Annotated in this window: 52 protein-coding genes, 1 tRNA gene and 1 pseudogene; 32 read left to right on the forward strand and 22 right to left on the reverse strand. The window is 55.8% G+C overall.

The annotated features are described in order from the left end of the window. The 9 genes from tssA to ACFL9S_RS09475 form a co-directional block, all read left to right on the forward strand. Window positions 1-1,563 (forward strand): type VI secretion system protein TssA (tssA, locus tag ACFL9S_RS09435; RefSeq protein ID WP_405261599.1); only part of this gene is annotated, 1,563 nt, incomplete at its 5' end. 37 nt (window positions 1,564-1,600) lie between these two features. Next, window positions 1,601-3,355 carry a type VI secretion system baseplate subunit TssF gene (gene tssF, locus ACFL9S_RS09440; protein ID WP_405261600.1) on the forward strand — a complete coding sequence of 585 codons (1,755 nt, stop codon included), beginning with the start codon at window positions 1,601-1,603 and terminating at the stop codon, window positions 3,353-3,355. After that, window positions 3,319-4,404: a type VI secretion system baseplate subunit TssG gene (gene tssG, locus ACFL9S_RS09445; protein ID WP_405261601.1), complete on the forward strand. Its 1,086-nt coding sequence runs from the start codon at window positions 3,319-3,321 to the stop codon at window positions 4,402-4,404. The genes tssF and tssG overlap by 37 nt, the downstream gene beginning before the upstream one ends. After that, window positions 4,382-4,927, forward strand: a complete 546-nt coding sequence (gene tssJ, locus ACFL9S_RS09450) for a type VI secretion system lipoprotein TssJ (RefSeq protein WP_405261602.1) — start codon at window positions 4,382-4,384, stop codon at window positions 4,925-4,927. The genes tssG and tssJ overlap by 23 nt, the downstream gene beginning before the upstream one ends. Beyond that, window positions 4,927-5,382: a type VI secretion system baseplate subunit TssE gene (gene tssE, locus ACFL9S_RS09455; RefSeq protein ID WP_405261603.1), complete on the forward strand. Its 456-nt coding sequence runs from the start codon at window positions 4,927-4,929 to the stop codon at window positions 5,380-5,382. Before tssJ ends, tssE begins: the two co-directional genes overlap by 1 nt. A 264-nt stretch (window positions 5,383-5,646) precedes the next feature. After that, entirely contained in the window at window positions 5,647-6,585 is a 939-nt protein-coding gene (locus tag ACFL9S_RS09460; RefSeq protein WP_405261604.1) for a pectate lyase, read from the forward strand. A gap of 153 nt (window positions 6,586-6,738) precedes the next feature. Further along, complete coding sequence (gene hsdR / locus ACFL9S_RS09465; protein ID WP_405261606.1) at window positions 6,739-9,180, forward strand: EcoAI/FtnUII family type I restriction enzme subunit R; 2,442 nt, start codon at window positions 6,739-6,741, stop codon at window positions 9,178-9,180. A 72-nt stretch (window positions 9,181-9,252) separates the two neighbouring features. Next, window positions 9,253-10,725, forward strand: a complete 1,473-nt coding sequence (locus ACFL9S_RS09470) for an N-6 DNA methylase (RefSeq protein ID WP_405261607.1) — start codon at window positions 9,253-9,255, stop codon at window positions 10,723-10,725. Beyond that, complete coding sequence (locus ACFL9S_RS09475; protein ID WP_405261608.1) at window positions 10,725-12,458, forward strand: restriction endonuclease subunit S; 1,734 nt, start codon at window positions 10,725-10,727, stop codon at window positions 12,456-12,458. The genes ACFL9S_RS09470 and ACFL9S_RS09475 overlap by 1 nt, the downstream gene beginning before the upstream one ends. Window positions 12,459-12,667: 209 nt before the next feature. Here the strand turns inward: ACFL9S_RS09475 and ACFL9S_RS09480 are convergent, their stop codons facing one another. The 3 genes from ACFL9S_RS09480 to ACFL9S_RS09490 form a co-directional block, all read right to left on the reverse strand. Beyond that, complete coding sequence (locus tag ACFL9S_RS09480; RefSeq protein WP_405261610.1) at window positions 12,668-12,955, reverse strand: hypothetical protein; 288 nt, start codon at window positions 12,953-12,955, stop codon at window positions 12,668-12,670. Between the two features lie 136 nt (window positions 12,956-13,091). After that, window positions 13,092-13,166, reverse strand: a tRNA-Arg gene (locus tag ACFL9S_RS09485). 70 nt (window positions 13,167-13,236) lie between these two features. Then, on the reverse strand, window positions 13,237-14,157 hold the full coding sequence (locus tag ACFL9S_RS09490) for a formate/nitrite transporter family protein (RefSeq protein ID WP_405261611.1): 921 nt from the start codon (window positions 14,155-14,157) through the stop codon (window positions 13,237-13,239). Window positions 14,158-14,402: 245 nt separating this feature from the next. Here ACFL9S_RS09490 and ccmA point away from each other — a divergent pair, with 245 nt between their 5' ends. The 10 genes from ccmA (at window position 14,403) to mlaA (ending at window position 22,169) form a co-directional block, all read left to right on the forward strand. Then, a complete protein-coding gene (gene ccmA, locus ACFL9S_RS09495; protein WP_405261612.1) occupies window positions 14,403-15,017 on the forward strand; it encodes a cytochrome c biogenesis heme-transporting ATPase CcmA in 615 nt (204 codons plus the stop codon). Then, window positions 15,017-15,676 carry a heme exporter protein CcmB gene (gene ccmB, locus ACFL9S_RS09500; protein ID WP_405261613.1) on the forward strand — a complete coding sequence of 220 codons (660 nt, stop codon included), beginning with the start codon at window positions 15,017-15,019 and terminating at the stop codon, window positions 15,674-15,676. Before ccmA ends, ccmB begins: the two co-directional genes overlap by 1 nt. 80 nt (window positions 15,677-15,756) lie before the next feature. After that, entirely contained in the window at window positions 15,757-16,500 is a 744-nt protein-coding gene (locus ACFL9S_RS09505) for a heme ABC transporter permease (RefSeq protein ID WP_405261614.1), read from the forward strand. Next, the gene (ccmD, locus tag ACFL9S_RS09510; RefSeq protein WP_405261615.1) at window positions 16,497-16,727 is read left to right on the forward strand and encodes a heme exporter protein CcmD; all 231 of its coding nucleotides are present in this window, start codon (window positions 16,497-16,499) and stop codon (window positions 16,725-16,727) included. Before ACFL9S_RS09505 ends, ccmD begins: the two co-directional genes overlap by 4 nt. Continuing rightward, the gene (gene ccmE / locus ACFL9S_RS09515) at window positions 16,724-17,206 is read left to right on the forward strand and encodes a cytochrome c maturation protein CcmE (RefSeq protein WP_405261617.1); all 483 of its coding nucleotides are present in this window, start codon (window positions 16,724-16,726) and stop codon (window positions 17,204-17,206) included. The genes ccmD and ccmE overlap by 4 nt, the downstream gene beginning before the upstream one ends. Continuing rightward, entirely contained in the window at window positions 17,203-19,158 is a 1,956-nt protein-coding gene (locus ACFL9S_RS09520) for a heme lyase CcmF/NrfE family subunit (RefSeq protein WP_405261618.1), read from the forward strand. The genes ccmE and ACFL9S_RS09520 overlap by 4 nt, the downstream gene beginning before the upstream one ends. Next, window positions 19,155-19,712, forward strand: coding sequence for a DsbE family thiol:disulfide interchange protein (locus tag ACFL9S_RS09525; RefSeq protein ID WP_405261620.1), 558 nt, complete (start codon window positions 19,155-19,157; stop codon window positions 19,710-19,712). The genes ACFL9S_RS09520 and ACFL9S_RS09525 overlap by 4 nt, the downstream gene beginning before the upstream one ends. After that, window positions 19,709-20,170, forward strand: a complete 462-nt coding sequence (locus tag ACFL9S_RS09530) for a cytochrome c-type biogenesis protein CcmH (RefSeq protein WP_405261621.1) — start codon at window positions 19,709-19,711, stop codon at window positions 20,168-20,170. The genes ACFL9S_RS09525 and ACFL9S_RS09530 overlap by 4 nt, the downstream gene beginning before the upstream one ends. Continuing rightward, complete coding sequence (gene ccmI, locus ACFL9S_RS09535) at window positions 20,167-21,372, forward strand: c-type cytochrome biogenesis protein CcmI (RefSeq protein WP_405261622.1); 1,206 nt, start codon at window positions 20,167-20,169, stop codon at window positions 21,370-21,372. Before ACFL9S_RS09530 ends, ccmI begins: the two co-directional genes overlap by 4 nt. Window positions 21,373-21,407: 35 nt before the next feature. Beyond that, window positions 21,408-22,169 carry a phospholipid-binding lipoprotein MlaA gene (gene mlaA, locus ACFL9S_RS09540; protein ID WP_405261623.1) on the forward strand — a complete coding sequence of 254 codons (762 nt, stop codon included), beginning with the start codon at window positions 21,408-21,410 and terminating at the stop codon, window positions 22,167-22,169. A 59-nt stretch (window positions 22,170-22,228) separates the two neighbouring features. Here mlaA and fadL read toward each other — a convergent pair whose 3' ends face one another. Beyond that, window positions 22,229-23,566 carry a long-chain fatty acid transporter FadL gene (gene fadL / locus ACFL9S_RS09545; protein WP_405261624.1) on the reverse strand — a complete coding sequence of 446 codons (1,338 nt, stop codon included), beginning with the start codon at window positions 23,564-23,566 and terminating at the stop codon, window positions 22,229-22,231. Window positions 23,567-23,943: 377 nt separating this feature from the next. Between fadL and ACFL9S_RS09550 the strand changes: the two genes are divergently transcribed. From ACFL9S_RS09550 to sixA, 4 genes are all read left to right on the forward strand, one after another. Further along, complete coding sequence (locus ACFL9S_RS09550) at window positions 23,944-24,240, forward strand: YfcZ/YiiS family protein (protein ID WP_405261625.1); 297 nt, start codon at window positions 23,944-23,946, stop codon at window positions 24,238-24,240. Window positions 24,241-24,452: 212 nt separating this feature from the next. After that, complete coding sequence (gene fadI, locus ACFL9S_RS09555; RefSeq protein ID WP_405261626.1) at window positions 24,453-25,763, forward strand: acetyl-CoA C-acyltransferase FadI; 1,311 nt, start codon at window positions 24,453-24,455, stop codon at window positions 25,761-25,763. Then, window positions 25,763-27,916, forward strand: coding sequence for a fatty acid oxidation complex subunit alpha FadJ (fadJ, locus tag ACFL9S_RS09560; RefSeq protein ID WP_405261946.1), 2,154 nt, complete (start codon window positions 25,763-25,765; stop codon window positions 27,914-27,916). Before fadI ends, fadJ begins: the two co-directional genes overlap by 1 nt. Before the next feature lie 170 nt (window positions 27,917-28,086). Beyond that, window positions 28,087-28,569: a phosphohistidine phosphatase SixA gene (gene sixA / locus ACFL9S_RS09565; protein ID WP_405261627.1), complete on the forward strand. Its 483-nt coding sequence runs from the start codon at window positions 28,087-28,089 to the stop codon at window positions 28,567-28,569. A 60-nt stretch (window positions 28,570-28,629) separates the two neighbouring features. On the opposite strand, the gene smrB is transcribed toward sixA, so the two are convergent. Next, window positions 28,630-29,187, reverse strand: coding sequence for an endonuclease SmrB (gene smrB / locus ACFL9S_RS09570; RefSeq protein WP_405261628.1), 558 nt, complete (start codon window positions 29,185-29,187; stop codon window positions 28,630-28,632). A gap of 188 nt (window positions 29,188-29,375) precedes the next feature. Here smrB and prmB point away from each other — a divergent pair, with 188 nt between their 5' ends. The 4 genes from prmB to ACFL9S_RS09590 are packed head-to-tail and all read left to right on the forward strand — an operon-like array spanning window position 29,376 to window position 33,061. Beyond that, window positions 29,376-30,308 carry a 50S ribosomal protein L3 N(5)-glutamine methyltransferase gene (gene prmB / locus ACFL9S_RS09575; RefSeq protein WP_405261629.1) on the forward strand — a complete coding sequence of 311 codons (933 nt, stop codon included), beginning with the start codon at window positions 29,376-29,378 and terminating at the stop codon, window positions 30,306-30,308. A gap of 25 nt (window positions 30,309-30,333) precedes the next feature. Then, the gene (gene aroC, locus ACFL9S_RS09580) at window positions 30,334-31,419 is read left to right on the forward strand and encodes a chorismate synthase (protein ID WP_405261630.1); all 1,086 of its coding nucleotides are present in this window, start codon (window positions 30,334-30,336) and stop codon (window positions 31,417-31,419) included. A gap of 3 nt (window positions 31,420-31,422) precedes the next feature. Then, window positions 31,423-32,250, forward strand: a complete 828-nt coding sequence (gene mepA / locus ACFL9S_RS09585) for a penicillin-insensitive murein endopeptidase (RefSeq protein WP_405261631.1) — start codon at window positions 31,423-31,425, stop codon at window positions 32,248-32,250. 13 nt (window positions 32,251-32,263) lie between these two features. After that, window positions 32,264-33,061, forward strand: a complete 798-nt coding sequence (locus ACFL9S_RS09590; protein ID WP_405261632.1) for a sulfite exporter TauE/SafE family protein — start codon at window positions 32,264-32,266, stop codon at window positions 33,059-33,061. A gap of 68 nt (window positions 33,062-33,129) precedes the next feature. Here ACFL9S_RS09590 and ACFL9S_RS09595 read toward each other — a convergent pair whose 3' ends face one another. Beyond that, window positions 33,130-35,709: an EAL domain-containing protein gene (locus ACFL9S_RS09595; RefSeq protein WP_405261633.1), complete on the reverse strand. Its 2,580-nt coding sequence runs from the start codon at window positions 35,707-35,709 to the stop codon at window positions 33,130-33,132. 597 nt (window positions 35,710-36,306) lie between these two features. On the opposite strand from ACFL9S_RS09595, the gene ACFL9S_RS09600 reads away from it, so the two are divergent. The 3 genes from ACFL9S_RS09600 to ACFL9S_RS09610 all read left to right on the forward strand — a co-directional run bounded on the left by ACFL9S_RS09600 (window position 36,307) and on the right by ACFL9S_RS09610 (window position 38,948). Further along, the gene (locus ACFL9S_RS09600) at window positions 36,307-37,941 is read left to right on the forward strand and encodes a methyl-accepting chemotaxis protein (RefSeq protein ID WP_405261634.1); all 1,635 of its coding nucleotides are present in this window, start codon (window positions 36,307-36,309) and stop codon (window positions 37,939-37,941) included. 155 nt (window positions 37,942-38,096) lie between these two features. Beyond that, window positions 38,097-38,645, forward strand: coding sequence for an elongation factor P hydroxylase (locus ACFL9S_RS09605; RefSeq protein ID WP_405261635.1), 549 nt, complete (start codon window positions 38,097-38,099; stop codon window positions 38,643-38,645). Window positions 38,646-38,675: 30 nt separating this feature from the next. Beyond that, window positions 38,676-38,948, forward strand: coding sequence for a YfcL family protein (locus tag ACFL9S_RS09610; RefSeq protein ID WP_405261636.1), 273 nt, complete (start codon window positions 38,676-38,678; stop codon window positions 38,946-38,948). A 42-nt stretch (window positions 38,949-38,990) separates the two neighbouring features. Here ACFL9S_RS09610 and ACFL9S_RS09615 read toward each other — a convergent pair whose 3' ends face one another. From ACFL9S_RS09615 to mnmC, 6 genes are all read right to left on the reverse strand, one after another. After that, window positions 38,991-39,965: an XdhC family protein gene (locus ACFL9S_RS09615; protein WP_405261637.1), complete on the reverse strand. Its 975-nt coding sequence runs from the start codon at window positions 39,963-39,965 to the stop codon at window positions 38,991-38,993. Then, window positions 39,965-40,543, reverse strand: a complete 579-nt coding sequence (locus ACFL9S_RS09620; protein ID WP_405261638.1) for an NTP transferase domain-containing protein — start codon at window positions 40,541-40,543, stop codon at window positions 39,965-39,967. Before ACFL9S_RS09620 ends, ACFL9S_RS09615 begins: the two co-directional genes overlap by 1 nt. Beyond that, complete coding sequence (locus ACFL9S_RS09625; RefSeq protein WP_405261639.1) at window positions 40,544-41,839, reverse strand: c-type cytochrome; 1,296 nt, start codon at window positions 41,837-41,839, stop codon at window positions 40,544-40,546. Beyond that, the gene (locus ACFL9S_RS09630; RefSeq protein ID WP_405261640.1) at window positions 41,836-44,073 is read right to left on the reverse strand and encodes a molybdopterin cofactor-binding domain-containing protein; all 2,238 of its coding nucleotides are present in this window, start codon (window positions 44,071-44,073) and stop codon (window positions 41,836-41,838) included. The genes ACFL9S_RS09625 and ACFL9S_RS09630 overlap by 4 nt, the downstream gene beginning before the upstream one ends. Continuing rightward, the gene (locus tag ACFL9S_RS09635; RefSeq protein ID WP_405261641.1) at window positions 44,070-44,543 is read right to left on the reverse strand and encodes a (2Fe-2S)-binding protein; all 474 of its coding nucleotides are present in this window, start codon (window positions 44,541-44,543) and stop codon (window positions 44,070-44,072) included. The genes ACFL9S_RS09630 and ACFL9S_RS09635 overlap by 4 nt, the downstream gene beginning before the upstream one ends. Before the next feature lie 162 nt (window positions 44,544-44,705). Further along, on the reverse strand, window positions 44,706-46,706 hold the full coding sequence (gene mnmC / locus ACFL9S_RS09640; protein ID WP_405261642.1) for a bifunctional tRNA (5-methylaminomethyl-2-thiouridine)(34)-methyltransferase MnmD/FAD-dependent 5-carboxymethylaminomethyl-2-thiouridine(34) oxidoreductase MnmC: 2,001 nt from the start codon (window positions 46,704-46,706) through the stop codon (window positions 44,706-44,708). Window positions 46,707-46,861: 155 nt separating this feature from the next. On the opposite strand from mnmC, the gene fabB reads away from it, so the two are divergent. Then, window positions 46,862-48,085, forward strand: coding sequence for a beta-ketoacyl-ACP synthase I (gene fabB / locus ACFL9S_RS09645; RefSeq protein ID WP_405261643.1), 1,224 nt, complete (start codon window positions 46,862-46,864; stop codon window positions 48,083-48,085). A gap of 65 nt (window positions 48,086-48,150) precedes the next feature. Here the strand turns inward: fabB and ACFL9S_RS09650 are convergent, their stop codons facing one another. The 4 genes and pseudogenes from ACFL9S_RS09650 to ACFL9S_RS09665 all read right to left on the reverse strand — a co-directional run bounded on the left by ACFL9S_RS09650 (window position 48,151) and on the right by ACFL9S_RS09665 (window position 49,794). Beyond that, the gene (locus ACFL9S_RS09650) at window positions 48,151-48,528 is read right to left on the reverse strand and encodes an MmcQ/YjbR family DNA-binding protein (RefSeq protein WP_405261644.1); all 378 of its coding nucleotides are present in this window, start codon (window positions 48,526-48,528) and stop codon (window positions 48,151-48,153) included. A gap of 54 nt (window positions 48,529-48,582) precedes the next feature. Beyond that, the gene (locus tag ACFL9S_RS09655) at window positions 48,583-48,855 is read right to left on the reverse strand and encodes a YceK/YidQ family lipoprotein (protein ID WP_405261645.1); all 273 of its coding nucleotides are present in this window, start codon (window positions 48,853-48,855) and stop codon (window positions 48,583-48,585) included. A 127-nt stretch (window positions 48,856-48,982) separates the two neighbouring features. Further along, window positions 48,983-49,210, reverse strand: a pseudogene (locus tag ACFL9S_RS09660) (NIPSNAP family protein); the annotation flags it as partial. 56 nt (window positions 49,211-49,266) lie between these two features. After that, window positions 49,267-49,794: a CbrC family protein gene (locus ACFL9S_RS09665; RefSeq protein WP_405261646.1), complete on the reverse strand. Its 528-nt coding sequence runs from the start codon at window positions 49,792-49,794 to the stop codon at window positions 49,267-49,269. A gap of 108 nt (window positions 49,795-49,902) precedes the next feature. Between ACFL9S_RS09665 and ACFL9S_RS09670 the strand changes: the two genes are divergently transcribed. Then, window positions 49,903-50,007: a hypothetical protein gene (locus tag ACFL9S_RS09670; protein ID WP_405261647.1), complete on the forward strand. Its 105-nt coding sequence runs from the start codon at window positions 49,903-49,905 to the stop codon at window positions 50,005-50,007. 97 nt (window positions 50,008-50,104) lie between these two features. Here the strand turns inward: ACFL9S_RS09670 and ACFL9S_RS09675 are convergent, their stop codons facing one another. From ACFL9S_RS09675 to ACFL9S_RS09700, 6 genes are read right to left on the reverse strand one after another with little or no spacing between them, the layout of a single operon-like run. Then, window positions 50,105-50,647, reverse strand: coding sequence for an SIS domain-containing protein (locus tag ACFL9S_RS09675; RefSeq protein ID WP_405261947.1), 543 nt, complete (start codon window positions 50,645-50,647; stop codon window positions 50,105-50,107). Window positions 50,648-50,706: 59 nt separating this feature from the next. Next, on the reverse strand, window positions 50,707-52,341 hold the full coding sequence (locus ACFL9S_RS09680; RefSeq protein ID WP_405261648.1) for an FGGY-family carbohydrate kinase: 1,635 nt from the start codon (window positions 52,339-52,341) through the stop codon (window positions 50,707-50,709). A 16-nt stretch (window positions 52,342-52,357) separates the two neighbouring features. Next, window positions 52,358-53,311: an ABC transporter permease gene (locus ACFL9S_RS09685; protein ID WP_405261649.1), complete on the reverse strand. Its 954-nt coding sequence runs from the start codon at window positions 53,309-53,311 to the stop codon at window positions 52,358-52,360. A gap of 1 nt (window position 53,312) precedes the next feature. After that, window positions 53,313-54,299, reverse strand: coding sequence for an ABC transporter permease (locus ACFL9S_RS09690; RefSeq protein ID WP_405261650.1), 987 nt, complete (start codon window positions 54,297-54,299; stop codon window positions 53,313-53,315). After that, window positions 54,292-55,791, reverse strand: coding sequence for a sugar ABC transporter ATP-binding protein (locus tag ACFL9S_RS09695; protein ID WP_405261651.1), 1,500 nt, complete (start codon window positions 55,789-55,791; stop codon window positions 54,292-54,294). The genes ACFL9S_RS09690 and ACFL9S_RS09695 overlap by 8 nt, the downstream gene beginning before the upstream one ends. Before the next feature lie 51 nt (window positions 55,792-55,842). Then, window positions 55,843-56,829, reverse strand: coding sequence for an autoinducer 2 ABC transporter substrate-binding protein (locus ACFL9S_RS09700; RefSeq protein ID WP_405261652.1), 987 nt, complete (start codon window positions 56,827-56,829; stop codon window positions 55,843-55,845). Window positions 56,830-57,138: the final 309 nt, after the last annotated feature.

Here is a 57,138-nt window from a genome sequence, read left to right on the forward strand (position 1 = left end):
CAGGCAGAAGAAGGCCCGCTGATTCAATTGGCGCAGGCGCGGGCAGACAACTGGAACACCTGGTTACTGCCGCTCAGTGATACGCAGCCAGCGGGAGAGGACCCCGGCTATGACGATGACTTTCAACGCATCCGCGAAGAGGTGAACCAGCTCTCCAGTATTGATACCGCGCTCATCTGCCAGCTGGCTGAAAAGCTGTTGACCACGGTAAGCAAGGATCTGCGCGTGGTGACGTTTTATATCTGGGCACGGTTGCACCAGGATGGCGAGGCCGGGCTGGCGGAAGGGCTGGAGCTGCTGGCGGCAATGTTGCAACGCTTCGGCACGCAACTGCACCCACAGCGCGAGCGCAGTCGTAAATCCGCCCTCGAGTGGCTCGGCAGCGGGCGCGTACTCGACAGCCTGTCGCTCTACCCGGAAGTGGATATGGCGGTGATGCAGCGTATCACCGGTGCTCTTCTCCTGGCGGAACGGGCAATGCAGTCATTCGCAGAGGCGCACCGCCCGCAGCTTACCGGGTTGTGCCTGGCGCTGGAAACCCGACTGGCGCAGAGCGGCGGGGCGGGTAGCCTGGTGCCGCAGACCAGCCGTGAAACCGCTTCATCTTCTGCCGTGGCATCCGCGCCTGCCCCGCTGATGGCCGCAGTGACCTCCGGCCGTGATCTGCTTGACCAGGGGAAAATGCTGGCGGATTACCTGCGCGATCGGCCCGGTGGTTGGCTGGCGGGGCACCATCTGATGAAAAGCATTCGCTGGGACACGCTGACTGAACTGCCCCAGCTCGATGCCAGCGGCTGTACCCGCCTTGCGCCACCGAAGCCGGACCACCGTGCTCACCTCAAGCGCCTTTACCTGCAGCAGAACTGGATGGAGCTGCTGGAGCAGACGGACAGCCTGTTTGCCCAGGGCGTCAACCATCTGTGGCTGGATGTGCAGTGGTACGCCTGGCAGGCACTGGTAAAAACAGACGCGGATACGGTTCGTGCCGATATTCTCTGCCGGGGCATTAAAGGATTGCTGTTGCGCCTGCCGGGGCTGGAAGCACTGGCCTTTAACGACGGCACCCCGTTTGCCGATGACGTCACTCAGAGCTGGATCAACCAGCAGGTGCTGGCGGATGTCGGTAGCTGGAAATCGGAGTCAGCCACGTCGGTATCGCAAAGTCATGAGGACGTGCTGATGCTGGAGCCGGAGTTGCTGGCGCTGGCGGACAGCGAAGGCATAGAAGCCGCGTTTGGCTGGTTACAATCCCGTCCCGGCATGACGTCCGTGCGTGACCGCTGGCTGATGCGCCTGCTGATGGCGCGAATTGCCGAGCAATACGGCAGGAACGATCTGTCCCTGCATTTATTAAGTGAGCTGGATGGCAGCGCACAGACGTTGACGCTGCAACAGTGGTCGCCGGAATTGCTGTTTGAGGTGAAAGCCCGGCGGCTGAAGCTGCTGCGCATCAAGGCCACGCGCAGCGAGACGGATAAAGCGCGCCTGCAACCGGAGATGGACCAGCTGCTCTCCGGCTTGATTACCCTCGATCCCGCCTGTGCTGCGGTGCTGTGCGGGTAATCCCCCTTTCTGACATACCCATCAATCAGGTTTTATTATGGATGACTTAACCCTGCGTTATTACGACGCTGAAATGCGCTACCTGCTTGAAGCAGGTGAGGAATTTGCCCGTGCCCACCCGGACCGGGCGGCAATGCTTAATCTGGATAAAGCGGGTGCGCGCGACCCGTACGTTGAGCGCCTGTTTGAAGGCTTCGCCTTTATGATGGGCCGCCTGCGCGAAAAGCTGGACGATGACCTGCCGGAGCTGACGGAAGGGCTGGTGACCATGCTGTGGCCGCATTACCTGCGCACCATTCCGTCGATGTCGGTAGTGGAATTCACCCCGGACTGGGGTGAAATGAAAGAGCCGCTGCCGGTGGCTAAAGGGTTTGAGGTGCTTTCCCGGCCCATCGGCGAGAAGGCGACCCGCTGCCGCTATACCACCACGCAGGACATCACCTTGCAGCCGCTGTCACTGGACCAGGTTGCCCTTACCACCGATGCGGATGGGCGATCGGTGGTGCGCCTGCGCTTTGCGTGCAGCAGCCTGGTTGACTGGAGCCGGATAGATTTAAGCCTGATCCCGTTCTATTTCAACGCTGACGCGCCGCTGTCCTGCGCGATGCATCATGCTTTTACCCTTAACGTTGCGCAGCTGTGGCTGCGCCTGCCGGGGGATGCCGATCGCCATCCGCTGGAGGCCCGATTTACCGCCCTCGGTTTTGGAGAGGATGATGCATTGTGGCCGAAAGGGAACAGCAGCTTCAGCGGTTATCAGCTGCTGCTGGAGTATTTCACCTTCCGCGAGAAGTTTATGTTTACCGGGCTGCGCGGTCTGGAGAATCGGGTGCTGCCTGCCGGGTTGCCGTGGTTTGAGATCGACGTGGTGCTGGCGCAGCGCTGGGAGCATGACTTCACGTTTACGCAGCAGCACCTGCGCCTGCACTGCGCGCCGGTGATCAACCTGTTCCCGCTGGAGTCCGACCCGCTGACGCTCAACTCTCTGCAAACCGAGTACCTGCTGCGCCCGATGCGCATCCAGGACGGGCACACTGAGGTTTACTCCGTGGATGCGGTGATCTCCTCCGGCGGCCACACCTACGTGCCGTTCTCCAGCTTTCGTCACAAGGGCGGCATGATGCGCCACGAAGCACCCGAATATTACTACCACACGCGCGTGCGGCGCGGTGTGTCCGGGCTACATAACACCTGGCTGATCCTGGGGGGCGAAGCCTTTGATAACCATACGGTGCCGCCGGAAGAGAGCCTGTCCCTGACGCTGACCGGCACCAATGGCCAGCTGCCGCGTCGCGCCCTGCAAGGCTCGGTGCTGGATACGGCGATGAAAGCCTCTACGACCCGCATCGGGGTGCGTAACCTCTGTGCGCCGACGTTGCCCTGCTACCCGCCGGATCGCGATCGCTTTCACTGGCGTGTGCTCAGCCACCTTGGCAGCAACTTCCTGTCGATGATGGACAATGCCGACGTGCTGCGCGGCACGCTGGCGCTGTATGAGTGGACGGACAGCGAGATGAACCGTCGCCGTCTGGAGGCGATTGTCGATGTCCGCCACAGCGAAACGGAACGCTTTGAACAGGGTTACCTGCTGCGCGGCGTGCAGATCGAGGTCACGCTCGACAGCCACGGCTTTGCCGGGCACGGCGATATCTGCCTGTTTGGCGAAATGCTCAGCCGTTTCTTCGCGCTGTATACCGATATCTATCTGTTTAACCGCCTGATTATCATCCTGCAACCCACTGGAGAACGCCTGGAATGGGAAGAGAAACACAATCGCCGTATTCCCGGCTGAGTCCACGGCTGGAAGACGAGCTGACACGGATGAACTTTTACCGTTTTTGTCAGCTGCTGGAGAAGCAGAACCCGGATCGGCCCCCGCTGGGCAGTAGCGGGCATCCGCACCACGACCCGGTGCGGTTCGCGCCCTGGCCGGGGATGGGATTTCCCGCCAGTGAGCTGAAAAGCGTCGAATATCCTGAAAATGATGCCACGGTGGCACCCAAAGTCCGCACCACCTTTATGGGGGTTTACGGGGTGGACTCTGCGCTGCCCACGACTTACCTCGATGACATCAGTCAGCGACGGGAAGGGCACGAGGCGCTGCAGGATTTTCTGGATATCTTCAGCCATCGCATCCTCACGCAGTTCTACCGCATCTGGCGTAAATACTCTTATCCGGCCAGCTTCGAGAACGGGGGAACGGACAGTCTCTCCCAGTCGCTGCTGGGGCTGGTGGGCTTAGGCATTCCCGGCACCGCCCGCCATATCGGCACCCCGGTGTCGCGTTTTCTGGCCTTGCTGGGCGTGCTGCGCCAGCCCGCGAAAACGGAGGAGGGCGTGCAGGCGCTGGTTCGGCTACTGGCCCCGGAGACGCGGGTGCGGGTCAGCCCGTATTGTCTGCGCCCGATTGAGATCGACCAGCCGCTCGGTTTTTACGGCGAACAGGACTTTCTGCTGGATGGCAATATGCCGCTGGGGGATGAAGTGATGGATACCAGCAGCCAGCTATTGATTGAGCTGATGACCGACAGCGAGAGCGAAGTACAGGGCTGGAAGCCGGACGGCCAGCTGTATCAGGACTTTCTGGTGATGCTGCGCGTTTATCTCGGCTGGCGCTTTAAGGCGAAAATCCGGCTGACCGTCAGTACCGCGCTGCTGCCCGTAGTCCCCCTCGGCGAAGCCCCGTTCTGGCTGGGCATGACTGGCGTGCTGGGCGTGGAGGGTGAAACGCTGCCAGACGATGTTCCAAAGACTTTCACCACTGAACTCGGCAGCTATCGCGGCCTGCAACCGATCCCAACCCGAAAAGGAAATCAACGTGTTAACTACAAGTTTAATTAAATCTGCCCGCTGGCTGTTGCCGTTACTGACCCTCAGCCTGACCGGCTGCGGCCTGACGCAGAGCGTCTCTGATGGCACCCGCTCGGCAGTGTCCTCTATTTTCTATAAAAAAATTAAGGTGCTGCACCTCGATTTCACCGCGCGTGAAGCGCTAAACACCGATACACGGGAAAACCATGCTATCCCACAGTCGGTGGTGATCCGCGTTTATCAGCTCAAAGATCGAAAAGTCTTCGACAAGCTGGTCTATCAGCAGGTGGCTTCCGATGCGGACACCTTATTGGGTGACGATCTGCTTGCCAGCCGTGACGTGGTGCTCAGCCCCGGCGGTGCAGTTAACCTGAATATGCCGATGGAAGAGAATGCCGCATTTGTCGCCGTGGTGGGGCTGTTTCGTCAGCCGGACTTAACGAAGGATAACTGGCGACAGGTGCTGGAACGCGAGGCGCTGGACCAGAATAAACCCCGTTTACTGGAAGCGGGCGACAACAGCCTGGCCCTGCAACCGCTTAAGGATAAGTAATGCCCCATTCACATCACTCCCCCTCGCTGTATGAAATGCTGTACGGCAATTTCAGCGGCGGGCTGGATCTGCACACTATCAGCGAAGAGAACCAGGTGATCCTCTCGGTGCTGGACAATATGCAGCGCATCCTCAACTGCCGCGCCGGAACCCTGGCGCATCTGCCCGATTATGGTCTGCCGGATATGACCACAATCCTGCAGGGGATGCCCGGCACCGCACATGAGTTGATGACCACGCTCTCCGGCGTGTTGCTGCGCTTTGAGCCTCGTCTTAACAGCATTAAGGTGGATATGCTGCCACAAACGATGCCCGGCGAACTGCGCTACGCCATCGATGCCGAGCTGAAAGGCATCGGCCTTGTGCGCTACGGCACCGAATTTATGCCGGAAGGCAAGGTGCTGATCCGCCATATGAAACAGCAGCAGTATCTCGATGTGCGTGCTGCTTTGTAGGGTTGGCTAAGGCTGTGGGTGGGTGCGGCAGGAGTCAATATTCCAACGCCAGGAAGGTCATTTTCTGGGGTTGGAATGGCAATGTAATGCATGCTTTGTTTGCCTGTCGACCAGCGACATGAACTGGCTGGTTCATGGTTTTTACGATGCGTATAAATAGCCCCGTAAGCCAATGGAGTGAGTTCTCACGCTCTCACAAATGGCTCAATCGACAGGGTGTCATACGCAGAGTTATCTCAAAAAATCATGCAAACAGAGGCTTTTATGACATATCCAACAAGTAAACTGAATGGTCTGGTCGGTTTTGCCAAATCAGCGAATATCACGGGCGGCTGGAATGGGTCGGTGGTGGAAATTAATACACTGGCGCAGCTTAACCAGTATGTGGGCGACAGTACGGCGCGGGTACTGGTGATTAACAGTAATATCACCGCCTCAAGCCTGACGAAAGTGAATCTTGGTTCGAATAAAACCCTTGTGGGTTCATTCCAGAATCGTACCTTAAACAATATCCATTTCCGTGCGACCACCACCTCGCAGAACATTATTTTCCAGAACCTGATTTTCCAGCATTCGGTGAATATTAAAGCCAATGATGATATCCAGCTTTACCTGAACTACGGCAGTAAATACTGGATCGATCACTGCTCATTCGTCGGTCATACCTGGTCAGATGGTGATGGCAGCCTGGATAAATTGCTGTATATCGGTGAGAAAGCGGACTACGCGACCATCAGCAACTGCTATTTCGGTAACCATAAATACGGGCTGATTCTGGGCCACCCGGCAGATGATAATGATGCAACGTATAACGGTTACCCGCATCTGACCATTTGCCACAGCTACTTCGATAATATGGAGGTCAGGGCGCCGGGACTGATGCGTTATGGCTACTTCCATGTTTACAGTAACTATATCAACAAGTTCCAGCTTGGCTTTACGCTGGCTCAGAACGCAAAAATTATTTCTGAAAATAACTACTTCGGTGAGGGCAGCGCGAATAAAGGCATGCTGGATGATAAAGGCACCGGCACCTTTACGGATACAGGCAGCGTGCCTGCCATTACCAACCAGAAGTCGCCGAAGAGTCAGTGGACAGCGGCATCAAACTACGCTTACAGCGCAAAATCGGCGGCGGACGCGAAAACGTTTGCAGCTGCTAATGCCGGGGCGAAGTCTACGACGCTGGTATTTGGTGGCTAACGGGAGGTAACGGAAGCCCGCACACGCGGGCTTTATCCTGTCGTAGGGCGGCAGAAATGAAGGGCCGGCTATCCAGATATTATTTCTCATCATTACGTAAAGCATTAATCTGTGTAAAATCAGAGCTAACCCAATATCGTGGAGTGCATTGCTATGGCTGGCGTAAACAAAACACATTTGACTGAAACGGACATCATCACCCAATTTATCCTTCCTGCGGTTAAAGATGCGGGCTGGGACGTGATGTCGCAGATCCGCCAGGAGGTGAAACTCCGCGATGGCAAGATTGTGGTGCGCGGTAAACTGGCCTCACGTATCCAAGTGAAATCTGCCGATATCGTGCTGTATCATAAGCCGAACTTACCGTTGGCCGTGATTGAAGCCAAGGCCAACAAGCACCCCATCAACAAGGGAATGCAGCAGGGACTGGATTATGCCAGCCTGCTTGATGTGCCCTTTGTGTTCGCCACCAACGGTGACGGTTTTATCTTCCATGATAAAACCAACCCACAGCAGCTCGAATCCGAAATTGCCCTCAGTGATTTCCCTGGGCCTGAACAGCTCTGGCAGAAATACTGCCTCTGGAAAGGGTTTACTCAGGAACAGCTGCCCGTCATCAGTCAGGACTATTACGATGACAGCAGCGGAAAATCTCCGCGTTATTATCAGATGCAGGCGATCAACCGCACCGTTGATGCCGTTTCGGCGGGTAAGAACCGCATCCTGCTGGTGATGGCAACCGGAACAGGTAAAACCTATACCGCGTTCCAGATCATCTGGCGGCTGTGGAAAGCGAAAAACAAAAAACGCATTCTGTTCCTTGCCGACCGAAATGTTCTGGTTGATCAGGCTAAACGTAACGACTTTCAGCCTTTTGGCACGGCGATGACGAAAGTCAGCGGGCGGACCATCGATCCGGCTTACGAGGTGCATCTGGCGCTGTATCAGGCGATAACCGGGCAGGAAGAGCATCAAAAAGCCTATAAGCAGGTTGCCCCGGATTTCTTTGACCTGATTGTGATTGACGAATGCCACCGTGGCAGCGCATCCGAAGATTCAGCCTGGCGGGAAATCCTGGAATACTTCGGCAATGCGACCCAGATTGGCCTGACGGCAACCCCGAAAGAGACCGAAGACGTTTCGAATATCGACTACTTTGGTGAGCCGGTTTACACCTACTCGCTAAAAGAGGGGATTGAAGACGGATTCCTCGCTCCTTACAAAGTGGTGCGTGTTGATATCGACGTTGACGTGCAGGGGTGGCGGCCCGTTAAAGGCCAGCTGGATAAATACGGGGAAGAGATTGAAGACCGTATCTACAACCTGAAAGATTTTGACCGCACGCTGGTCATTGATGAACGCACTATGCTGGTGGCCCAGACCATCACCGACTACCTGAAACGCACCAATCCGATGGATAAAACCATCGTTTTCTGTAACGACATTGATCACGCCGACCGCATGCGCCATGCGCTGGTGGTGCTCAACCCGGAGCAGGTGCTGAAAAACGAAAAGTACGTGATGAAAATTACCGGCGACGATGAGCTGGGTAAGGCGCAATTAGAAAACTTTACCAATCCCAAAAAAGATTATCCGGTTATCGCAACCACTTCCGAATTGATGACCACGGGGGTTGATGCCCAGACCTGCAAACTGGTGGTGCTGGATCAAAATATTCAGTCGATGACCAAGTTCAAACAGATCATCGGGCGCGGCACACGTATCAACGAGAAGCACGGCAAGCTGTGGTTCACCATTCTCGACTTCAAAAAAGCGACGGAGCTGTTTGCGGACGAACGCTTCGACGGCGTACCGGAAAAAGTGCTGGTGGTGAAGCCCGATGATATTTCAGATACAGATTCTGACTTCAATGAGCGGCTCGATGGGGAAGAGAGCACGGGTGACGGTGATAACATCGCCAGTGAAGCACGGGAAGACGGGGCCGAATATCAGGTTAATCGTGACAAGTTCGCGGGCAACGGCGAATTCCATCACGATGACGAACACAAGGTCCGCAAATTCCATGTGAATGGAGTGGCCGTGAAAGTATTGGCGAAGCGTGTTCAGTATTACGATTCAGATGGCAAACTGGTCACCGAATCCTTCCAGGATTACACCCGCAAAACGATGCTCAAAGACAGCGAATTCGCCTCTCTGGATGGCTTCGTGCGTAAATGGCACCAAGCGCCACGTAAACAGGTCATCATCGAAGAGCTGGAACAACTGGGTATTCTTTGGGATGTGCTGGCGGAAGAGGTCGGTAAAGATCTCGATCCGTTTGATCTGCTCTGCCATGTGGTGTACGGTCAGCCGCCGTTTACGCGCCAGGAGCGCGCCGCCAACGTGCGTAAGCGTAATTACTTCACCAAATACGCAGAGCCAGCGCAGCAGGTGCTCAACACGTTGCTGGATAAATATGCTGATGATGGGGTTCAGGAAATCGAGGATGTTCAGGTACTGAAACTGAAACCGTTCGATGCGCTGGGCCGTCCTATAGAAATCATCAAAAAACGTTTTGGTGACAAGCAGGCTTATGAGAAAGCAGTCAACGAACTGGAGAACGAAATCTACCAGTTACCGCCGCGCTCAGCCTGATAACGTATCAATCTATTGCCACTGGCCGCCTCTGCGACCGGTGGCATCCTTTTTTTAGTATGGAAGAAAAACATGTCGATTAGCTCAGTCATTAAATCCCTTCAGGACATCATGCGCAAAGACGCAGGCGTGGATGGCGATGCCCAGCGCCTGGGGCAACTTTCCTGGCTGCTGTTTCTGAAGATTTTTGACACCCAGGAAGAGGAGCTGGAACTGGAGCAGGATGATTACCGCCTGCCTGTGCCGGAACGTTATTTATGGCGCACCTGGGCGGCAAACAGTGAGGGAATTACGGGTGATGCCCTGCTGGATTTTGTGAACGACGATCTGTTCCCTAAGCTGAAAAACCTCACTGCGCCTATCGATCAAAACCCGCGTGGCTTTGTGGTAAAGCAGGCGTTTAGCGATGCCTACAACTATATGAAAAACGGTACGCTGCTGCGCCAGGTGATCAACAAGCTTAACGAAATCGACTTCAGCAGCAGCCAGGAACGTCATCTGTTTGGCGATATCTACGAGCAGATCCTGCGCGACCTGCAAAGCGCCGGTAATGCGGGCGAGTTCTATACCCCGCGTGCGGTAACGCGCTTTATGGTGGATCGTATTGACCCAAAACTGGGCGAATCCATTATGGACCCGGCCTGTGGTACAGGTGGCTTCCTTGCCTGTTCGTTCGATCATGTTAAAGAGCGTTACGTCAACACCACCGAAGACCGTAAAACGTTGCAGAAGCAGATCTTCGGCGTCGAGAAAAAACAGCTCCCGCATCTGCTGTGCACCACCAATATGCTGTTGCACGGCATTGAAGTGCCGGTGCAAATCCGCCATGACAACACGCTGAACAAACCGCTTTCCTCGTGGGATGAGCAGCTGGATGTCATCGTCACCAACCCGCCGTTTGGCGGCACCGAAGAAGACGGCATCGAGAAGAACTTCCCGGCGGAAATGCAGACCCGTGAAACCGCCGATCTCTTCCTGCAGCTGATCGTTGAAGTGCTGGCCGATAAAGGTCGCGCCGCCGTAGTACTGCCGGACGGCACCCTGTTTGGTGAAGGCGTAAAAACCAAAATCAAAAAGATGCTGACCGAAGAGTGCAACCTGCATACCATCGTGCGCCTGCCGAACGGCGTGTTTAACCCGTACACCGGTATTAAAACCAATATCCTGTTCTTCACCAAAGGCACGCCAACGAAAGAGGTGTGGTTCTACGAGCATCCGTACCCGGCGGGCGTGAAAAACTACAGCAAAACCAGACCGATGAAGTTTGAAGAGTTCCAGACTGAAATCGACTGGTGGGGCAGCGAAGCCGATGGCTTTGCCAGCCGCGAAGAGAGCAACCAAGCCTGGAAAGTCAGCATCGGCGACATCATCGCCCGCAACTTTAACCTTGATATCAAAAACCCGTACCAGGGTGAAACCATCAGCCACGACCCGGATGAACTGCTGGCGCAGTATCAGACACAGCAGGCGGAAATCAGCGCACTGCGTAGCCAGCTACGCGACATCCTCGGTGCCGCACTGGCGGGCAACAAGGGGGCGAACTGATGAGCGTTGATAAGCTGATCACCGACCATATCGATATCTGGTCTTCTGCGCTGCAAACCCGCTCGACTGCGGGGCGCGGCAGTCGAGGTAAAATCGATCTGTACGGCATTAAGAAACTGCGTGAGCTGATTCTGGAGCTGGCGGTGCGCGGCAAACTGGTGCCGCAGGATCCAAACGATGAACCCGCTTCGGAGTTGTTAAAGCGTATTGCTGCTGAGAAAGCGGAGTTGGTAAAGCAGGGGAAGATTAAAAAGCAGAAACCGCTGCCAGAGATTAGTGAAGATGAGAAGCCGTTTGAGCTGCCGGGGGGATGGGAGTGGACCTCATTAAGTGAGATTGCAGCGATCAATCCAAAGATAGAAGTAACAGATGACGATCAAGAGATTTCTTTTGTCCCAATGCCCTGTGTTTCTACCCGATTTGATGGTTTTCATGAGCAAGAGACAAAAAAATGGGGCGAAGTGAAAAAAGGTTACACACATTTTGCTGATGGTGATGTAGCGCTGGCGAAAATTACACCTTGTTTTGAAAATAGTAAAGCGGCTGTATTTAGAGGGCTAAAGGGAGGGGTGGGTGTTGGTACGACAGAATTACACGTGGCTCGACCGTTTAGTACAGAATTGAATCTTCAATATATTCTTCTCAACATGAAATCACCTCATTACCTGTCTATCGGTGAATCAAAAATGACAGGCTCCGCTGGTCAAAAACGTGTTCCAAGAAGTTTCTTTGAAAACTATCCCATACCGTTTCCATCAAGCGTAGAGCAAACCAGAATCGTTGAGACTTTTTCGAAGCTCATGTCTCTCTGCGACCAACTGGAACAACAATCTCTAACCAGTCTGGAAGCCCATCAGCAATTGGTGGAAACCCTGCTGGCAACGCTGACCGATAGCCAAAATGCCAAAGAACTCACTGAGAACTGGGCACGAATCAGCCAGCATTTCGACACGCTGTTTACCACCGAAGCGAGTATCGACGCGCTTAAAAAAACCATTCTGCAACTGGCAGTAATGGGTAAACTGGTGCCGCAGGATCCTAACGACGAACCTGCTTCTGAACTGCTTAAACGTATTGAGCAGGAAAAAGTGAAACTGGTGAAAGAAGGTAAAATTAAAAAGCAAAAACCGTTGCCGCTAGTGAGTGATGAAGAGAAACCTTACGAGTTGCCAGTGGGCTGGGAATGGTGTCGTTTCGGTAGTGTAATTAATGTTCGCGCAGAGTTGGTGAAGCCAGAAAACTATTATGACTTCTTTCAGGTTGCGCCTGATATTATTGAAAAGGGAACCGGAAAAGTTATTTCTCAGAGAACCGTTAAGGAGTCTGGGATAAAAGGGCCAAATAGTAGATTTTATAAAAACCAGATTGTATATTCAAAAATACGTCCGTCACTCTCAAAAGTATTCATTGCAGGATATGATGGTTTGTGTAGCGCAGACATGTATCCTTTAGACTGTTTCCTTAATACTGGTTATTTATTAAAGGTGATGCTGTCTGAAGTATTCCTTATTCAAGTTAGGGCGGCAGAGAATCGAATAAAAATGCCAAAATTGAACGTTGAAAGTCTGTCAAATATCCTAATCCCTGTACCTCCTGCCGGGATTCAAAGTGCAGTATTTAGCGAGATAAGTCAGATGGATACTTTCTGCGACCAGCTCAAATCCCGTCTCCAATCCGCCCAACAAACCCAGCTTCACCTTGCTGACGCCCTCACCGACGCAGCATTAAACTAATGAACAGACGATGCCGGTTCAACCTCAGTGTCGATAAACTAAAGACCTATTTTAAACACTGGGATATTCAAGCGTAAAATCCCAGGCAGATAAGAGACCAGCAGAGGTCTCTTATCATTTGTTGACCGGACAGATCTTTATCGGAACACGCAAGGCATAAACATGCCAATCTGGACCCTGCCAAAGTTTATCAGAATGCTAAATCCCCATTATCTGATAAAGAAAAACAGACATGCCGCTACCGTCATCATCCCTGTTGCCCATCTCCACTTTTTTGATTTCTCGAAATAAATAAATGCTATCTGGAGTAAGAAAATAAAGAACAGGGTAAACCCGGCAAAAACGTTGCCGTTATTACTGTTATCAATCAGTGATCCCCGATGAATTGTTGGTTCCATGTCATAGATAAAATCGTATTTATCCACCGTGGACAGATAAATAACCATCATGCTCACCAGGTAAAAAATAATAAAAACAATCCTGATAAATGTACTCATGCAAATATAATCCTTTATCTAAACCAGCCTGTTGCGGAGCGCGTATGCAACGAACCATGATGAAGAGGCCACTTAGAGGGATCTTGAGTTTAAAGGGTTTTTTGCGAACGATTACGGAGGGTGGCGAACTATGGAATGGTGTCCCCTGCAGGAATCGAACCTGCAACTAGCCCTTAGGAGGGGCTCGTTATATCCATTTAACTAAGGGGACAGCGGCGCGCAGTATAGCCTGTTTTGCGCCGCAGATTAACCACTTACCCACCTGACTGCGCGTTTAAGCATCAATTCGCCTGATTTTCTGCCTGTTTCTTCTCTTTGCGCTTCGCCTCTGCGGCGGCTTTCGCTTTGGCCTTGTTGCTCATATCGTTGCGGATCTGCGCATGGCTGATCAGGGCAAAGATAAAGGTGCCGCCAATGATGTTACCGGCGAGGGTCGGTAGCGCAAACGGCCAGATAAACTGCTGCCACGGCAGGTCACCGCTGAACACCAGATAGAAAATCTCCACCGATCCCACCACGATATGCGCCAGGTCACCCAGCGCCACCAGCCACGTCATCAGGATGATCACCCAAATCTTAGCCGCGCCCGCCGAGGGGAACATCCACACCATCGTGGCAATAATCCAGCCGGAGACCACCGCATTGGCAAACATCTCCATCGGGCTGTTCTCCATCACTTTCTGGCTGATACTGACAAAAGCTTCGCGCACGGCATCGTCGAAAATCGGCATATGGTTAAAGGCCAGTGCGGCCAATGCCGTGCCAATCAGGTTACCGCCCAGCACTAATCCCCACAGACGCATCAGCAGCAGAAAATTACCGCGGTTCGGTTTATGCATCACCGGCAGCACGGCGGTCACGGTGTTCTCGGTAAACAGCTGCTGCCGCGCCATAATCACGATAATAAAGCCGAAGGTGTAGCCGAGGTTCTCCAGCAGAAAACCGCCGGGAACATCTTGCAGATTGACGTGGAAGATCCCTTTGGCCATCAGTGAGGCACCCATCGACAGCCCGGCCGCGATGGCAGAAAACAGCAGGGCGAGGGCATCACGCTCCAGCTCTTTCTCCCCCTCCTGGCGGATCTGCTCGTGTACGGCGGCGGCGCGGGAGGGAAGAGCCTCTTCATTGACCTCGATCTCTTCACCCTGTTCGCTTTCTTCACTCTCAACCTGGTTATCATTATCGTTTTGTGTGCTTTTCATCTTTCCCCCAGAGAATAACGTTCCCTCTTAAGCGTAGCGGGTATTCACTGGGGCGAAGAAATGTAACCTGCATTAATAAGAAGAGTAACAAAGCTTTAACTCAGGCACGAAACCGTGCAAAAAAGCGCCATAGCAGGGTTTTTCAGGGGGGGAATGCCTGCCTTGCCGCGCCTGGTCAGCGTAGGCAGGCACACAGTTTGTGATACTATCCTCCATCAAATTTAACAATGTGCGATTTTCCTCCCATGCTGGCAGCCCAAAATCTGACATGTGTTCGCGACGAGCGGACGCTGTTTAGCGATCTCAGTTTTACCGTGAAGGCCGGCGATATTGTGCAGGTGGAAGGGGAAAATGGCGCAGGTAAGACCTCGCTGCTGCGAATTCTGGCCGGGCTTAGCCGGGCAGAGCAGGGCGAGGTGCTCTGGCAGCAGCGCAGCATTCAGCAGGCGCGTGAACACTATCACGCCAGCCTGCTCTACCTCGGCCATCTGCCGGGGATCAAAGCGGTGTTAACCCCATTTGAAAATCTCAGCTTCTGGCATGCAGAGCGGTCGCCGGATGAACTCTGGCAGGCGCTGGAGCAGGTCGACCTCACTGGCTATGAAGACGTGGCGGTCGCCCAGCTCTCCGCCGGGCAGCAGCGGCGCGTGGCGCTGGCGCGTCTCTGGCTGTCAGCGGCACCGCTGTGGATCCTAGATGAACCCCTTACCGCCATCGATAAATCGGGCGTGGACCAGCTGATGGCGCGGCTGGTGCAGCATGCCGATGAGGGCGGTGCGGTGATCCTCACCACGCACCAGGATCTGCCTGCGACCAAACGTAACCTCAGCCGCATTCGCCTGACGGCCGGGGTGGCCTGATGTTCTGGTGCGTTTTACAGCGCGAACTGCGCATCGCCTTTCGCAGCGGGTCAGAAATTATTAATCCGCTGTGGTTCTTTTTGATTGTCATCACGCTGTTTCCTTTAGGTATCGGGCCGGAGCCGCAGCTGCTGGCGCGCATTGCGCCGGGCATTGTCTGGGTTGCGGCGCTGCTCTCATCGCTGCTGGCGCTGGAGCGGCTGTTCCGTGATGATTTTCTCGATGGTTCGCTGGAGCAGCTGCTGCTGTTGCCCGCGCCGCTGCCGTTGACGGTGCTGGGCAAAGTGGCCGCGCACTGGATCGTGACCGGGTTGCCGCTGCTGCTGTTATCTCCGCTGGTGGCACTGTTGCTGTCGCTGGATTTTGCCAGCTGGCGGGCGGTGGCACTGACGCTGCTGCTGGGTACGCCGACGCTCAGTTTCCTCGGCGCGATTGGCGTTGGGCTGACGGTGGGCTTGCGTCGCGGGGGCGTCTTGCTGAGTTTACTGGTGTTGCCGCTGGCGGTGCCGGTGCTGATTTTTGCCAGTGCGGCCATCGACGCTGCGGGCCAGGGGCTGCCGATTGACGGTTATCTGGCCATTCTGGGTGCCCTGCTGGCAGGGAGTGCCACGCTGGCACCTTTTGCCACGGCGGCTGCATTACGGGTGAGTGTTCACTAACCGGCTGAAAGATCGGGGATACGCTGTTTTACCGCTAACCAACGTTAGACGAATTATCGTTAATTGTGAGCAAAAACATCATGTGGAAATGGATACATCAACTGGGCAAGCCCGATCGGCTGTACCGGTTATGCGGACGCCTGGTGCCGTGGTTTGCCCTCCCTGGCGTGGCTGCACTGCTGCTGGGTTGGGCGTGGGGATTCGGCTTTGCTCCGCCCGCGTCTGAGCAGGGTGACGGTTTCCGCATCATCTATATTCATGTGCCGATGGCCATGTGGTCGATGGGCATCTATGCCGCGATGGCGTGCGCCGCCTTTATCGGGCTGGTGTGGCAGTGGAAAACCGCTGACCTTGCCATGATGGCGATGGCCCCGATTGGTGCGGTGTTTACCTTTATTACTCTCATCACGGGTTCCGCCTGGGGCAAACCGATGTGGGGCACCTGGTGGATGTGGGATGCCCGCCTGACGTCCGAACTGGTGCTGTTGTTCCTTTATATCGGCGCTATCGCGCTGTATCACGCCTACGATGACCGCCGCATGGCCGGTCGCGCGGCGGGGATTGTGGTCCTCGTCGGGGTGATTAATCTGCCGATCATTCATTACTCCGTAAAGTGGTGGAATACCCTGCATCAGGGCTCTTCCGGGGTGCTGTTACAGGCCGTTGACCCGAGTATGCGCGCGCCGCTCTACTGGTCAATCCTCGGCGTGTGGCTGGTGTTTATTACCCTGACGCTGATGCGCCTGCGAAACCTGCTGCTGTTTACCGAGCGGCACCGTCCGTGGGTCGCGGAGTTAGCGGTCAAAGGAGGGCATAACGTATGACGCCTGCTTTCTCTTCCTGGCATGATTTCTTTGCGATGGGCCATTACGGCTTCTATGTCTGGCTGGCCGTGAGTTGCACCCTGGTCCCGCTGATTGCCCTGTTGCTGCATACGCTGTGGCAACGCCGTCGTCTGCTGGCGGACATTCGTCAGCGCCATGCCCGTGAGCAGCGTATTCGCGCAGCAAAAATGAAAAAAGCCGCCACAGCGGCAGGAGAACGACCTTGAATCCCCGTCGTAAAAGTCGCCTGATTCTGGTGACGCTGATATTAATCGGACTGGGGCTGGCAACGGCGCTGGTGATGTACGCGCTGCGTTCCAATATCGATTTGTTTTACACCCCAGGCGAAGTGATCAACGGCAAAGGCGACCAGCAGGTGAAGCCGGAGCCGGGCCAGCGTCTGCGCGTGGGCGGCATGGTGATGCCGGGCAGCGTCAAGCGCGATCCGAACACCTTGCAGGTGTCGTTCAAACTCTATGATGCGGTGGGCGTAATCAGCGTCAGCTACGAGGGCATTCTGCCGGATCTATTCCGCGAAGGGCAGGGCGTGGTGGCGCAGGGCGTGTTGCAGGATGGCACCCACGTGCAGGCCAAAGAAGTGCTGGCGAAACATGATGAAAAATACACGCCACCCGAGATTGAAGATGCGATGAAGCAAAACTACCGCACACCGGCGGCAGTCAGTGCCAGTGGAGGCCAGCCATGATGCCTGAAATCGGCAGTTTCCTGCTGTGCCTGGCGCTGGCGATTTCGCTGCTGCTCAGTGTCTATCCGTTATGGGGCGCTGCGCGTCAGGATACCCGCCTGATGGGGCTGGCGCGGCCACTGACTTACGGGCTGTTTGCCTGTATCGCCGGGGCCTTTTTGATCCTCGTTCATGCCTTTGTGGTGAACGATTTCAGCGTGGCTTACGTGGCGACCAACTCCAATACCTTATTACCGGTTTACTACCGTATTGCCGCCACCTGGGGGGCACACGAAGGGTCGCTGCTGCTGTGGGTGCTGTTGCTCAGCGGCTGGACGTTAGCGGTCGCACTGCTCAGTCGTGCCATGCCGGCGGATGCCATTGCCCGGGTGCTGGCGGTCATGGGGATGATCAACCTCGGCTTTCTGCTGTTTATCACCCTGACGTCGAACCCGTTTACCCGTACATTGCCGGACTTCCCGATAGAGGGCAGCGATCTTAACCCGATGTTGCAGGATATCGGGCTGATCTTCCATCCGCCGCTGCTGTATATGGGCTATGTCGGTTTCTCCGTTGCCTTCGCCTTTGCCATCGCTTCGCTGATGGCCGGGCGGCTGGATACCGCCTGGGCGCGCTGGTCGCGGCCCTGGACCACGGCGGCCTGGGTGTTTCTCACCATCGGTATTGTGCTGGGATCGGCCTGGGCGTATTACGAGCTGGGCTGGGGCGGCTGGTGGTTCTGGGACCCGGTAGAAAATGCCTCGTTTATGCCGTGGCTGGCCGGGACGGCATTGATCCACTCACTGGCCGTGACGGAAAAACGCGGCACCTTTAAAGCCTGGACGGTACTGCTGGCGATCACCGCTTTCTCCCTCAGCCTGCTGGGCACCTTCCTGGTGCGCTCCGGGGTGCTGGTGTCGGTCCACTCGTTTGCCTCCGATCCGGCTCGCGGCATGTTTATCCTCGCCTTCCTGATTATCGTTATTGGCGGTTCGCTGCTGTTGTATGCAATCAAAGGCGGCAAGGTGCGCAGCCGGGTACAGAATGAGGCCTGGTCGCGCGAATCCTTCCTGCTGGGCAACAATGTGCTGCTGATTGCCGCGATGCTGGTGGTGCTGCTGGGTACGTTGTTACCGCTGATCCATAAACAGCTTGGGCTGGGCACGATTTCCATTGGTGAACCCTTCTTTAATACGCTGTTTACCTGGCTGATGGCGCCGCTGGCGCTGCTGATGGGGATTGGCCCGCTGGTGCGCTGGCGTCGCGATGAGCCACAGAAACTGTGGAAGCGTCTGGGGCTGGCACTGGTTGCCACGCTGCTGCTGTCGATTGTGGTGCCGTGGCTGATGCAGGATCGCATCGAGGCGATGACGGTGGTTGGCCTGCTGATGGCCGTGTGGGTGATTATCCTGACGCTGATGGAACTGCATGAGCGCGCTACGCATCGCCACGCATTTTTCCCCGGTCTGCGTCATCTGTCGCGCAGCCACTGGGGCATGGTGCTCGGCCATGTGGGCGTTGCTGTCACGGTGATCGGCATCGCTTTCAGCCAGAACTACAGCGTGGAACGTGATGTGCGGATGAAAGAGGGCGATAGCGTGAGCGTTTACAACTATCAGTTCAGGCTGCGCGGCGTGGTGCGCCTGGTCGGGCCGAACTATTCCGGTAGCGCAGGCGTCATTGACGTCACACGCAACGGTAAACATGAAGCCACGTTGCAGGCGGAAAAACGCTTTTATAGCGCGGCGCGCACCATGATGACCGAAGCGGCCATCGACGGTGGCATCACGCGCGATCTCTATGCGGCGCTGGGCGAAGAGCTGGAAGACACATCCTGGGCCGTGCGCCTCTATTACAAACCCTTTGTCCGCTGGATCTGGTTTGGTGGCGTCCTGATGGCGCTGGGCGGGGTGTTGTGCCTGCTGGACCCGCGCTACCGTTCGCGCCGTAAAGCGCAAAAGGAGCTGGCATGAACAAGAAAATTCTTTATCTCCCGCTGGTGCTGTTTTTGCTGCTGGCGGCGGCGCTGCTGTGGCAGCTGAGCCGCAATGCTAACGGTGATGACCCGACGCGGCTGGAATCGGCGCTGGTGGGTAAGCCGGTCCCCGTTTTCAAACTGGAGTCGCTGGACCAGCCGGGTAAAACCTTCGACCAGTCGGTGCTGAATGACGGCAAGCCGATCCTGCTGAATGTCTGGGCCACCTGGTGCCCGACCTGCCGGGCGGAGCATCAGTATCTGAATACGCTGGCCGCGAAAGGCGTGCGCGTGGTCGGGATGAACTATAAAGATGACCGCCAGAAAGCCATTACCTGGCTCAATACGCTCGGTAACCCTTATGCCCTCAGCCTGTACGACGGTGATGGCATGCTCGGGCTGGATTTGGGCGTGTACGGTGCGCCAGAGACGTTTCTTATCGACGGCCACGGCATTATTCGCTATCGCCACGCCGGAGATATGAATGACCGCGTATGGCATGACGAAGTGAAACCGCTGTGGAAGAAATACAGCCAGGAGGCCGGATCGTGAAAGCTTATCTGATGCTGCTGGCGCTGGTGCTGTTCAGCGCGGGCGTGCAGGCTGACAACATTGATACTTACTCTTTTGCCACCGTGGATCAGGAGCAACAGTATCGCCAGCTTACGGCCTCGCTGCGCTGCCCGAAGTGCCAGAACAACAGTATTGCCGACTCCAATGCCATGATTGCCGGAGATATGCGGTTAAAGGTCTACCAGCTGTTGCAGGCAGGGCAAACGCCGGAGCAGGTGAAAGCCTATATGGTGGCGCGCTATGGCAATTTTGTTTCCTACCAGCCGCCGGTCACGCCATCGACGCTGATCCTCTGGGCCGGACCGGCGCTGTTTGTGATTATCGGCACGCTGGTGATTATTCTGCGCAGCCGCAGGCGTACCGACCCTGTAGCGCTGGATGCGGAACAGCAGCAGCGGCTTGATACCCTGTTAAACCCTGACGAGAAGCAGCCATGAGCGCACTGTTCTTAACGATCCTGTTGCTGCTGGTGGCAGCTTGCGCGTTATTTTTACTGGCGGGTGTGCGCAACAAGGGCGATAGCACCGCCGACCGCGACCAGCTGAATCAGGCCTTCTATCATCAGCGCCTGCGTGAGCTGGAAGAGGATGAAGGGCAGGGCGTGGTGGCAGAGCGTCCCGAGATGGTGCGCGAGTTGCAGGAAACGCTGTTGCTGGATATTCCGCAGACAGCATCTCAACCGTCCCGTCAGGTCAGCCGTTGGGTGCTGCTACCGGGCGTGGCAATCCTGCTACTGGTCAGCCTGGGTTTCTACGTTAAAACCGGGGGCCTGCAACAGGTTCTGGCCTGGCAGCAGGTGAAAAACGAGCTGCCTGCGCTGCGCGCACAGGTGATGGACCCGCAGGCGCGGCCGTTAAGTATGGAACAGCTGGCGCGCCTGGCGCTGGGGATCCGCAGCGAGTTACAGCACACGCCGGATGATGTTGAAAACTGGAAGATGCTCGGCCGTCTTGGCATGGTGCTGAATAATGCCAGTATGGCCAGCCAGGCTTTTCGTCATGCATTACAGCGGGCGCCCAACGACGTTGATGTTCGCCTGAGCTATGCTGAAGTACAGACCCGCTCGAACGATCCGCAGGATAATCGTGAGGCGCTTATGATGCTGGACGCGATGGCCGTGCAGTATCCCGCCAATGTGCAGGTGCTGGGGCTGTTAGCTTTTAACGCGTACAACCAGCAAGACTATGTTCAGGCGGCAGCAACCTGGCAGAAAATGCTGTCGCTGTTACCGGAAAATGACGCTCGTCGGGTGATGATCCAGCGCAGTATCCAGCAGGCAGACAGCGCTTCGGGCAAAGAACAGAGCCATCTGGCGTTAACTATCAGCCTGTCGCCTGAGGCAGAAAAAATGTTACCTGTGAACGGAGTGTTGTATATTTCCGTGTCTGATGGTGATTCTCCGGTTCCTGTAGCCGTGAAGAAGATACCGTTGAGCCATTTTCCTTTATCGCTCACGCTGGATGACAGCAATGCCATGATGCCGGATCGGTTGTTATCCTCGCAGCATCAGGTGCAGGTTCGCGTGCGAATATCACGTGACGGCAGCGTAAATCGTTCACCAGGTGATTGGTTCGGGCTGAGTGAGGTCACGCCATTTGCCGGTCAGCAGCAGATCGCCGTGCAAATTAACCGGCAGTAGTGGACGATAATTTATAACAGTACAGGGAGAAAACGATGAACTATCGCCTGACGGGCTTAGTGCTGGCAAGCGTACTGATGGTGGGATGTGCCTCTTCTGAGACGGCGAATGCGCCGCAGGGCCATGCCGATCCTCTGGAAAGCTTCAACCGTTCGATGTTCGACTTTAACTATAATGTTCTGGATCCGTATGTTCTGCGTCCGGTTGCGGTAGCCTGGCGTGATTATCTGCCACAGCCTGCACGTAACGGGATGGGCAACTTCTTCAGCAACCTGAATGAACCCGCTTCAATGGTGAACTACTTTATTGAAGGGAACCCGTATAAGGCGATGGTGCACTTCAACCGCTTCTTCCTGAACACCCTGCTGGGTATGGGCGGTCTGATTGATGTGGCATCAATGGCTAACCCGAAACTGGCGAAAGAAGAGAACCGCGCTTTCGGTAGCACGCTGGGGCACTACGGCGTGGGATATGGCACCTATGTAGAAGTGCCGGGTTACGGCGGTTTTACGCCGCGTGAAGATATTGGTGGACTGGTCGATGATGTTTATCCGCCGCTGCTCTGGTTGACCTGGTGGATGTCTGCCGGTAAATGGGCACTGGAAGGCATTGAAACCCGTGCGCAGTTGCTCGACTCAGAAGCGATTTTGAGAAATTCCAACGATCCTTACGCCTTTATGCGTGCGGCTTATTTCCAGCATCATGATTTCCTCGCCAGCGATGGAAAATTAATTCCGCAGGAAAATCCAAATGCCGCAGCAATTAAAGGGGATTTGGGTGATATTGATTCGCAGTAAATAATAAAAAAACCCCACCGAAGTGGGGTTTTTTTATTCGAGTTGATAAAGCGCTGTTATCAGAACTTATAGTTAAAGCTCGCGCCATATAGCCAGGCTTTGCCGCTGGAAGTAAAGGTATAAGGTGTGGCCTGGCCGCCATTCTGTGCCGTCGCGACAGGATCATTCCCTTCTTTAACCGTGACTTTCTGGCCGTGCATATAAGAAACACCGACATCAACCGACGCATCTTTATTAAAGGCGTAAGAGGTACCGGCGCTCAGCCATAAACGATCCTGGTCAGGAATCGAGATGGAACGTTTATCGGCAGGAACCGGGCTGTCATCGAAGGCAATACCGGTACGGAAGGTCCAGTTTTCATCGTAGAAGTAGCTGGTGCCCAGCGCGATGCGGTAAGCGTCGTGGAAGCTTTCATCTTTAACGAACAGATCCTGGCCATTGCTGCCGGTTGCTCTCAGCTCCTGGAACTGGCTCCAGCTAGTATACGCCAGGCTGTAGTGAACCGCCCACTGTGGTGCGACCTTGTGGTATCCAGACAGTTCCCACATTTCCGGCAGATGCAGTGACAGCGATCCTGAAACGGTGTTACCGCCCGTACCGGATGGCAGACCAAACTGTCCGCCGATCGGGTTATAGGCCACCGGAATATCGCTGCTGTAGTCACCATCAAAGTCGATTTTCACTTCTGAACGGTAGCTCAGGCCAAAGCGGTTTTTATCATCCACTTCATACAGAATACCGGCGTTCCAGCCATAGCCCCATTCGTCACCTTTCAGGTGAGCAATCTGGGTATCAGCCGGAGCGGCGGGTAAACCTGCGGCGGGCAGGAAAGCGCCCAGCTCACCGATGTTACGTTCGATCTTCGCCCGTGCGTAAACGGCATTCACACCAACACCGAAGCTGAAATTCTGGTTGAGGCGATAAGCAGTACTGAGGTTCAGGTTCATGGTCATCAGATCGGTTTTTCCGGCAAACGGACCGCCTGCATAACCGTCATTAAATTCTGTTGCCAGACCATAGTTACTGGTTGCTGAGGCGCCAATCCACCACTGATCGTTCAGTGGCTGCACGTAGTGAATATTGGGTACCCACTGCGTCGGCGCAATATTATCGGCGTTCAGACTGTTGCCTGCGCCAGATTGCCCCTGAATATTGACATCGGGATCGATAAATACCGCACCGATGGAAAACTCAGGGCGATCCATTAATGCCATTGTGGCTGGGTTACGGCTGGCTGATGCAGCGGTATCGCCCATCGCGCCTTCACCGGAATAAGCACGGCCAAGACCGATGGTTGAAAATTCGTTCAGTTGAAAGCCGGCCGACAAAGCATTTGAAGAAACAAGCGCCACTGCTGCTGCGAGTGCAGACTTAGCAAACAGGTTTTTATGGTTCATAACCACAACCTCATTATCTGATTTTTATTTAAGCTCTGTTACGTAAAGTAACAAGGGATCGCGGATTCTAGGGACTGACAGACAACCAACAAATCAGACCAGTGGGCCAAGTATAGGTCTGACCTGTGTCTATGTTGCAATATTGTTTTTCAAATATTTATAAATTGATGCCAAAAAAGCGATCTTGGTTACAAAAACCTTACAATCAATTTTTTGATGATTCAGTCTGACTTGTTTCGGATCAAGTAATAGTGTGATTTTCATCACTTAACGCGCTCTTTTCCCCGGATGGCTGGAGCGCAAACAGGCTCAGGCGTAGACTTACACTTATCTAAATTAACCTGCCGCCAGATAGTGGGTGGTATGCCGGAGGATGTATGACTGAAGCTATTAACCGCTGTAACGCCAGTGAAACCGCCGCTTGTTGCTGTGTTGATGTCGGGACAATCATGGATAACACGGACTGTACTGCCAGCTACAGCCAGGAATTTGAACGCCGTGAACAGGCTGAAGCGATGCTGCGGACGCTGACTGACAAAGCGCGTGCCGTTGAGTCAGAACCTTGCCTGATTGAGAGCCGCTTCAGCGAAACCCCGGCCGGTGTCAAACTGGACTGTGAGTTTACGTTTAGCTGCCAGGCGGAAACGATGATTTTCCAGCTGGGCCTGCGTTAATCCCCGGTGGAGGGTGCCCACCCTCCACCAGAATCGTGTGTCTTCTCGCATTTTTTCCCTTCTGCCATAGCGCCCGTCATTAATCTGGTTAACACTGATCAGGTCAGACCTCTTGGCAATGATGCCGTCTATCTAAGATATGCTTCCGATCCCGCGTATTGCTGCCCATGCACCTGCAATACGACGCTACAGGGAGTTGAAAGGTGAGAATAATGAGTAAAGCCAACCCTTTGCTGACACGTCAGGGTGACCGTATCGCGATCACTCACGGATTGCGCACGCCTTTTGTTCGTCAGGCCACCGCGTTTCACGGCATTCCGGCGCTGGAACTGGGGCGCATGGTGATCAGTGAACTGCTGGCGCGCAGCGAGATCCCCGTTGACGCCATTGAACAGCTGGTGTTCGGCCAGGTCGTGCAGATGCCGGAAGCCCCCAATATTGCGCGTGAAATTGTGCTGGCCAGTGGCTTGAGTGTGCACACCGATGCCTACAGCGTCAGCCGCGCCTGCGCCACCAGCTTTCAGGCGGTAGCGAATGTGACCGAAAGCCTGCTGGCGGGGACGATTCAGGCGGGTATTGCCGGTGGTGCGGACTCCTCTTCCGTGCTGCCGATTGGTGTCAGTAAAACGCTGGCGCGGGTGCTGGTGGATCTCAGCAAAGCACGCACGTTGCCGCAGAAACTCAAACTCCTCAGCCAGCTGCGTCCACGCGATGTGCTGCCGGTGCCGCCTGCGGTGGCGGAATATTCCACCGGGCTGCGCATGGGCGACACCGCCGAGCAGATGGCGAAAGATCATGGCATTACCCGCGAGCAGCAGGATGCACTGGCGCACCGTTCCCATCTTCATGCGGCCCGAGCCTGGCAGCAGGGGCTGTTAAATGACGAGGTGATGACCGCTTATGCACCGCCGTGGAAGCAGCCTGTACAGCAGGATAACAACGTTCGCAGCGAATCCCGCCCGGAAGACTATGCCCGTCTGCGTCCGGCGTTTGACCGCAAACACGGCACGGTCACGGCGGCAAACAGCACGCCGCTCACCGACGGTGCGGCGGCGGTAGTGCTGATGACCGAATCCCGCGCGCGCGAACTGGACATGGTGCCGCTGGGCTACCTGCGCAGCTACGCGTTTACCGCCATTGATGTGCGCCGGGATATGCTGCTGGGGCCTTCTTATGCCTCGCCGCTGGCGCTGGATCGCGCGGGGATCACGCTGGCCGATCTTTCACTGATTGATATGCATGAAGCCTTTGCGGCGCAGACGCTGGCGAACCTGAAGATGTTTGCGGATGAGCGCTTTGCCCGCGAGGTGCTGAACCGTCCCCACGCGCTGGGCGAGGTGAATCAGGAGCAGTTCAACGTGCTGGGTGGCTCTATCGCTTATGGTCATCCGTTTGCTGCGACCGGGGCACGGATGATCACCCAGACACTGAATGAGCTGCGTCGGCGCGGTGGTGGCCTGGGCCTGGTGACCGCCTGCGCCGCCGGTGGTCTGGGTGCGGCAATGGTTCTGGAGGCGGAATGATGGAACAGAAAACGGCATTTACGCTCAGCATGCGGCTGGATAACGTCGGGGTGATCACCATTGATGTGCCGGACGAGAAGATGAACACGCTGAAGGAGGCCTTCGCCGGGCAGATCCGCGATGTTCTGCGGCAGGCACGGGCCAATCCGCAACTGGCCGGGCTGGTGCTGATCTCCGGCAAGCCCGACTCTTTTATTGCCGGGGCAGATATCAGCATGATCGCGGCCTGTCACACAGCAGAGCAGGCCAGCGCGCTGGCACATGCAGGACAGACGGTGATGGCGGAGATCGCCGCGCTGCCGGTGCCGGTAGTGGCCGCCATACACGGTACCTGCCTTGGCGGTGGCCTGGAGCTGGCGCTGGCCTGCCATCATCGCGTTTGTACCCTGGATGATAAAACCCGTCTCGGCCTGCCGGAAGTTCAGCTGGGGTTATTGCCTGGCTCCGGGGGAACGCAGCGGTTGCCGCGCCTGATTGGCGCATCGACTGCGCTGGACATGATCCTGACTGGCAGAACCCTGCGTGCACATGCTGCCCTGAAATGGGGTTTAGTGGATGAGGCGGTGGCACCGAGTATTTTACTGGAGACGGCGGTGAAGCTGGCGCTGAAAGCGCGCAGCGCCAGAAAGCCGTTACCGCTGCGGGAGCGGCTGTTAACCGGCCCGGCGGGCAGGGCGATCCTTTTCGCGCTGGCAAAACGCCAGACCCAGGCGAAAACCCACGGCAATTACCCGGCGACGGACAAAATACTCAGCGTGGTGCGCTGCGGGCTGGAGCAGGGCAGCGGCAGCGGTTATGCCGCCGAGGCCCAGGCGTTTGGCGATCTGGCGATGACGCCGCAGTCCGCCGCCTTGCGCAGTTTGTTCTTCGCCACCACTGCGCTGAAAAAAGATCCGGGTGCCCTGGCAGCACCGCGTGAGCTGAAGCGGATTGGTGTGCTGGGCGGTGGCCTGATGGGGGGCGGTATTGCCTGCGTCACTGCGACCCGCGCCGGGCTGCCCGTACGTATTAAGGATGTGAACGTGGACGGCATCAACCATGCGCTGAAAACCAGCTGGCAGGTGCTGAGCCAGCAGGTCAAACGCCGCCGCCTGAGTGCGGCAGAGCGTCAGCAGCAGATGGCATTGATCAGTGGTGGCACTGACTATCAGGGCTTCCGCCAGCGCGATATGGTGATTGAGGCGGTATTTGAAGATCTGGCGCTGAAGCAAAAAATGGTGGCTGAGGTTGAGGCACAGTGTTCGCCGGACACCCTGTTCGCCTCTAATACATCCTCGCTGCCGATTGCGGATATCGCCTCAGGTGCGCAGCGGCCAGAGAATGTCATTGGTCTGCACTACTTCAGCCCACCGGAAAAAATGCCGCTGGTGGAGGTGATCCCTCACGCGGGCACGTCGGCGGAAACCGTGGCCACGGCAGTGGCGCTGGCAAAGAAACAGGGTAAAACACCGATTGTGGTCGCCGATCGGGCCGGGTTCTACGTTAACCGTATTCTCGCTCCCTATATGATTGAAGCGATGCACTGTCTGCTGGAAGGGGAACCGATTGAGTCTATCGACCACGCGCTGGTGCAGTTTGGTTTCCCGGTGGGTCCGGTGCAACTGCTGGACGAAGTGGGGATTGATGTCGGCACGCATATTATGCCGATCCTGCAACAGGCCTGGGGCGAGCGTTTTGCGCTGCCCGCCGCGCTGGATGCGGTGCTGAAGGACGATCGCAAAGGCCGGAAGAACGGCCGTGGTTTTTACCTTTATCCGCAGAAAGGGCGCAAAAAACAGCCGGACAGCGCGATTTATCGCTTGCTGAATATCAGTGCAAAACACCATCTCAGCGCACAGAATATCGCTCAGCGCTGTGTGATGATGCTGTTGAATGAGGCTGCACGTACGCTGGATGACGAGGTGGTTTCCTGCGCGCGTGACGGTGATATCGGTGCTGTTTTTGGCATCGGCTTCCCGCCGTTTCTCGGCGGCCCATTCCACTATATGGACCAGTTGGGTATTGGTGAAGTGGTGAACAGTTTAGAACAGCTTATGCAGCGTCACGGGCCGCGTTTTGCCCCTTGTGAACGTTTGAAAAAAATGGCTGACGCCCAGGAAACCTTCTATAAACCGGAAGTTAAGCTGAATAGTTGCACTGATTCAGCGGGTTAGTCTGGCAGGGTAGTGAATGATGTTTGCGGGGTAATCTGCAAGCCGCTCACTAAGTAAACAATCGGTTGACTATACTCAAGGCATTGGGGTACAACACAGCGTTCATTCTCTGGATGAAGAGTCGGACGGCGTTGTCCCCCGGCGTTTTTGTTTAACAACAGCGGTGCTATATGCAAGTTTTCATTATGCGTCACGGCGATGCAGCGTTAGATGCAGCAAGTGATTCTGTCAGGCCTTTGACCCATTGCGGCTGTGATGAGACTCGCCAGATGGCGACATGGCTTAACGGCCAGTCAGTGGATATTGAGCGGGTACTGGTCAGTCCTTATCTGCGCGCGCGGCAAACACTGAATCAGGTACGTGAAGTGTTGTCCCTGCCAGAAGGCGAAGATGTGCTGCCAGAACTGACACCGGGCGGCGATCCTGGTTTAGTGGCCTGCTACCTGCAGGTGCTGGCTAACGAAGGCGTTAAATCGGCGCTGGTGATCTCACACCTGCCGCTGGTGGGCTATCTGGTGGCTGAGTTATGCCCGCAGGAAGCGCCACCGATGTTTGCCACCTCGGCGATTGCCTGCATTGACTTCGATGCGGAGAACGCCTCCGGCAAGCTGGAATGGCAGGTTTCCCCTGCCAAGTTAGCGAAAGCGATGTAACACCTGAACCAGGGGATGACCTTCTTTTCCGGTCATCCCGTGCCGATAATCTGCTTCGCACTACGGCAGCATCAATTCCGGCGGCATCCACTCTTCAATCTCAATCAACACCAGCAGGGCGGCATCTCCGCCAAACAACTTCGGTGCCTGATGAAAGGCCATCACCATTGGGTGCTGGGCCAGCCACAGCGGTGTCTGCTGTTTAAGAACATGCTTGCCGTGGCCGTGCATCACGCTGGCACAGAAGATATGTTCGCGGCGGCAGGCGGCAATCAGTGCACCAAGCTCCTCCTTGGCCTGCTTCTGGGTTAACCCGTGCAGGTCGAGGAAAATTTCCGGGCTGTAATCCCCACGTCGCAGTTTTTTCAACTCATAGTGATCAACATCCCTTCGCACGTAACGCACCGCGCCTTCCGTCGCCAGCAGCGGCTGGAACTCATCGGAAAAATAGTGACTGTTGTCCATCTGCTCGGATAGCAGGCGTTTCTGAGGGACTTCGCTTATCTTTTTGCGCGGCGGCTTATGAACAATCGTGTCCTGGGTCAGCTTGCGTATGCCGGTCATCAGCCCGCGAAATAGCGCCTGATCTTCTGCGTTTAGCTTCTCTTTTTTACTCATTTCAGGGGTCGCTATGAAGTCGGTGTATTCGGTTATGGGTCATTTCATCCACAATTTGGGATCAGTCTACCTTTTCCTCGCCCGTGGCTGAAACAAATCTCAGCTTTTTCGCCCCCTCGCGCTGAATTATCTCAAGCTTCGTGGCAAACTAGCGCCCGGGTTTAACAGAACGGCCTGCGGAGGGCACTTTGGACAAAATTTTCGTCGATGAAGCAGTCAATGAACTGCACACTATTCAGGATATGTTGCGCTGGTCGGTCAGCCGCTTTTCTGCTGCTGATATCTGGTATGGCCACGGCACTGACAATCCCTGGGACGAAGCTGTTCAGCTGGTGCTCCCGACGCTCTATCTGCCGCTGGATATCCCGGAAGATATGCGCACTGCGCGCCTGACCTCGAGCGAGCGTCACCGCATTGTTGAGCGAGTGATCCGTCGCATTAACGAACGTATTCCGGTGGCTTACCTTACCAACAAAGCCTGGTTCTGCGGCCATGAGTTTTATGTTGATGAGCGCGTGCTGGTGCCACGTTCGCCGATTGGTGAGCTGATTAACAGCCACTTTGACGGCATCATCAGCCATGAACCCCAGCATATTCTGGACATGTGTACCGGCAGCGGCTGCATCGCCATCGCCTGTGCTTATGCCTTCCCGAATGCTGAAGTGGATGCCGTGGATATCTCCACCGATGCGCTGGCGGTCACCGAGCAGAACATTGGTGCACACGGTTTGGATCACCACGTGACGCCAATCCGTGCCGACCTGTTCCGCGAACTGCCGAAGACGCAGTACGACCTGATTGTTACTAACCCGCCGTATGTCGACGCCGATGATATGGACGACCTGCCTAACGAATACCGCCATGAGCCGGAACTCGGTCTGGCAGCTGGCAGCGATGGCCTGAAACTGGTCCGCCGTATTCTTGCCTGCGCACCGGACTACCTCAGTGAGCAGGGCGTGCTGATTTGCGAAGTGGGCAACAGCATGGTGCATATGATCGATCAGTACCCGGATGTGCCTTTCGTCTGGCTGGAGTTCGATAACGGTGGCGACGGCGTGTTTATGCTGACAAAACAACAAATTATCGACGCACAACATCACTTTAAAATCTATAAAGACTGATTCACCATTTTAGCGAGGAGCCAGCATGGCGGGTAATACCATTGGACAAGTATTTCGGGTCACGACGTTTGGCGAATCACACGGCATCGCCCTCGGTTGTATTGTTGATGGCGTGCCCCCGGGCATCCCGCTGACCGAAGCCGATTTGCAGCACGATCTCGATCGCCGCCGCCCTGGCACTTCGCGCTATACCACCCAACGCCGTGAACCGGACCAGGTGAAAATTCTGTCCGGGGTGTTTGAAGGCAAAACCACCGGAACCAGTATTGGTCTGCTGATTGAAAACACCGATCAGCGCTCGCAGGACTACGGTACGATCAAAGATCTCTACCGTCCCGGTCACGCGGATTACACCTACGATCAGAAATACGGTTTCCGCGACTATCGCGGCGGTGGCCGTTCATCGGCGCGTGAAACGGCGATGCGCGTCGCTGCCGGTGCGATTGCGAAAAAGTACCTTGAGATGAAACACGGCATTATCGTGCGCGGCTATCTGGCGCAGATTGGTGACGTGGCCTGCGAACTGAAAGACTGGGACCAGGTGGAGCAGAACCCGTTCTTCTGCCCGGACCCGGATAAAATTGACGCGCTGGACGAACTGATGCGCGCCCTGAAGAAAGAGGGCGACTCCATTGGTGCCAAAGTGACCGTGATGGCAGAAAACGTTCCGGCAGGTCTGGGGGAGCCGGTGTTTGACCGTCTGGATGCGGACCTCGCACACGCGCTGATGAGCATCAATGCGGTCAAAGGCATCGAGATTGGCGACGGCTTTGCCGTGGTCAGCCAGCGCGGCAGCGAACACCGTGATGAAATTCGTGCCAACGGCTTCCAGAGCAACCACGCGGGCGGCATTCTGGGCGGCATCAGCAGCGGGCAGAGCATTATCGCTCACCTGGCGATGAAGCCGACCTCAAGCATTACCGTTCCGGGTAAAACGCTGACCCGCAGCGGTGAAGAAGTCGAGATGATCACCAAAGGCCGCCACGACCCGTGCGTGGGGATCCGCGCAGTGCCGATTGCCGAAGCGATGATGGCGATTGTGCTGATGGATCACCTGCTGCGTCACCGTGCGCAGAATGCCGATGTTGAAACCACTTACCCACGCTGGTAACCGATGAAAAAGACGCTGATGGCGCTGTGTGCGCTGGTGATATCGACGGCGACCGCGCAGGCCGCCACGCCGTGGCAGACAATTCATCAGCCGATTAGCGGTGCGCCGCAGTCGATTGGTGCCTTTTCTAACGGCTGCATTATTGGCGCACAGCCGTTGCCGCTGGAAGCATCCGGTTATCAGGTGATGCGTACCGACCAGCGTCGCTATTTTGGTCACCCGGACCTGATTGCGTTTATTCAGCGCCTCAGCACCCGGACCAACCAACTGGGATTGGGCGAAGTGCTGGTCGGTGATATGGGCATGGCGGCAGGCGGTCGCTTCAGCAGCGGTCACGCCAGCCATCAGTCCGGGCTGGATGTGGATATCTGGTTACAGCTCCCGAAGCAGCGCTGGACACAGCAAATGCTGTTGAAACCTCAGCCGCTTGACCTGGTGGCTGCCGACGGTAAAAATGTGGTGGCGCGCCACTGGCAGCCGGAAATCGACAGCCTGATTAAGCTGGCAGCGAAAGATAATGAAGTGACGCGTATTTTCGTTAATCCGGCGATTAAAAAGCAGCTTTGTGCAGATGCCGGTAGCGATCGTGAGTGGTTACGCAAGGTGCGTCCGTGGTTCCAGCACCGTGCGCACATGCATGTGCGCCTGCGCTGCCCGGCAGGCAGTGTACAGTGTGAAGACCAGCCGATCCCGCCACCGGGTGATGGCTGTGGTGCCGAGCTGCAAAGCTGGTTTGTGCCCGCCAAACCGGGCAGTACACCGCCGGTGAAGCGCGAGCCACCGCCGTTACCGCCATCCTGCCAGGCTCTGCTGGATAAACATTTACTGTAAGGCACAACGATAAATGGAATGGGTAAGCGTTGCCCCGTGGCTGTTGGGCGTGTTGTTTCTGGTCGCCTTACTGGCCGGTTTTATCGATGCGATTGCCGGTGGCGGCGGCTTACTGACGGTGCCCGCACTGCTGGCGGCGGGGCTGTCCCCGGCCCAGGCGCTGGCGACCAATAAGCTGCAATCGGTAGGCGGATCGTTTTCCGCCAGTCTCTATTTTATTCGCCGCAAAGCCGTGGATTTACGCGAACAGAAGCTGAATATTGCGCTGACCTTTTTAGGCTCCATCAGCGGTGCGCTGCTGGTGCAGCATGTGCAGGGTGATATTCTGCGCCAGTTGCTGCCGCTGCTGGTGATTACCATTGGTCTCTATTTCCTGCTGATGCCGAAGATCGGCGAGGAAGATCGTCAGCGTCGTCTGCACGGTCTGCCGTTTGCGCTGGTAGCCGGGGGATGCGTGGGGTTTTATGACGGATTCTTTGGCCCTGGCGCGGGTTCGTTTTATGCGCTGGCGTTCGTCACGCTGTGCGGATACAACCTGGCGAAATCGACCGCTCATGCCAAAGTCCTTAACTTCACCTCCAATCTCGGCGGTCTGCTGCTGTTTATGATAGGTGGCAAAGTGGTGTGGCTGGTGGGGCTGGTGATGCTCGTGGGTCAGGTCTGCGGCGCACGGCTTGGCGCCAGAATGGTGCTGACCAAAGGGCAGAAGCTGATCCGCCCGATGATTGTGATTGTGTCTGCTGTGATGAGTGCCAAGTTGCTGTATGACAGCCACGGCACGGAGATCATCGCCTGGTTCCATCAGCTCTGAATGTTGCCGGGCTGAGCGAAAAAGACGGTTAGCCCTTACATCCTCCGGTGCGCCAGCAGGCGCAGACGTTAAGTAGGCTGGAGGGTGAGTTCTTTGACTTTTTCAATCGCCATCGGCTTGCCAATGTAGTACCCCTGCAAGCTGTCGCACTGCAACTGCGTTAGTTGATCCTGTTGCAGCTGTGTTTCAACCCCTTCAGCGGTGACATCCAGTGAGTACGCTTTACCAAGGCCGATCATATTCTCGACGATTTGCCGTGCACTTATCGAATCATCCATCGGGAAAATAAAGGATTTATCCAGTTTAATACCGTCGAACGGGAAGGTCCTCAGATAACTCAGTGAGGCAAAACCCGTCCCGAAATCATCGATAAGGAACTTCACCCCCAGCTCTTTAATCTTCAGCATCACTCTCTGGGTTTTGACCGGATCCCTTAACGTCACATTTTCAGTGACTTCGATTTCCAGTCGTGAGCTTTCCAGCCCGGACACGTTTAAAACGTCTTGTATTCTGTTGTACAAACTCTGTTCCTGGAATTCGCCCGCAGAGAGATTCACGGAGACGGATAATCCTGGCAGGTGATGCCGTGTTTCGTGGCAGGCCGTGTGCAGAACCCAGTCACTGAGCGCATTGATCAGCCCGGTCTCTTCCGCCAGAGAGATAAACTGATCGGGCATCAGCAGTCCGTGAGTGGGATGTTGCCACCTGACTAACGCTTCTACCGCTGTGATGCTGGATGTGCGGGTATCGAAACGTGGCTGATAAACCAGACGCAGCTGGCCTGCGCGGATCCCCTCGCGTAGCTCCTGCTCCATCTCGCGGCGCTGGACAATTTTTTCGCCCATGTCCCGCTGGAAGAATGCCCACTGGTTACGTCCCTCATTTTTGGCTTTGTAGAGCGCAATATCGGCATAACGTAGCAGGTCACTGGCGGTGCGGGCGTCCTGAGGGGAGAGGGCAATACCCAGGCTGACCCCGATAAATATTTCACAGTTGGCAATCAGGAATGGCCGGTTAATCTCAGCAATAATCTGCTGGCACAGGGTGACGATATCGTCCGGATCCTGAACCTCCGGCAGAATAATAATAAATTCATCACCGCCATGACGGGTCACCATACCGGATGTTTGCAGGCAGGCGCGCAGCCTGGCAGAGACCTCATGCAGCACTCTGTCACCGGCCGCATGCCCGTAGACATCGTTAACCGGTTTAAACTTATCAAGGTCAACCATCATAATGGCCAGCTGCTTTTTAGAGCTGGGGGCAGAATTCAGTTTACCCTCAAGGAACTCTTTCATCTGCACGCGATTAGGCAGGCCGGTTAACTCATCGAAGTGCGATAAATAGCGCACACGCTCCTGGGCGGCCACTTCCTGGGTCACATCGGTGGCGGTACCGCGAAAACCCGTTTGACCGCCCGGAAGGAAAACGCGTTTAACAATCATATTGCAGTAGCGCTGATGTTGCTGCGCAGAGCGGTAGCAGCTGCTGGGTAGTGTGATACGGCCACCTGACTGGCAAAGATAAGTAAGCCGGGATACAGCATTGCTGTCATTCAGCAGGAACTCCGTCGCTTTGCGGCCAATCCAGTCAGAGATGTGATAGCCGGTAATCACCGGGAAACGTTCGGATATCCAGGTAAACCTTAAGTTCTCATCCGCTTCCCAAATCCAGTCCGTGGTGGTTTCAGCGACATCTCTGAAGCGGCATTCGCTGTTATAGAGTGCCTTTTTGCTCTGCTCCAGCAGGAAGTGACTCTCATCACTGAGACGCGCTTTACGCAGGGCATTTTTTATCAGCATCAGGGCGGTCAGCAAGGTGATACACATCAGCAACACCAGCGCAGGCAGAATACCCGTTACCAGTGCATTACCGGGATTATCACTTTGCCAGGCAAACATGGCCGTACCGCCCAGGGCGGGCAGTGCCAGCATATTAGGGCCTTCATACTGGAGGGCGTTTTGCCTGCTGAGGATTTGTGCGCCCTGGATACCATATTCCAGCGCCATAGCAGTCAGCTTCTCCGGGGTGAGCCTGTCGGCGAAGATCAGTATTGAGTGCGGGCCGTTATCGGTGTCTTCACTGGCCGCGCCGTCGGGGGTAATCCAGGCGGCACTGATGATGGTGACTTGCCCCTGTGAGACTACCAGCATCGAGATGGCATTTCCTCCTGACGCATTCAGCCGTTGGTTAAGCTGGGGCAGGGGATCTTTGCCCAACCATGTGGCAATCATCTGCAGATTTAATTGCCCTCCGAGCACGCTGTAACGCGTTTTTCCCTGTGGAGAGACAACGAAAAGCCCCTCATAATGAAATCGGTGATACAGGGATTCTCCAAGGTTCTGATCGTCCCAGGCCCATTTGGTGTTCACCGTCAGATGCAGGTTTCTCCAGGCTTCGCCCCAGTCGGCGTTGTCCATGGTATGGGCATGCATAATCTCCTGACGGTTTTCTATCGCTTTCCCCATCAGTAACTGGAGGTGTTTATCTTCATGAGTGTTTTGTTTATCGGCGATGTAAAACAGCGCAACGATGGCGAAAAGAAATAGCGTCCCGAGCAACAATAGCATAACGAGCATGGGCTGTTTAACCAGCCCACTCGCTTCTCTGTTGAACAAGGCGTTGGTTTGAATTGATTTTTTCTTCATTGACATTCGCCTGAAATGGCCATTAATAAGTTAGAAATATTTCAGGACATCCCTGTCACGTATTTTTTCTTAATTCCCCCGGTGCTGACGGTATTCATTTGAGCATTTTTGGTGTGTTCTTTATGTTAGCGAATTAAGCTTTTAATTTAATGTTAAAGATTTTGTTGGTTTAAATAAAGTCTTTTAAGGTTTATTTTTATAATGGTATCAATGTCAGTTATCGGCGGCATTTCATAAAACTTTATACTAATAAAAATATTTATTTTTCTTAAGGTTTCCTTAATTTTTCTTGATGATAACTGGATGCCAGAGCACTCCTGCTTCAGAAGGGCGGTATCACGGTAAATCCAGTCAATGCAGTGATGTTCACCAATAATGCTGTATATCAAGATCGATTAATTGTGATGGAATTCACGTCATTAAAATAGGGTTGGTGGTAAATGTATTTAAACACAGAGTGTTTTTCCTCTGCCAGATAGCGATGGTATCCTGACTGCTGGAGGGCGGCTGCGCTATCATGGTGCAATAATTTCCAGCGTTCATGATTTTATTAAAAACATCACTCATTGAGTGAGGAAGATAGCATTTGGAGGTATCATGAATATAACCAAAAGGTTACTTTTGGCCTTTTCTCTTCTTATACTAAGTTTAATTATTACCAATGTCATTTCTATGTTCTCTTTATTTAATATTAGTAAGGATGCTCATTATTTTCAGGAGAATACTTTGCCAAGTATTACTGTGATGAATAATGAAAATTTAAAATTATCAGCTATTCGTTCTGCACTCTATCAGCATGGTTTAACTGAAGATCCGGCTGTGATGAACACCATTAAAGCGAAGTCAGAAGCCACGATGAGCGATCTGATGGTGTTACATCAGCACTATATTAAGGAATTGGTTTCTGACGATCGCGATCTGGCGTTATCGAACAAGACGCAGGCCGATCTCGAGAGCTTTAAAGGAACAATGACGCAATACTTCCGTATTTCTCAATCCAACGATCGCCATGCGATTAACCAGGCGATGCGCAATGATGGGTTTGTCACCGTACAAATTGACAAGCTGGTTCAGGATTTTAAAGATCAAATCGACTACAACAATCAACTGGTTAAGGTGGCTAACACTAAAAGCAGTCACCTGATTGATAATTCCATGATCCTTTCTGTGGCCGCCACGGTGATCGCTACCTTCGTGCTGGGCGCATTCGCTTTGATCACGGTGATGAACATCAGACGCCGTCTTAATGCAATGCAAAGCGGTATCGTTTCCATCAGTGAAACCCTGGATTTAAGCCAGAGTATGGCAGCCGGCCGACAGGATGAAATTGGTCTGACCGTCACCGCCTTTAACCAACTGGTTGAACGTGTGGCGGAGGCGATGCAGATGGTGCGGCTTGCGTCGCAGTCGGTGAGTGGTTCGGCGGAAGAAATCTCCAAAGGTAATGAGGAACTGTCGGCGCGCACCGAGCAGCAGTCCGCTGCCGTTGTCGAGACGGCAGCCAGCATGGAAGAGTTAAGTTCCACCGTGAAACAAAACGCCCACAATGCCCAGCTGGCCAGTGAGCTGGCGGCAACGGCTTCAGATACTGCGGTGAAAGGGGGCAGCGTAGTCAGTTCTGCGGTCACCCGCATGAGAGACATCAGCGAAAGTTCACGCCGTATTGCGGATATCACCTCAGTGATTAACGGCATTGCCTTCCAGACCAATATCCTGGCGCTCAATGCGGCCGTGGAAGCGGCTCGGGCTGGCGATCAGGGGCGCGGGTTCGCGGTGGTTGCTGCCGAGGTTCGTTCGCTGGCACAGCGCAGTGCGCAGGCGGCAAAAGAGATTGAGACGCTGATTGCGGAGTCCGTGAAGCATGTTGAGGATGGTGTTCATCAGGTTGATTTAGCAGGCGAAAGTATGAGTGGTATTGTTCACTCAGTGACTCAGGTCAAAATACTGATGCAGGAAATTGCCTCCGCCTCCGACGAACAGAACCGTGGGATCGGTCAGATTGCTCAGGCGATGACCGAAATGGATACCACTACGCAGCATAATGCCACTCTGGTTCAGGAATCCTCGTCGGCAGCAAGCAGCCTGGAAGAGCAATCTTCAAAACTGCAGCAAATGGTGAATGTGTTCCGTTTACCTGGGGCACAGCAGGAAGCACATCCGGTGAAGGAAAAAGCCAAAAAATTGAAACCTGCGGCGACGTCAGCCTCTGCGGTCGGCTGGGAGTCTTTCTGACTTAGCATGTGTTCGACCGATGGTGATCCCTGTGAGTGGCGGGGATCGCCGTTTTTTCCCCCGTTATGCCTCCTTCTAAAAAACGAGAATAGTTCTCGAAACCTGCCTGACAAAATGTCAAAATTGCGCGTTTTTTACTGACATGACAAACCGCTATGAGCCAGCAACACCGCTATCAGGATCTGATCGACATCTTCGATCGCTGCTTTATGAATGATTTTCAGACCCGCCTGATTAAAGGTGATGACGAACCGATCTATCTTCCTGCTGACGACACGTCACCCTGGAACCGGGTGGTGTTTGCCCACGGGTTCTACGCCAGCGGAATGCATGAAATTTCCCACTGGTGTATTGCCGGTGCCGAGCGCCGCAAGCGGGTGGATTTTGGCTACTGGTACTGCCCGGACGGGCGTGATGCTGAGACACAGGGCCAGTTTGAATCCGTAGAGATTAAACCGCAGGCGCTGGAGTGGTTGTTAAGTGTTGCGGCAGGCTTTCCGTTCAATGTAAGTTGTGACAATCTTGACGGTGATTGTGAACCGGATCGCATTGCGTTCCAGCGTAAAGTTCATGCTCAGGTGATGAACTATCTGGAGAAGGGCATTCCTGCGCGCCCGGCCCGGCTGATTACTGAACTTCGCTCGTTTTACTCAACTCCACCGCTGACGGCGGCACTGTTTCCCTGGCCGGAAGATTTGTGCTGAACGGGGAGCGAATAGCTTACAGAGGATTTTATGATCGATGAATTTGAGGCGCGTATTCTGGGCCTGATTGATGACATGGTAGAACATGCCAGCGACGACGAGCTGTTTGCTGGGGGTTACCTGCGGGGTCATCTGACGCTGGCCGTGGCTGAAATTGAACAGGCTGGTGAACATACGCCGGAAGCGTTGCAGACTCAGGTGCAACTCAGCCTGGATAAAGCGATCAAGGCGGGTGAGCTTTCCCCGCGTGACCAGGTATTGGTGATGAGCATGTGGGACAGGCTGTTCCAGCAGGCCCGGTAAACGCCGTACCATCCTCAGGGCAGAAGGCCTTCTGCCCTGTATTCAAACGCCATTTTTCACCCGAACAATATCCGCCATAATCGCCAGCGCAATTTCTGGTGGCGTTTTGCTGCCCAGCGCCATGCCCACCGGAGCGCTGATACGCGCCAGCTGTTTAGCACTGAGTTCTCCCATCTCCGCCAGCCGCACCCGCCTGCGTTCACTGTTGCTCTGTGAACCCAGCGCACCGATATAAAATGCCGATGTGTGGCAGGCTTCTGCCAGGGTCAGATCGTCAATGCGTGCATCATGCGTCAGACTGAGCACCGCCGTATGTGCAGGACATCCGTGCAGCTCCAGATGGCGGGCAGGAAAACGACGAATGATCTCTACCCCGGCACTCAGCACCGGGCGGGCGTCAAAATCGGCCAGCAAAGATTCGCGGTGCTCGCACACCTGGATATGAAACCCCAGCATACGGGCAAAGTGAATGCAGTAATCCGCCACCGGAGACAGCCCGGCAATCAGCAACGTGGTGGCGGCACTGAGCGTCAGGATCAGATTATTCTCCTGCTGCGTCACGCGCGGTTGTCCTGTGATGAGATCGGCGGGGATCAGACGTGCCGGTTGCCCCGGCGCAATCTGTTTTTCCAGGCTGACCTCGCCGCGCAGCGCTCGCAGCATTTGCGCCAGGTAGTGTTCGGACTCTGCCGACGCGGGGAGGCATTCAATCAAGACATTGAGGCTGCCGCCGCAGGGCAGCGCGACATCCGGCGACAGCCCTCCTGCACCGTATCGTATCTGCTGGCTGGGCTGGCGGTAGTCACCCGCGGCCAGCCGCCGCAGAAAATCCTGCTCGATGCAGCCGCCGGAAAGCGAACCACAGACAGCACCCTCTTCAGAAACAGCCAGTAACGAACCGGGTGCGCGCGGGGCCGAACCCCAGGTGTGCAGGACGGTACACAGCCAGATGCAACGCTGCCTGCCCATCCAGCTGAGGGCATTTTCCAGCACGGTGATATCCAGAGAATTCACCATCAGCATTCCGCCCAATCACCAGGGATATCCACATCGCGGATGCAACCCGGGTCGTCAACCTGTAACAGCAGCGGCGGGGCGCCGCTCAGAACAGAACGTGCGCCTGCCTTGCCGTGCAGGTTGAGTAAAGCTTCACGCACGTTGGCACTGAAACCGACAGGATGACCAGGCTGCTGCTTCCACTGCGGGCGGACAGTATCGGCAACGGCCATTGCCTGACGTACCCGCCTGACGGTACTCAACTGCAACCAGGGCATATCGGCCAGCATCACCAGCCAGCCGGACCAGTCAGGTTGCGTCGCCACACCCGCAGCAATGGAATCACCCAGACTGTGACTCTCCACCAGCGTGATGCCACAGTGGTAATGCCGTGCCGTCTCGATTAACGCGTGATCTTCCGGGCGCAGCACCACATTGACCCGTTTGCCGCAGGCGGCAGTAGTCAGCCGCAGGGTATGGGCCAGCAGTGAAAGATTGCCACAGACCTGATGCCTGACCAGGAGTTTGTGCTGGCCATTCTGATCACGATAGCGACGGCTGTAACCTGCCGCCATGACTAACGCACCGACATCCATCATTTATTCCGCTCCATGACTGTTCTGACGAATGTCTGCCACCTTGTTCTCCAGATCGGTCCAGGGTGCTTGCCCGGCGAAATCAGTGCGCAGCCAGTTCAACAACGTGGCAATCTGGCGATCGCTAAGCTGGTGGCGAAAACCGGGCATGGTGCCCAAATTGGCCGTCGCCGGATGACTGATGCCGTCCAGCACAATGCGGATAAGGTTATCGGGCGTGTCGGTATACAGATTGCTGTTCAGCGCCAGCGAAGGGCGTACACCCAACAGCTGCGGTCCTTTCTGCTGCGAGTGGCAGACCATACAGGAACCGGAATATTGTCGCGCCCCTGCGGAGTCCAGCCGCTGTGACCGCTGCTCTGCACGCGCAGTCAGTTCATCAGCCTGCGCCGTGGTCGCTGGCTGGAAACTCACCAGCCAGTGGGCTAATGCCTCCAGGTCTTCATCCGACTGTTGCGACAACCCGCCAGCGATCACCGGTCCCATCGGGCCTGCCGCTACGCCGTGTTCGCGTGAGTAACCGGTACGCAGATAGTGCTGTAGCTGCGTTTGATCCCAGGCGACAGGCGCCGGGGAGTGGCCGTTAAGCGCGGGGGCGGTCCACCCTTCGGCAATGCCGCCGCTGAGCGCATCGCTACCGTGTTTTTCGGCAGCGGCGAGATTACGGGGTGAATGACAGGCGCTACAGTGGCCCAATCCTCCGGCCAGATAAGCGCCCCGGTTCCATATGGCGCTCTGATTCGGGTCCGGTGCGCGTTCTCCCGGTTGCAGGAACAGCCAGTTCCATGCTGCCATCCCCTGGCGAATACTGAACGGAAAGGATAACCGTGTTTCTGGCGGGCGATAGCTGACGGCGGGCTGGGTCATCAGAAAGGCGTAAAGATCCTGCAAATCATCATTGCTGGTTTGCGTGAAGGAGGTGTAGGGGAACGCCGGGTAAAGATAATGCCCATGGCGGTCAATGCCGTAGCGCATCGCACGCCGGAATGCCGGGTAAGACCAGCTGCCAATACCGCTGGTGGCATCCGGGGTGATATTACTGCTATAGATAGTGCCAAACGGCGTATCCATAGCCAGGCCACCGCTGTTGGTCATGCCGCCTGGCCGGGTATGACAGGCGCTACAGTCGCCCAGCGCCGCCAGTTTTTTTCCCCGGTTGATGCTGTCAGCAGAAAACTGTGCAGCATCGGGAGGCGAAATCGGCGCAATCTCAGGTTGCAGACTGAACAGTGCAGCGGCGACAGCCAGTGCCAGTACAATCCCGCCTGAAACACGCAGCCATTTATATTTGCGGATCATAGGTTACCTCCCTGTAAAGCGCGCAGAACCCGCTCCGGGGTGAACGGCGGCGCGCGGAAACGGATGCCGGTTGCATCAAACAGTGCGTTAGCGATGGCGGCGGCGCCCGGAACGGACGCGGACTCACCGGCCCCCATGGCAGGCTCGTCCGGGTAGTTCATCAGCGCGATCTGGATGTCAGGCAGTTCATCAAAGCGAAGCAGCGGATAGCTGCCCCATTCAAGTGAGGTCGTTCCGCTGGCATCAAACGTGACAAACTCTTTCAGCACCCGGCTGGCGCATTGAATAATATTGCCATGCACCTGATGGCGAACCCCGTCCGGGTTGACCATTTGTCCGCAGTCGTGGCTGACAAAGATGTTGTTAAGCCGGATCTCTCCGGTCTGGCGATTAACACTTAAATCGCAGACCCAGGCGGCCCAGGCGGCACCAAATCCGGGGAACTGGCTGTGGACATAGCGTGCCCAGGCAAAACCACGACCACGTAGCACGGCGCCCTGTTGTTGGGGGCGATGATGGGGCGGGCCATTTTGCCATTTTGCCATTTTCTTCAGATGGTTAATCATGACAATCGCCCGCGCGTCCTCAAGGTGTTCCAGGCGCAGATCGATCGGATCGCGGCCAGAATGCCAGGCGACTTCATCGATCCAACTTTCATGCGCAAACACGTTCGGCAGGGCAGAGACGCCGCGCATCCAGGAGGCGCGTACCAGCGGAGCGGCATCTTCACAGATCATCCGCATATGGGGGAAATGGTACTGCGGGATGGCGGTGCGGTCCCCCATTGACTGGACGACAGGCAGGTTCGGCACCTTCCCTGTCAGGAGCAGCGGTAGCGTAGTGGCATTGTTGGAGGGATAGCAGGTGCGCAGCGTGTAGCAGGAGATATTCATCATGCGGTCCAGACCACCGCTGACGCGGATGAGCTGCGCAGCGCCTTTGGGTTCCCATGCGGCTTCCTGTTCGCGCATTAACTGCACGCGCACGGGTTTGCCTGTCGCCTGTGACAGCAACGCCGCATCGGCCGCGACATCATCCGCGCAGTTACGCCCGTAGCAGCCAGAGGCTTCCATACGCTTCACCTCGACCGCCGCGGGGTCAATGTCCAACAGCACGGCGAGGTCTTTACGCAGATCATGTGGGTTCTGCGTGCCTGACCACAGCGTCGCCTGCCCGTCGCGCACATCGGCGACTGCACAGGAAGGACCAATGGAGGCGTGAAGTTGATAAGGCCAGACGTAGTCAGCATCAACGGCGAGATGCCGGTTCTTCAGGGCGCTGTCAGTGCCTTCGTCATCACGCAGTACGCGCGGCGTTTTCTTGCAGTTCGCCAGCGTGTCATGCAGCTGGTCCAGGCCCAGCGCGGGTAGCCCGGCCCAGGGCTTCCAGTCCACCTTTAACGCGTACATTGCCGCGATCGCCTGCTCTTCACGCAAGGCGACAACGCCAACAAAATCCTTAATCACCACAATCTTCACGATACCAGGAAGATGAGCAATGGAACGCTCATCGACCGAGAGCAGACTGTGCCCCAACGGGGCACTGCTGTCCGCCCCCCCATAAGGTGGGCGCACCACGCGACCATGCAGCATGCCGGGTATGCGAAGATCGTGAACCCAGGTCAGTTTGCCCGTCACTTTCGCTGGAATATCCACACGTGCCACCGATTTACCGGTGTAGCGGTTTGCGCTATTCAGCGGGATAGTGGAGTCCAGAGGTAAATGCGTGTCTTTATCCTGAGCCAGTTGACCATAGCTCAGGCGACGAGCCGGGCGCTGGCGGTCGATCACCCAGCCTGCATCGGTGTAAACCTGGCTGACGGAGAGATTCATGGCTTTGGCCGCCAGTTGCATAAGCTGCTGACGTAACTGGCTGGCCGCCTGGCGCAGGGGGATCGCCGTCACCTGTAATGTGGCGCTGGCGATCGTTGGCCCCTGGTCCGGTGTTAAGGCGGTATCCCCGAGTATCATCGTAATGGCGCTGAAAGGGACATCCAGTGCATCGGCGACATATTGCGACAGCGCGGTGCGCACGCCGGTACCGAGGTCGACATGGCCGTTAAAGGCGGTCACTTTGCCGTCTGCGGCTAGCGCAATAAAACTGCCCAGCTGGGCTGCGGGAGACGCACTTATCGCCGGGGTTTGGGCCAGAGAGAGGTTTGGCAGCAGGGTGCTTACGCTAATAAAGCCACCTGCCTGTAACAGGCGGCGGCGTGTCAGAGTGAACAGATTCATGATGGCTGACTTCCGCTGATGATGTCGCGTGCCTTCTGTGCCGCGCGCAAAATTTCCAGATGGGTGCCGCAGCGGCACAGATTGAATGCCAGTTCATCTTTAATCTGCTGCTCCGATGCCTGCGGGTTGCGCTGGAATAGCGCCACCAGCGTCATGATCATGCCGTTGGTGCAGTAGCCACACTGAGCGGCCTGTTCATCGATAAAACCCTGCTGTACCGGATGCAGTCGGTCGTCTTCTGCCAGCCCTTCCAGGGTTGTGACCTGCTTACCCGCTACGGTATGGGTTGGCACGCTACAGGACCGTGCGGCTACGCCATTAATCGTGATGGTGCAGGCACCACATTCGCCAATTCCACAGCCATATTTAGGGCCGTTTAACTGGAAGTCATTACGCAAGATATAAAGCAGGGGGGTATCTGAGTGCGCGTCGTCAATTGAAACGCGCTGGCCGTTAAGCGTGAAGTCCATAGCAAATCATCCGTTGATGGCCCGATCATCGTTCGTCCGTGTACGGGCCAGACACAAAAATGCCCCTGAAGAATTCAGGGGCACAATCGGAATATTATGCTATTTATTTGGAGTGCGGAAATGATACTTCCTGTTGTAAGCACTTTAAGGCAAGGATTATTCTTATTTTGGTATTTTTCCTTTCAACAATTTGCGTACCCAGTAGCGGTTCGGGCTGGTGGCCGCCAGCGTGGCGCTGTCGAGCGGGATCGGTTCACCACAAAGCTGCGCCGCCAGCACTTCTGCGGCCAGCGGGCCGCTGCACAATCCACGCGACCCCAACGCACCCAGCACAAACACGCCCTGATAAACTGGCGCGGGTTCCGCCTGCTGCTGTTGCTGTGCCAGGGTTTCGTACTGCTGCAGCGTAGTGGCATAGTCCGGCAGTGCGCCCATCATCGGTAGATGATCGCGCGTGGCGGCACGGACGCCACAGCGTGCCTTGCCATCACTGACATCAATCTCCTGCGGCCATCCTGCCTCCGGCAGACAACGCAGCAGGCGATCGCGGTTCTCCTCCTGGTCATCGGCGCGGTATTCCGTTGCGGTATCGCCCCGGTGATAGCTGGCACCGATGCAGTGCTGCTGAAACTGCGGGCTGACCGGCGTCAGATAACCGTCGTAGCACAGCACCTGTTTCAGCGCCGACAGTGCCTCCGTGGTGGGCACGTGGCTCACCTGGCCGCTCACCGCATAGATGGGCAACTTTTCACTCTGGATGAAATCTGTCAGACGGTGACCGGTTGCCAGCACCACGTTTCGGTGCGTGCAGTCAGGCTGCGCGCGGAAACTCAGCTGCCAGCCCGCCGGATGCGGCGTCAACGCGGTGATGTCCTGCTGCCAGTGAAGGGTCGCTCCCTGTTGTGCTGCCTGTTGCCACAGCCCGGCGGTCAGTTCTGCCGGAGAGAGCCAGCCACCCAGCGGGTAGGTGATGCCGCCACAGCCGGTCGTGACGCCGCAAAGGGCTTCTGCTTCTGCGGTCGTCACTGCGGCGGCCAGCGCAGGCGGCAGCGCCATTTGCAGCATCTTATTGATCTTGTCTGCGCTTTTTTCATCCCATGCCAGCTGGGTCACACCGCACCAGTCATGCTCGAACGGCAGGGTAAGCTGATTGTAGACGCGCCGGGCGAAGGTAAACGCGGCAGGGAAAAACTGCGCCAGCGCCGGATCGTGGTGGTTGAGCAGCGGATAAACCGCGCCCTGACGATTGCCGGAAGCCCCCTCAGCCGGGCGGGCGTCGGCACAATAAAGTGTGACCTTTTTACCGCGCCGCAGGAGGGCCAGGGCCAGCAATGCACTGGCAATGCCGCCACCCGCCAGGGCAAAATCATCGCCCTCAGCGGCCGGGCGGGCATACCACGGCGCCTGCACAGGCCGGACAATTGCGGCAGGCAGATGACCGATCAGCATCTCGCGCTTTTCACCAAACCCCTTGCGTTTACTGACCTCAAACCCCGCCTGTTGCAGGCCACGACGCACAAATCCCGCCGCCGTAAAGGTTGCCAGCGTGCCACCCGGCCGCGCGAGGCGGGCCATGCAGTCAAACAGTTCAGGTGTCCACATATCCGGGTTCTTGGCCGGGGCAAAGCCATCCAGAAACCAGGCATCGACCTGCTGATTCAGGGTGTCATCAAAAGTATGGATAAGTTGATTAATATCGCCAAACCACAGATCGAGCGTAATACGTCCGCCATCCAGCAGCAGGCGATGGCAGCCGGGCAATGCGAGCGGCCACTGTTCACGCAGCTGGCGGGCATAATTCGCCAACTGGGGCCAGCTTTGCAGAGCGGCATCGAGATCGCTGGCCGTTAATGGGAACTTTTCACAGCTTATAAAGTGCAACCGCTGGAGCCGGGCTTCCGGTTCACTGGCGGTGAAAGCATCAAAAGCTTGCCATAGCGTTAGAAAGTTCAGGCCCGTTCCAAATCCGGTTTCAGCGACAATAAACAGATCGCGTGGATGCGTCGTGAAGCGTTCGGGCAGGTGATTACCATCCAGAAAGACGTAACCCGTTTCTTTCAGACCATTCTGGTTAGAGAAATAGACATCATCAAATACTCGGGATACAGGTGTACCCTGATCGTTCCAGCGTAGTTGTGCGTGCTCTATTGGTGCGGTTTTCACGGCAAAGGCTCATTGCTCAGGCAGTGGAGCGATTTTAACGTTGTGCTTGACCCTACGCAAATTTACACAAGGAAATCGCTGATCGGACTTGTTCGGCGTACAACTGTAAGCTAGAGTGCCAGTCGAATCCTAATTAGAAGTGAAAGAGGTATTGAATGAAACGTGCTGTGATTACTGGCCTAGGGATCGTTTCCAGTATTGGTAATAACCAAGAGGAAGTTCTGGCATCATTACGTGAAGGCCGTTCTGGCATCACCTTCTCGCAAGAACTCAAAGATTCCGGCATGCGTAGTCACGTCTGGGGTAACGTTAAGTTAACGAAGGACGACATTTCAGCCCGTATCGATCGCAAAATGCTGCGTTTTATGAGCGATGCGTCAATCTATGCTTTCCTCTCCATGCAGGATGCGGTGAAAGATTCCGGCCTGACCGATGAGCAGTACCAGAACAACTCACGCGTGGGCCTGGTTGCCGGTTCCGGCGGTGGTTCACCGTTCTATCAGGCAGCCAGCGTTGATGGTATGCGTGCAAAAGGCCTGCGTGGCGTTGGCCCGTATATGGTGACCAAAGCAATGGCATCTGGCGTGTCTGCCTGCCTGGCGACTCCCTTCAAAATTCACGGCGTGAACTACTCTATCAGTTCTGCCTGCGCCACGTCTGCACACTGCATCGGTAACGCCGTAGAGCAGATCCAGCTGGGCAAACAGGATATTGTGTTTGCTGGCGGCGGCGAAGAGCTGTGCTGGGAAATGTCCTGTGAGTTTGACGCGATGGGCGCATTGTCCACCAAGTACAACGACACTCCAGAAAAAGCCTCCCGTACTTACGATCAGCAGCGTGACGGTTTCGTTATCGCAGGCGGCGGCGGTATGGTTGTGGTTGAAGAGCTGGAGCATGCTCTGGCACGTGGCGCACACATCTACGCTGAGGTTGTTGGCTACGGCGCGACCTCTGACGGTGCTGACATGGTAGCGCCATCCGGTGAAGGCGCAATGCGCTGCATGCGTTTGGCAATGGAAGGTGTGGATACCCCAATCGACTACCTGAACACCCACGGAACTTCAACGCCGGTTGGCGATGTGAAAGAACTGGGCGCTATCCGTGCCGTATTCCCGGACAAAACCCCGGCGATGTCTGCGACCAAAGCGATGACCGGCCACTCTCTGGGTGCCGCTGGCGTGCAGGAAGCGATTTACTCGCTGCTGATGCTGGAGCACGGTTTTGTTGCGCCAAGCATCAACATCGACGAACTGGACCCGGCAGCAGAAGGCCTGGACATCGTGACTCAGCCTACCGAGCGTAAGCTGACTACCGTAATGTCTAACAGCTTCGGCTTCGGTGGCACCAACGCCACCCTGGTGATGCGCAAACTGGCCTGATTTGCCGCTGCGCAGTGCTGACAAAGGGGCGATTTATCGCCCCTTTGCTTTATCTAAAATTGACGTTATCGACTGTTTTCTCTCAGTGCCGTTGGCCTTAAGCGTTTCGGCAAGCCAGCCACCACCCGATCGTAAGACTCTTCCACCAGCTGTTTCACCAATCCCTCAGTAATCTGCTCCCCCGGATAAATCGAAATCCAGTGGCGTTTATTCATATGCCAGCCCGCATGAATACTGTCATAGATCGCCCGATGCAGTTCGCCATCTTCCGGCCGGCATTTCAGGTTGACGATGCGTTCGCCGCGCACCTGCGACATCAGCGCAAACATCTTGCCGCGCACTTTTAAGACCTCAGCCTCCGGGCCAAAAGGGTAGTCCAGCTCTGCTTCGGGCAATGCCAGGGCTATCTGCATGGTGAGTGTTTGTATCTGCTGTCCGTCCATTGCCATTATCCCTGCGCTGTTTTCGTTCCCCGCAGGCTAGCATAAACAGGACGTTTATTTCACTTTCCCTGGCGGTTTCACAGGCGGCGCGGGATGGTCCTGCGTGTGGTAATAGTGCCAGGTATCAAACGGCAGCATCAGCGTATCGCCCACGACCGATACCGGCAGATCAAGCCAGCACCAGACGCAGTCATGCAGCATGTCATAGTCGAGCTGCGTGCCCGCATAAAATGCGTTTTTGGGATTGTTGCCCAGGGTATGACTGGTGATGGTCGCGCAGCCGCTGAGCAGCAGCATGATAAGGGTAAAGCCGGTTTTCTTGAGCATGAGGACATCCCTGTGATGATTGCCGCCAACAGGGTAGGGGAAAGCGTGGGGGAAGAGGGGGATGATAAGTGCGGGGATATGAGCGCGTGCGTAATGCGGAGGATCACATACGCGTTTGGTGCTTCACTTACCCTCGCAACCCGTCCACACCTTCTGGCGGCAGGTTCATCACCGTTTTAATACTGGTCTCGATGCTGCGAATGATGGCTTCCCGTGGGCCGCCAGGCCAGTCTGCGCTTGAGTAAAACGCATCGAGAACCGTCGTCATACTCTCAGGGTTATTAAAGGAACGAATTAGATAGTAGCAATCAGGATCGTGCAGAGAGTTACCAAACGATAGAACATCGATCCCATAGATCAACACACCTCATCGTTAATCATCTATTCACAGCCCCTGGGCCAGCCCCTCATTCAAGAAAAATCCCAGTTAAACATCACCAACTCGCAATGGCGGCAGACAAACTTATAGACTCCCTGATCGCCACCCGGCTGATAGTCGGCCATAAACTGTGACCAGCTCTCTTCATCCATTTCGTAATCACTCATCCACTTCTGGCGGGTTTCTGCACTGGCTTCGGCAACATCTTTTGCACTGGCATCGCCGTGATAAACGCAGGCATCGTTACAGTGAGTGGCCCAGCTTTGATCCTGCCAGGAGCTGTAACCCGGCGTGCGTTCGCAGACTTCCGCCGCGATGGCATCATCAAGTGCTTCATCATAAAGATCGTTAAAGCTGCATGCGTACTTAGCGGCTGCGCTGCCGTCATGGATGCACCACGGGCACAGGGTGATATCGCTGTCACCGACCATATAGAGGGTGCCGTTATAGTGGCGGTCGGTTTCTTTACCGCAGCAGTGGCAGGTGGTGGGTTGTTGAATAAAGACATCGCGAGTGAAGTCCTCGCTGAGGTAGGTAAACTGCGGTAACGGCCTGTTCATCAGGGGGCTTCCATTAAGGTTTTAACGGATAATATCGCATCGTTATCCGTCAGAAAACCTTATCATTAAATCTGTAGAGTGAATTTATAGGGGCACATCACCGACAGTATGAATCTTGATGATCTTGAGGCAGAAGATTTGATGAATGATTTCTTTGAGACATTCAATATTGAAACGTATTGCCCCGATGTTCCTTGTTTACAAGCCTGCTGAAACCAGGCCGGGTCGATCGGAAAAGATGATCGACCCCTACAGGAAAATGGCGTGCGGTGTGGGTTTAAAACCTACAGCGAGCATGGTCTTGCGGGGATCACTCCTCCCGCAACACCTTCCCCACATTCCCCCCCGGATGCACGGTCAGCAGCGTCTCCTTGCTATAGCCACTCTGTGACATCAGCACGGCGATCATCGCGTCAAATACCGCCAGCACACTGATAATCGATGTAGTTGCCAGCATATTCAGCGGGTCGATCTCCTGCGATTTTGGCATCATCAGCAGCAGATCGGCGGCCTGAGCGATGGCCGACTGCGGGTTCTCGGTGACGCTAATCAGCGTGCAGCCTTTGGCCTTAACCGTGGGCAGCAAGCGGGTGAGTTCATCCGAGTTGCCACCGCGCGACAGCATAATCAGAATATCGTCGTGGCGCAGAAAACCGATATCGCCGTGGGCGGCATCGGCGGCGCTGAGCCAGATGGCGGGATGCTCAACGCAGGCCAGCATATGGGCGATTTTACGCGCCGCAATGCCGGAGGTGCCGATGCCGGTGACCGCAATCTTGCCGCGACAGGCGGCGAGGGCGGCCAGCACCGCCAGCCACTGCTGACGGTCAAGCTGCGTTTCCAGGGCGGCCATCGCCTGGCGGTAGGTATCCCAGCCTGCGGTAGCCTGTTGCCAGCTCTGTTCCGGCGTCATTATTCCTCCTGCATCATCTGCTGGTATTTCATATGGTCGTGATACAGCTCGCGGAACACCCGGTATTTGCGGTCGTAATAGCGTTTGATCTCGTTGGTCTGTGGCGTCACGGTTTTACCAATGCGGCTCATGGCGTTCATCGCTTCCGGCAGCGTGTCGTACACGCCCGCCGCCACGGTGCCCATCATGGCGCTGCCCAGTAGCATCGATTCACTCTCCTCCGCCAGCAGCATGGTGCAGCCGGAAGCGTTGGCGTGCTCCTGCACAAAGATCGGATTTTTGGTGCCGCCGCCGCTGGCCATAATGGTGTCGATGCTGTAGCCCGTCTGGTTCATGGTTTCAATAATATGCCTGGTACCGAGCGCGATGGCCTGAATGGTCGCCAGATAGTGCAGCGCCATATCTTCCGGGGTACGCGACAGCGTCAGTCCGGTGAGTATTCCGGTCAGATTGGGGTTAGCACGCGGTGAGCGGTTGCCGTGGAAGTAGGGCAGCATATGGATATCCCGCGTCAGAAACGCGATTTTATCCGCTTCTCCCGCCATCTTGCGCAGCAGATCGTTCAGCACCTCATAAATAGTTTTTCCCTGATTTTTACCCTGTTCGCGCAGTGCGGCATAGCAGGGGTGCGACTGGATCACATGGTCAATCAGCGCCCCGGTGGCGGACTGGCCGCCTTCATTCAGCCAGAAATCAGGCAGCACCGCTTTGTAATACGGTCCCCAGACGCCCTTGATAAAACGCGGCTCGCGGGAGATCGCCATATGCCCGGTTGAGGTGCCGCCGATCAGTGCAATGCGGCGGTCAAAGTCGGCCAGCTCACCGGAGGGACCCGCTGCGCCCAGTGTGCCGAGGCTTCCGGCGTGGGCATCAATAATCGAGGCGCTGACCGGGGTGCCGGGCAGCAGGCCCAGTTCACTGGCGGCACGCTGCGTCAGCCCGCGTCCCAGCGGTTCGCCCATGCTTTTGACCTCGCTGCCGATCTTCGCGGCGTCATGCTCCAGCAGATCCTCCAGCCCGATCTGTTTAAAGTAGCTGGCATCCCAGCCGTCCTGATGGGCCAGCCAGGTCCATTTACACACCAGCGAACAGACCGAGCGGGTAACGTCGCCCGTCGCGCGCCACGTCAGAAAATCCGGCAGATCGAACAGGTGGCCGACGTTCTGCCAGCTGGCAGGCATATGCTGCTTTAGCCACAGCAGTTTTGGCGTTTGCATCTCCGGGGAGATCACGCCACCCACGTAGTCCAGCACCGGGTGTTTTAAGGCGTTGATGCGCTCCGCCTGCACAATGGCGCGGTGGTCCATCCACACAATAATATTCTGTTCGCTGCGCCCGGACGGGCTGACCGTTAGCGGCTGGCCTTCTTTATCCAGCACCACCAGTGAACAGGTGGCATCAAAACCCAGCCCTTTAATCTGCACCGGATTAATGTTGGTCTGATTAATCGCATCGCGTACCGCCTGGCACACCGCCTGCCAGATATTGTCGGAAGACTGCTCAACAAAATTGGCCTGCGGGCGAAACATCGCGATCTCACGGCTCGCCTGGCCCATCATGCGCCCGGTAATATCAAAAATGCCTGCGCGTGCGCTGCCGGTTCCCACATCCACACCAATGTAATAACTCGCCATTTTTTATCCTTAGTCCTCAGGTTCTGCGATGTTGCAACGCAATAAACAGGATCAGTACACCACCCCAAAGGGCCATCGTGAGGTAGCTGCTCACGCCCAGCAGATTCAGTCCACTTTCCAGCATTTGCAGCACAATCAGCGCCAGTACGAGGCCGGGAATGCGCCCAAAACCGCCGTCAGGATTAATGCCGCCCAGCACCGAGGCGAGGATGGTCACCAGCAGCCAGGATTCGCCGTAGCCCGCCTTTGCCGAGTTGAACATCGACATCATCAGCAGCGCGGCTCCCCAGCTCATCAGCGCCGAGAGGACATACACCACAATGGTGACGAGGGTGGTGTTCACGCCACTAAAGCGCGTGGCTTTCTCGTTGCTGCCCAGCAGCAGAATGGTGCGGCCGAGCGTGGTGCGCTCCAGCAGCAGCCACATCAGCGCCGCCACGGCCAGGAACAGCAGCAGCGCCAGCGGTATCCCGGCAATATCGCCGTTACCCAGCATCTGGATCACCGGCGGGAAGCCGGAGATCACCGCGCCGTTGGAGAGCAGAATGTTCAGCCCGGCAATCAGCGTCATGGTGCCCAGCGTGGCCAGAATCGGCGAAACGCCAATCACCGCAATCAGCACGCCGTTCACCACGCCAATCGCCACAGCCAGCCCCAGCCCGGCCAGCAGCGCGAGGAAAATCCATTGCGGCTGGTCAGGATGGGCGACAATCAGTGCCGCCATCAGCAGTGAGCAGGCGTTGGCGCTGGCGATAATCGACAGGTTAATGCCGCCCGTCAGCATGGTGACGCCCATTCCCAGCGCCAGCAGGCCGAGGACCGGCAGCTGGCTGGCGATGGACTGGAAGTTACCAAGGCTGAAGAATCGCCCGCCCAGCGTCAGGGAAAACAGCACCAGTACCGCTACCAGCATCAGCACCTGAAGCCGGATAATGCGGTCACCCGGCAGTTTATTCAGTAATGTTTGCATCTCAGTTCCCCTTTGCCCGCTGGTGTTTTTCGTTCCAGGCCGTGGCGCTCACGCTGACCAGAATAATGATGCCGCTAAACACCATGTGCCAGTAAGACGATACCGCCAGCAGCGTCAGGCCGTTTTGCAGGAAGGCCAGCAGCAGCACACCCAGCAGCGTGCCGGTTAAGGTTCCGCGCCCGCCGCTCATGCTGGCACCGCCAAGCACCACGGCAGCCAGCACCGTTAGCTCGTAGCCCACCAGTGAGTTCGGTGCCACGGACTGCGTGGTTTGTGCCTGCACCACGGCGGCCACGCCTGCCAGTACGCCCATATAGCCGTAAACGGTCAGATGCAGGCCTCTGAGGTTGATGCCCAGGCGTGAAGCCGATTCGCGGTTGCCGCCCATGGCGTAAATCTGCCGTCCGATGCGGGTGAAGTTCATCAGCACCCCGGTTACCACAAACACCGCCAGCAGGCAGAACAGCGGCAGCGTCAGGCCATATTCGTAGCCGTCGGTAGCGGTGAAGGAGAACCAGTTAATGCCGTTCATAAACCAGTCCGGGAAGCCATACAGCCAGGTGCCGTTAGTGGCCCAGACCAGCAGTCCGTAGAACAGGTTCAGCGTGGCAATGGTGATAATGATCGCCGGAACCCGCAGCAGATAAACCAGTAAACCGTTGAGCATCCCCAGCAGCAGGCCGCAGCCGATGGCAATGGCAAAGACGCTGAACAGATTGCCGCCGTGCGTCAGCATGGTGCTGGCCATCACATACTGCGCAATGGCGGTCATTGCCGGGAACGAGATATCAATGCCCCCGGCAATCAGCACCACAAACAGGCCGCAGGCCAGAATACCGAGGATGGCATAGCTGGTGGCGACGTCGGTCAGGTTACCCAGAGTGAGAAACTCGCTGGTGCGCATGCTCAGACCCAGCGCCAGCAGCACAATCAGCATGCCCAGCCAGAATTCATGCTGGCTGATAAGGTGACGCAGTTTGTTATTCATTGACCACTCCGGCTATCTCCTCTTCACGGCACAGATGGGGGGCGAAACTCGCCACCAGCTCGCCTTTACGCATCACCAGCACGCGGTGGCTGTGGTAATACGCTTCCGGGATTTCATCGCAGATCATCAGCACCGCCATCCCGGACTCTGCCAGCTCGCGGGCGATGCGGTAGATCCCCTCTTTGTTGGCGATATCGACGCCGACGGTGGGGGAATCGAGGATCAGCACTTTCGGTCGGGTAGCGACCCATTTCCCAATCGCCACACGCTGGGCGTTGCCGCCGGAGAGCGTTTGTACGGGCAGCTGGCTGTCAGAGACTTTAATATTCAGTTCGCGGATCAGTTTTGATGCCCGCTGGCGGGCTTCATGCCGATCCAGCAGCCCCAGGCGGTTGCGCAGCTGGGAGAAAATCGGCAACAGCAGGTTGTCGAAAATCGACTGCGTCATGATCAGCCCTTCGGTCTGCCGATCTTCCGAGACGTAAGCAATACCGTGGCCGATCGCATCGCGGTTGCTGCGCAGGCTCACCGGTCGACCATCGATAATTATCTCGCCGCTGTCGGGCCGCGTAATACCAAACAGCGACAGGCAAAGTTCCGTACGCCCGGCACCCAGCAGGCCGACAATCGAGGTGATCTCACCGCTTCTGAGTTGCAGATTGATCTGCTGATACTGGTTGCGGCGCGAGAGGTTGCGCACTTCCAGCAACGGCGTTTCGTTGAGGGCAGCACGTTCCGGCAGATGGCTGAAGCTGAAGCGCTGCCCGGTCATCTGCCAGGCCAGCTCATCGCTATCCAGCTTGCTGGCAGGCCAGGTGCCCACCAGTTTGCCATCGCGGATCACGCTGATGCGGTCAGACACTTCCATCACTTCATCCAGCTTATGACTGACGAACACCACGCAGATCCCAGCGGCTTTCAGTTCATTCACCACCCGCAGCAGGCCGTTCACTTCATGGCGCGTGAGCGATGCGGTCGGTTCGTCCATGATCACCAGGCTGGCATCGGCCGCCAGCGCCCGGCAGATCGCCACCAGCTGGCGGTCGGCAATCGACAGTTTTTCAACTTTGCGTGCCGGGTCGAGCTGCACACCGATACGTGCCATCGTGTCCTGCGCCAGCTGGCGCATAGCCCGACGGTTAACCCAGAAGTTACCGCCCGGCAGATAGCGATGTGCGGCAATGTTTTCCATCACCGACAGATTGGGGAACAGCGACAGATCCTGATAGATCACCTGAATGCCGTAGTAAGCCGAAAGGGCGGGCGTCAGATGGGTGAGCAGCTTGCCGTCAATGCTGATATGTGAACCTTTATCGGGTTGATACACCCCGGAGATCACTTTGATCAGTGTGCTTTTGCCGCAGCCGTTTTGTCCGGCCAGACAGTGCACTTCACCCCGGTTCAGCGTCAGCGTCACGTCATCCAGTGCGCGCACGCCCGGAAAGGATTTGCTGATGTTTTCCAGTGAGATAAACGGTGTTTGCGTGGACATAATTCAGTACCCTGGAGTGGATAAAGGGCCAGTCAGGCTGGCCCAAAACGATCAGAAGCCGAGGGATTTCGCGTTATCTTTGGTCACTTCCAGAATGCGGTTAAAGCGGATGACATGGTGTTCCATATCGACATCGGCTTTACCCAGTCCGTCAATGGTCAGATCCGGCGTGACCTGTTTGCCATCCAGCAGCTGGTCGGCAAGGCTCACCAGGGCGAAACCGGCATCTTTCGGGTCCCACAGCAGGGCTTTCTTGATATCACCTGTTGCCAGGTATGGCGCAGCCTGAGCGGGCATCGCAATACCGACCACGGCGATTTTGTTTTTCGCACGTTTGCTTTTTACTGCCTGACCGGCACCGATGGGGCCAAGGGAGCCGAAGCCGATAATGCCTTTCAGATCCGGCCAGGTGCGCATCAGATCGAGCGTGGTGGCGTAAGATTTATCGATGCTCTCAGCCACCGGCAGGCGCGAGGTGACTTCATGCATCTCCGGGTATTTTTCTTTCTGGTATTTGATGGCCGCATCCGCCCAGGCGTTATGCAGAGGCACGGTCAGCGAACCGACATAGATGGCATAACCGCCTTTGCCGCCCATATTGCTGGCCAGCTCGTCCATATTCTTTTCGGCGTATTTCACACTGTCGATGGTTTCAATATCCCACTGACCAATCTGCTGGTCTGGGGATTCATGGGTCAGCACCACGATGCCCTGATCGCGGGCTTTTTTCAGCACCGGCTCCAGCACTTTGGCATCATTCGGCACCACGATAATCGCATCCACTTTCTTGGCAATCAGGTCTTCAATCACTTTCACCTGCTGCGCCGGGTCGGCAGTGGAACCCCCCACCTGGTAAGCATTCACATCGAGTTTTTTCGCGGCTTCATCCACGCCAACGGCCATCCGGGTGAACCAGGGGATCCCGGTCACTTTTGCCACCAGGGCAATGTCGTGTTTTTCTGCGGCCAGCAGCGGGGTAGCGAACAACATACAAGCAGAGACAACACATGTATTAAGTAACTGGAGGTTAAATTTCATAGCAGTACCTTGTTATCTGATTCGTTGTTTTTTTCAGGTAAGAGGTGGCATTGGCCACCGGATCAAGATAGCAAGAAGATTTTGGCGAAGAGTTGAGCAAGGTGGAAAAGTGTGATCGGTAACTTTGTATGTTAAATTTAATAATTTATTTTGTTAACAATATGTTTATTTAACTGTCTTGGTTGGATTTTTACTACGTTATGGTGTTTCTTTTTTGTTAAATAAAATAAAAATTAACAAATAAATAACATTTCATCCTGTGCTGGCGGCTGAAAGCAGCGGAAAGGGGCGTCATAAGCGGCTTTCGGC

Source organism: Erwinia sp. AnSW2-5, assembly GCF_045107195.1.
Taxonomy (GTDB): domain Bacteria; phylum Pseudomonadota; class Gammaproteobacteria; order Enterobacterales; family Enterobacteriaceae; genus Erwinia.

Bases quoted from the DNA above. Each gene is read 5' to 3' on its own strand.
- tssF (WP_405261600.1), top strand. From the start codon at position 1,601: ATGGATGACTTAACCCTGCGTTATTACGACGCTGAAATGCGCTACCTG.
- tssG (WP_405261601.1), top strand. From the start codon at position 3,319: ATGGGAAGAGAAACACAATCGCCGTATTCCCGGCTGAGTCCACGGCTG.
- tssE (WP_405261603.1), top strand. From the start codon at position 4,927: ATGCCCCATTCACATCACTCCCCCTCGCTGTATGAAATGCTGTACGGC.
- ACFL9S_RS09460 (WP_405261604.1), top strand. From the start codon at position 5,647: ATGACATATCCAACAAGTAAACTGAATGGTCTGGTCGGTTTTGCCAAA.
- hsdR (WP_405261606.1), top strand. From the start codon at position 6,739: ATGGCTGGCGTAAACAAAACACATTTGACTGAAACGGACATCATCACC.
- ACFL9S_RS09470 (WP_405261607.1), top strand. From the start codon at position 9,253: ATGTCGATTAGCTCAGTCATTAAATCCCTTCAGGACATCATGCGCAAA.
- ACFL9S_RS09475 (WP_405261608.1), top strand. From the start codon at position 10,725: ATGAGCGTTGATAAGCTGATCACCGACCATATCGATATCTGGTCTTCT.
- ACFL9S_RS09480 (WP_405261610.1), bottom strand. From the start codon at position 12,955: ATGAGTACATTTATCAGGATTGTTTTTATTATTTTTTACCTGGTGAGC.
- ACFL9S_RS09490 (WP_405261611.1), bottom strand. From the start codon at position 14,157: ATGAAAAGCACACAAAACGATAATGATAACCAGGTTGAGAGTGAAGAA.
- ccmA (WP_405261612.1), top strand. From the start codon at position 14,403: ATGCTGGCAGCCCAAAATCTGACATGTGTTCGCGACGAGCGGACGCTG.
- ccmB (WP_405261613.1), top strand. From the start codon at position 15,017: ATGTTCTGGTGCGTTTTACAGCGCGAACTGCGCATCGCCTTTCGCAGC.
- ACFL9S_RS09505 (WP_405261614.1), top strand. From the start codon at position 15,757: ATGTGGAAATGGATACATCAACTGGGCAAGCCCGATCGGCTGTACCGG.
- ccmD (WP_405261615.1), top strand. From the start codon at position 16,497: ATGACGCCTGCTTTCTCTTCCTGGCATGATTTCTTTGCGATGGGCCAT.
- ACFL9S_RS09520 (WP_405261618.1), top strand. From the start codon at position 17,203: ATGATGCCTGAAATCGGCAGTTTCCTGCTGTGCCTGGCGCTGGCGATT.
- ACFL9S_RS09525 (WP_405261620.1), top strand. From the start codon at position 19,155: ATGAACAAGAAAATTCTTTATCTCCCGCTGGTGCTGTTTTTGCTGCTG.
- ccmI (WP_405261622.1), top strand. From the start codon at position 20,167: ATGAGCGCACTGTTCTTAACGATCCTGTTGCTGCTGGTGGCAGCTTGC.
- mlaA (WP_405261623.1), top strand. From the start codon at position 21,408: ATGAACTATCGCCTGACGGGCTTAGTGCTGGCAAGCGTACTGATGGTG.
- fadL (WP_405261624.1), bottom strand. From the start codon at position 23,566: ATGAACCATAAAAACCTGTTTGCTAAGTCTGCACTCGCAGCAGCAGTG.
- ACFL9S_RS09550 (WP_405261625.1), top strand. From the start codon at position 23,944: ATGACTGAAGCTATTAACCGCTGTAACGCCAGTGAAACCGCCGCTTGT.
- fadI (WP_405261626.1), top strand. From the start codon at position 24,453: ATGAGTAAAGCCAACCCTTTGCTGACACGTCAGGGTGACCGTATCGCG.
- fadJ (WP_405261946.1), top strand. From the start codon at position 25,763: ATGGAACAGAAAACGGCATTTACGCTCAGCATGCGGCTGGATAACGTC.
- sixA (WP_405261627.1), top strand. From the start codon at position 28,087: ATGCAAGTTTTCATTATGCGTCACGGCGATGCAGCGTTAGATGCAGCA.
- smrB (WP_405261628.1), bottom strand. From the start codon at position 29,187: ATGAGTAAAAAAGAGAAGCTAAACGCAGAAGATCAGGCGCTATTTCGC.
- aroC (WP_405261630.1), top strand. From the start codon at position 30,334: ATGGCGGGTAATACCATTGGACAAGTATTTCGGGTCACGACGTTTGGC.
- mepA (WP_405261631.1), top strand. From the start codon at position 31,423: ATGAAAAAGACGCTGATGGCGCTGTGTGCGCTGGTGATATCGACGGCG.
- ACFL9S_RS09590 (WP_405261632.1), top strand. From the start codon at position 32,264: ATGGAATGGGTAAGCGTTGCCCCGTGGCTGTTGGGCGTGTTGTTTCTG.
- ACFL9S_RS09595 (WP_405261633.1), bottom strand. From the start codon at position 35,709: ATGAAGAAAAAATCAATTCAAACCAACGCCTTGTTCAACAGAGAAGCG.
- ACFL9S_RS09600 (WP_405261634.1), top strand. From the start codon at position 36,307: ATGAATATAACCAAAAGGTTACTTTTGGCCTTTTCTCTTCTTATACTA.
- ACFL9S_RS09605 (WP_405261635.1), top strand. From the start codon at position 38,097: ATGAGCCAGCAACACCGCTATCAGGATCTGATCGACATCTTCGATCGC.
- ACFL9S_RS09610 (WP_405261636.1), top strand. From the start codon at position 38,676: ATGATCGATGAATTTGAGGCGCGTATTCTGGGCCTGATTGATGACATG.
- ACFL9S_RS09615 (WP_405261637.1), bottom strand. From the start codon at position 39,965: ATGGTGAATTCTCTGGATATCACCGTGCTGGAAAATGCCCTCAGCTGG.
- ACFL9S_RS09620 (WP_405261638.1), bottom strand. From the start codon at position 40,543: ATGATGGATGTCGGTGCGTTAGTCATGGCGGCAGGTTACAGCCGTCGC.
- ACFL9S_RS09625 (WP_405261639.1), bottom strand. From the start codon at position 41,839: ATGATCCGCAAATATAAATGGCTGCGTGTTTCAGGCGGGATTGTACTG.
- ACFL9S_RS09630 (WP_405261640.1), bottom strand. From the start codon at position 44,073: ATGAATCTGTTCACTCTGACACGCCGCCGCCTGTTACAGGCAGGTGGC.
- ACFL9S_RS09635 (WP_405261641.1), bottom strand. From the start codon at position 44,543: ATGGACTTCACGCTTAACGGCCAGCGCGTTTCAATTGACGACGCGCAC.
- fabB (WP_405261643.1), top strand. From the start codon at position 46,862: ATGAAACGTGCTGTGATTACTGGCCTAGGGATCGTTTCCAGTATTGGT.
- ACFL9S_RS09650 (WP_405261644.1), bottom strand. From the start codon at position 48,528: ATGGACGGACAGCAGATACAAACACTCACCATGCAGATAGCCCTGGCA.
- ACFL9S_RS09655 (WP_405261645.1), bottom strand. From the start codon at position 48,855: ATGCTCAAGAAAACCGGCTTTACCCTTATCATGCTGCTGCTCAGCGGC.
- ACFL9S_RS09665 (WP_405261646.1), bottom strand. From the start codon at position 49,794: ATGAACAGGCCGTTACCGCAGTTTACCTACCTCAGCGAGGACTTCACT.
- ACFL9S_RS09670 (WP_405261647.1), top strand. From the start codon at position 49,903: ATGAATCTTGATGATCTTGAGGCAGAAGATTTGATGAATGATTTCTTT.
- ACFL9S_RS09675 (WP_405261947.1), bottom strand. From the start codon at position 50,647: ATGGCCGCCCTGGAAACGCAGCTTGACCGTCAGCAGTGGCTGGCGGTG.
- ACFL9S_RS09680 (WP_405261648.1), bottom strand. From the start codon at position 52,341: ATGGCGAGTTATTACATTGGTGTGGATGTGGGAACCGGCAGCGCACGC.
- ACFL9S_RS09685 (WP_405261649.1), bottom strand. From the start codon at position 53,311: ATGCAAACATTACTGAATAAACTGCCGGGTGACCGCATTATCCGGCTT.
- ACFL9S_RS09690 (WP_405261650.1), bottom strand. From the start codon at position 54,299: ATGAATAACAAACTGCGTCACCTTATCAGCCAGCATGAATTCTGGCTG.
- ACFL9S_RS09695 (WP_405261651.1), bottom strand. From the start codon at position 55,791: ATGTCCACGCAAACACCGTTTATCTCACTGGAAAACATCAGCAAATCC.
- ACFL9S_RS09700 (WP_405261652.1), bottom strand. From the start codon at position 56,829: ATGAAATTTAACCTCCAGTTACTTAATACATGTGTTGTCTCTGCTTGT.